This window comes from Amycolatopsis benzoatilytica AK 16/65 (assembly GCF_000383915.1).
GTDB classification, from domain to species: domain Bacteria; phylum Actinomycetota; class Actinomycetes; order Mycobacteriales; family Pseudonocardiaceae; genus Amycolatopsis; species Amycolatopsis benzoatilytica.
Window position 1 is genome coordinate 4,219,898 of the sequence record NZ_KB912942.1, and the last position, 55,537, is coordinate 4,275,434.

Consider the following 55,537-nt stretch of genomic DNA (forward strand, 5'->3'; position numbering starts at 1 on the left):
ACGCCGCGCAGGGTTCGACTCCCTCGGTTGCCACGCACCCGGGCCGCGTCTTTCGGACGCGGCCCGAGTTGTTTTCACGGGCTCGCGAGGGGCGGAGGCACCCGGGTTCCCGCAGCGGCCGAGCAGATCTTTCCGCGACCCAGATCCAGTGATCCGATGGGGAACGTTCACCCGCGCCGCCGTCTCAGCCGCCCGCCCGCCAACACTTAGCCCTTGCGCTAACCATCCGCCAGCGCAATACTTAGCCTCATGGCTCAGTATTCAACCGTGCTCGACGGTGTCTTCACCGCGCTCGCCGATCCCACCCGGCGGGCCGTAGTGCGGCGACTGGGGCAGGGACCGGCGAGCGTCGGAGACTTGGCGCGCGAGGCGCCGATGACATTGCCCTCGTTCATGAAGCACGTTCGGATGCTCGAGTCCCACGGTCTGATCCGGACAGTCAAATCCGGCCGGGTGCGTACGTGCGAGCTCAATCGCGAGCGGTTCGCGCTCGTCGAGGACTGGCTCGCCGAACAGCGGCGCGTCTGGGCCGGCCGCGCTGACCGGCTGGAGCAGTTCGTCACCAGCCAGGAGGAAACGCTGTGAATCCCGATCTCGACCTGTCGCTCGACCGCGTGATCCGCGCGCCGCGCAAACGCGTCTGGGACGCCTGGACCGATCCGACCAGCCTCGCGCGGTGGTGGATCCCCGCACCGTTGCGCTGCCGGGTGGAGCGGCTGGACGTCCGCGCCGGCGGCGCGTTCGTCACGCGGATGAGCGAGGACGGTGCGGCGTTCGGGCCGCACCTCGACGCGTGTTTCCTGGTGGTGGACGAATACGAGCGGCTGGTTTTCACCAACGCGCTCGACAGCGGCTGGCGTCCGGCGAATCCGGCACCGGTCGCGATGACCGCGGAGATCGTCTTCCTCGACCACCCGGACGGCACCGATTACCGGGTGCTCGTCCGGCACGCCGACCCGGCCGCCCGGGACCGGCACGCTGACCTCGGGTTCGCCGACGGCTGGGGAACGGTCACCAGCCAGCTGGCACGGCTCGCGGAAGCCGGCTGACGCCCGGCAGGGATCGCGGAGGAACCTCTCCCTTATGCGTCCGGCACACTCGACGAGGTCAGCCGCGGGCCCGGTTCGTCCACAGAGGACACCGGGGACGGTTTCGCCCGCGACTGGCCCGCGATCAATCCAGCCGCGCCGCCGCCACCATCGCGCGGTACACGCCGGTGTTGTCGATCGTCCCGTCCAGCCGGTCCGAGCCCGGGCCGGTCGCGGTGACCGGCGTAGGCACGCCGCTGTGGTCGCCGGTCGTCCAGTCGACGACCAGCGAGAGGTTGGTCCCGGGCACCGGGAACGGACCGTCCTCGTCCCCCTTCGGCGGGCCGTCGGCGTTCTCGATGGCCAGGCCGCCGGTCTCGTGGTCACCGCCGATGACGACCAGCGTGTCCGGGTGCGAGCGGGTGAAGCGGAGCACTTCGGCGACCGTCGCGTCGAGTGCCCGGCCCGCGTCGAGTACGCCGTGCGCGTTGTTCTCGTGCGACATTCCGTCGATGCCTTCCTCTTCCAGGAAAAGGAAGAACCCGCGAGGGTTCGCCGAAAGCGTGTCGAGCGCCTTCTTCGCCATCACCGGCAGCGGGACTTTCGGCTGGTACGCGCCCTTGCCGTCCGGACCGTAGTCGACCATGTCCTCGTTGGCGAACAGGCCGAGCAGGCGCGGCGCGTGCGTCGCGGCGAGTTCGCTGGCGTTGCGCACGTAGGTGTATCCGGACCGCTGCGCCTGCTCGATGAGATTCCCGTGCGTGCCGCGGCTTTCCTCGCCCGGCTTGTCCGGCCACGCGCCCGGCTCGCCCTTCGGCAGCCACCAGTCCTCGCCGCCGCCGAGGAGGACTTCCGGACGGCTCTCGGTGAGGTACTGCTTGGCGATGTCGCTCTGCAGGTCGCGCGAGGGCACGTGCGAGGCGAACGCGGCCGGCGACGCGCCGGTGATCTGCGCCGTGGTGACCAGACCAGTCGACTTGCCGGCGCGCTTCGCCTGTTCCAGCACGGTCAGCAGACGGCGGCCCTGCGGGTCCTGGCCGACCGCACCGTTGACCGTCTTGTGCCCGGTGGCCAGCGCGGTGGCCGCGGCCGCCGAATCGGTGACGAGTTCGTTCCGGTCGGCCGGGTCGGTGTGCACCAGGCCGGTCACCGGAAGCCGGTTCATCGCCAGGTCGCCCGCGCGGCCCACGGTCGCCAGCCGGATGAACTCCCGCTGCGCCGCGCCCATGCCGTCGCCCTGGAGGTAGACGATGTTGCGGGCCTTCGGCTGCCATCCGGCTGGCTCCGCGCCGTCGCTGGTCATCGCCACCGCCGGCACTGCCCCCGCGACCGCGAGCGCCGCCGCGGTGAGCACCATCGCCTTGCGCATGTCGACCTCCATTAGTTAGGAATCTTTCCTAACATGTACGGCCAGAACTACGCGAGAGGGCACAAAGCGGATCGCCCGAACGGACGCAAGACAGCCCCGCGCCGGGTTCGCGATCAGGACAGGAACGGCGCCGGGTCGGCCAGTACCCGGTGGACGGTGCGACCAGCGGCGCCCAGCGTGGCCGCCGAATCGCCGAGCGCTGACGGGCTCAGCACCGGCACCGAGCCGCGCAGCGAGCCCAGCCGCGCGGTCAGCACCGCCTCCGCCGCCGGTGCCAGCCAGCGGAACAACCGCCCGAAGACGCCGCCCAGCACCACCCGGTCGACGTCCATCAGATTGACCGCCGACGCGAGAGCCAGTCCCAGCGCTTCTCCGGCGGCGGCAGCGGCGGACAGCGCTGCTGCGTCCTCCCCGGCCAACGCGGCGGCGAACTCGTCGACAGTCCCGACTCCGGCCGCGGCCAGCATCGCCTCCTGGCCGGCGTAGGTCTCCAGGCAGCCGACCGCACCGCAGCGGCAGGCAGGACCGGCCGGCGACACCAGGACGTGCCCCAGCTCCCCCGCCAGGCCGCCGGTGCCGCGAAACAGCCTGGAGCCGACAACCAAACCCGCGCCGATGCCGATTTCCCCGGACACGTAAAGGAAATCCGCCGACCCGGCGCCAAACCACAGCTCGCCGAGGGCACCCAGATTGGCCTCGTTGTCGACCGACACCGGCAGCGGCAGGTCCAGTACGACCGGAACGTTCTGCCATCCCAAGTTCGGCGCGCTCAGCACCACGCCGTCTCGCACCGGACCGGACACCGCGAGCACGGCTCCCGCCACCGTCAGACCGAGTTCGCGTGCTTCGGCCAGCGTCGAAGCCGCCAGCTCGGCCACCGCACGAAGCACCTCGGACGCGGGTTCTCGCCGGTTGTCTCGCTCAAGGCGCACCGCCCGCCGCACCGTGCTCGTCAGGTCGAGCACGCACGCGGCCAGGTAGTCCACATTGATCTCGAGCCCCAGCGAGGCCAGCCGCGCGCCGCTCAGCGAAACCTCGACGCCGGGGCGGCCGCGTTCCCCCGCCCGCACGGCCGCCTGCTCGGCCAGGAAGCCGGCCTCCAGCAGCGCGCCGACCAAAGTGGAGACCGTCGACTTGGTCAGCCCGGTCCGTTCGGCGAGCGCGGCGCGGGTGACCGGACCGCCGCGACTGATCTCGCCGAGCACCAGTTCGAGGTTCCGCGCTCGCATCGCGTCGTGCCGGACCGGCTGGGTCATCCGTCCTCCCTTGACGGCCGGGGCGGCCGCAGCGCACTATTTAGTCTACATCGTGAACTAAATGAAGGGACGGCGCATGCCCGACTACACCCCAACCCCGGAGGACAAGTTCTCGTTCGGGCTGTGGACCGTCGGCTGGCCCGCGGCCGACCCGTTCGGCGTGGCCACCCGCCCGCCGCTGGACCCGGTCGAGAGCGTGCACCGACTCGCCGAACTCGGCGCGTACGGCGTCACGTTCCACGACGACGACCTGCTCGCCACCGAGCCGGACCGCGACACCGCGATCGCCCGGTTCCGGAAGGCGCTGGCCGAAACCGGGCTGCGCGTGCCGATGGCCACGACGAACCTGTTCAGCCACCCGGTGTTCAAGGACGGAGCGCTGACCAGCAACGACCGCGACATCCGCCGGTACGCGCTGACGAAGATCCGCCGCAATCTCGACCTGGCCGCCGAACTCGGCGCGCAGACCTACGTCCTGTGGGGCGGCCGCGAGGGCGCCGAATCCGATGCGGCGAAGGACGTTCGCGCCGCGCTCGACCGGTACAAAGAGGGCCTCGACGTGATCGCCGACTACGCGGTCGGACAGGGCTACGACATCCGGTTCGCGCTGGAGCCGAAGCCGAACGAGCCGCGCGGCGACATCCTGCTGCCGACCATCGGCCACGCGCTCGGCTTCATCTCGCGACTGGAACGGTCCGAACTGTTCGGGCTCAACCCCGAAGTCGGGCACGAGCAGATGGCCGGACTGAACTTCGTGCACGGCATTGCGCAAGCGCTCTGGCAGGACAAGCTGTTCCACATCGACCTCAACGGCCAGCACGGACCGAAGTACGACCAGGACCTCATCTTCGGCCACGGCGACCTGGCCAGCGCGTTCTTCCTGGTCGACCTGCTGGAGCAGGGCGGCTACGACGGCCCGCGGCACTTCGACTACAAGCCGCTGCGCACCGAGGATTCCGAGGACGTCTGGGTTTCCGCGGCGGCGAACATGCGGACCTACCTGATCCTGCGCGAGAAGGCCCGCGCGTTCCGGGCCGATCCGGAAGCCGCCGAGGCGCTCGCCGCCGCGCGCGTGCCGGAACTCGCCACGCCGACGCTCGCGCCCGGCGAGACGCTGGACGATCTGGCAGCCGACGAATTCGACGTCGAAGCGGCGGGCAAACGCGGGTACCACTTCACCCGGCTCAACCAGCTGGCGCTGGAGCACCTGCTCGGCGTCCGGTAAATGAGGCGACGCGGGCGGCAGCGGTGATTTACCGTTGTCCGCAACGCGAAGACGGAGACGAGTAGCGCGGGGCACGGCGAGGGACAGAGAGCTGCCGGCGGTGAGAAGGCGGCGTCGCCGCCCCGCGTGAAGACACTCCTGAGCGCGGGGAGGAAATGCCCCGCCGGCCGGCCGCCGTCATCCGGCCCGAACGAGGCCGCCGGTCCGCCCGGCGGCGAAGGTGCGGTGGCACCGCGAGTGTCCCTTCTCGCCCGCACCCCCAAGGGGTCGCCGAGTGCGCTCAGGAGAAGGAATGAGTACCCGCACCCCGGTGGCCTGCCTGCGTGACCACGTGGGCTCCACCGTATCGATCGCCGGCTGGGTGCACCGCCGGCGCGTGCTGAAATCCGTGTCGTTCCTGGTGATCCGGGACCGGACCGGGACGGCGCAGGCAGTGTTTCGCGAACCGCCGGAGGTCGCCGAGGAGACCGTCGTCCGGCTTTCCGGCGTCGTGGCGGCCAATCCGCAGGCCCCGTCGGGAGCGGAGCTTCGCGACCCGGCGCTGGAAGTGCTGTCCACAGTGGAGAAACGGCCGCCGTTCCCGTTGTACCGGCCCGATGTTCCCGCTTCGCTGCCGGTAGTGCTGGACAACGCGGCAGTCGCGTTGCGGCATCCGGCGCTGCGGCACCGGTTCGAGGTGGCCGCGGCGAGTGTCGCCGCGTTTCGCCGGGTGCTGGACCGGGCCGGCTTCACCGAGATCCACACGCCCAAGATCGTCGCCACCGCCACCGAATCCGGCTCGAACGTGTTCCGGCTCGACTACTTCGGCCGGCCCGCGTACCTCGCGCAGTCGCCGCAGTTCTTCAAACAGGCGATGGTGGGCGTGTTCGAGCGGGTCTACGAGGTCGGGCCGGTGTTCCGGGCGGAGCCGCACGACACCGCCCGGCATCTGGCGCAGCACACGAGCCTGGACGCCGAGCTGGGGTTCATCGCCGACCACCGCGACGTGATGGCGGTGCTGCGGGAGGTCGTCGCGGAGATGGCCGGCGCGGCCGGGCCGGGCGCGCCAGAGGTGCCCTCGGACATCCCCGCAGTGGACTTCGTTGCCGCGCAAGAGCTTCTGGCCCGGCACACCGGCGAAGACCCGCGCGGGGAACCGGACCTCGCGCCCGCGCACGAGCGGTGGCTGGGCGAATGGGCGGCGCGGGAGTTCGGATCGGAATTCCTGTTCGTCACCGGGTATCCGATGGCCAAGCGGCCGTTCTACACGCATCCGGACCCGGCCCGGCCCGGCCAGTCCAACAGTTTCGACCTGTTGTTCCGCGGGATGGAACTCGTCACCGGCGGGCAGCGACTGCACCGGCACGCCGACTACTCGGCGGTGCTCGGCGAAGCCGCCGGGGACTATTCGGACTATCTGGACGCGTTCGCGCACGGGATGCCGCCGCACGGCGGGTTCGCCATCGGACTGGAGCGCTGGGTCGCCCAGGTGCTGCGGGTGGGCAACATCCGGGGGACCGCGTTGTTCCCCCGGGACCTGCACCGCCTGCGCCCGTAAGCCGGGCTATTTCGCGGCGAAGGTCAGCGTCGCCAGCGCCGAGACGAGCGGGGCCAGTTCCGGCACCTGCTCGGCCTCGGCCAGCGCGGCGGCGAGGGTCTCGTCGTGCGTGGGGCGGGCGGCGGAGAGCAGCTTCTGCCCGGACGGCGTGACTTCGGTGTAGATGCCGCGGCGGTCGTCTTGGCAGAGGTAGCGCGACAGCAGGCCGCGCTCCTCCAGCCGCGCGACCAACCGGGTGGTCGCGGACTGGCTCAGCACCACCGCGTTCGCGAGCTGGTTCATCCGCAGGTGGAAGCCGTCTTGACGGGCGAGCACGTCCAGCACGGTGTACTCGCTCACCGACAGCTCGTGCGCCCGTTCCAGCTCGCGGTTGAGCCGGTCCTCGATCCGCGCGTGCAGCGCGGCCAGCGTGCGCCAGCCCTGCGCCCGGGCTTCGACAGCGTCGTCGGCGACCGACACGGTGCACCCCTTCCTCCGATGCGGACGCAGTAAATGCACCTGCAAGTATTGCGAACGCCTGCAACTCCACTGTACCGCGAACCTCAGCGAACGTCGCCCGCGGACAGATCAGGTGGTCGGCGGTACTTTTGCCCGGTACTGGCACCGGGTATGTTGATCGGCGCCCGGCGAGAGGACACGACGCATGACCGGCACTGGCGACGCGGACGCGGGCACTACAGCGCGCCGGTTCGCGCTGGGCCGGTTCGAGCCCGCCCCGCCGCTGCTGGCCGGACGGTACGAGCTCGGCGAACGGATCGGCGACGGCGCGACCGCTTCGGTCCTTCGCGCGAAGGACCAGGAGACCGGGGCCACGGTCGCGGTCAAGCTGTTCCACGCGGGAACGGCCGAGCTGAGCCGGAGCCGCCGGGAGCAGGAAACGGCGGCACTGCGCGCGGTCCGCCATCCGGGGCTCGTCGCGTACCTCGACGCCGGCGTCGACGAGGGCCACGCCTACCTGGTCATGGACTACGTGCCCGGACCGAACCTCGCCGAGCGGCTGCGGTCCGGTCCGTTCCCCGCCGGTCCGGCTCTCGAGCTGGGCATCCGGCTCGCCGACGCGCTCGCGCACGTCCACGCGCACGAGGTGACGCACCGGGACCTCAAGCCGGCCAACATCCTGCTGGCCGGGGACGAACCGCGGATCGCCGACTTCGGCGTCGCGTTCCTGGTCGACGCGACCCGGGTGACCCAGACCGGCGCGGTGGTCGGGACCGCGGCTTACCTGTCCCCGGAGCAGGTGCTGGGCGAGCGGCCAGGTCCGGCCTCGGACGTCTACGCGCTCGGGCTGGTCCTGCTGGAATGCCTGACCGGCGTCCGCGAGTACCCGGGCACAGCCGCGGAAACCTCGGTGGTGCGGCTGCATCGGTCGCCGCGGATTCCGCCGGGCACCCCGGAGCCGCTGGCGAGAACGCTGCGTGCGATGACGTTGCGCGATCCGGACGAACGGCCTTCCGCGTCCGCGGTCGCCCGCGCGTTGCGCGGCGAGAAAGCTGTCCGGCTGCCGTTGCCGGTGCGGCTGGCCAGGCTCGGCCGCCGATCGGACGCCGCGCCGTCGCGCCGTCGGACGACGCTGGTGGCCGGATTGCCGGTCATGCTGGTCGCGGTCGGCGCGTTGGTGCTGGCCACCCCGGTTCGACCGGCGACGGGTTCCGTCCCGGAGACCCCGGCGGATTCTTCCCCGCCGCCCGCGTCGCCGAGCATGCCGGACCCCGCTACCGTTGCGCCGCCTGTTCCGGCGGCGAGGACGGAGCAGCCGCCGCAGGCTCCGGCGGTCCCGGGAAGCGAGACGACGCAGACCGCGTCCATCCCGGGCTCGACGGCCAGCGGCCCGCCGCCGTCGGCTTCGTCCCCTCCGTCCGCCCCGAGAACCACGCCGAGCCAAGCGAAACCGTCCGGCGGCCCGCACGGCCCGCCGCCCAGCGGCCCGCCCAGCCGGAAGCCTCCACATTAGACAGACCCGGCCACCCGGTCGGCTGACCCGGGGCAATTCGGTGGCGCGGTCGCCGCCGGCGCGGGATCCTGGGAACGAGCCGGGGAGGTGAGACCGATGACCGCACACGCACGACGGTGGGGGCGGCAGTGCCGGGAGCATTTCGAGCGCCCGGCTCCGGTCGCCGAGCCGAAACCGGACGCCGGGAAAGAACCGGCGGCGAAGGAAATCGAGACGGCCGCGAAGGAGAAAGCCCGCCGCCCCGGCTGAGCCAACCCGCCGGACGGCGCGCTTCCGCGGTCGCCGCACCGGGTGCCCGACGGCTTACTCGGCCTTCCGCGCGGCCTCGATCGCCAGCACCGCGATGTCGTCGTGCCCGGAATCGCCCAGCCACTGCCGCACTTCCTCGCGCAGCCGCCGCACGATCTCCTGCGCCGGCAGTCCCACGCAGTCCTCCAGCACGGTGTACAACCGCGCGTCGCCGAACAGCTCAGCGGATTCGGTGCGATTGCGCGCTTCGGTGACGCCGTCGGTGTAAAGCAGGCACACGTCGCCCTCGTCCAGATGCGTCGTCGCCTCCGCGAACCGCGCCTGCGGCGACACTCCGACCAGCGTCCCGGGCACGCTGACCTCCTCGACCCCGCCCCCGCGCCGCAGCACGAGCGGCGCCGGATGCCCGCCGGAGGCGAGGGTGACGTCCAGGCCGGATTCCGCCGGTGCGACCGAACCCAGCACGAGCGTCGCGAACCGGTTGCTGCCGCCGGAAATCAGCAATTCGTTCAGCAGCCGCAGCATGGTCCGGCCGTCGCGTTCGACCAGGTGCAGCGCGGCCAGCGAATGCCGCACCCGCCCGGTCAGCGCGGCCGCTTCCGCGCCCTTGCCGCAGATGTCGCCGACCACCACGAACGCGCTGCCGTCCTCCCGCGGGAGGACGTCGTAGAAATCGCCGCCGACTCCGAGCACTCCCCCGGCCGGTTCGTACCAGAGTTCGAAGTTCGCCCCTTCGACGTGCGCGGGCGCCACCGGCAGCAACGTCGACTCCAGGCCGCGCGTCGCTTCTTCCTGCTGGGCGTACCGCTGCGCGTTCGCCAGGGCCGCGCCGGCCGCGTCCGCGAACGCCTCGACCGCCTGCCCGTGCGCGGGCCCGAACGGCGCCTCTCCGCGCCGGCCGAGCAGCACCGCGCCGGCGATGCCCGAGCCGAACGACACCACCGACACGTCCAGCGCGTCCTCGAACGGTTCCGCCACCGCCGCGGGCAACGTCGAAACCTCGGCCACGGGCACCGTGCGGACCTCCGGCCGTCCCACGTCCGCGACCGCCGCCGACACCACCGGCGCGGCCTGCGCGGGCACCCGCCGGATCCGGCCGTGCCCGGACCCGCTGTGGTCGGTGCAGCTCCACCACTCCCACCGGCCGCGGGTGGTCGGCATGAGCACGAACGCGCACTCGCCCAGGGCGGACGCGGCGAGTTCGGCGATCACCCGGGCCGTCCCGTGCCGGCCGCGCGCGGCGGCCAGTTTCGGACCGGCCTCGGCGAGGAACTCTTCCGGGCGCCGCCGGCCGTCCTCGACGACCGTCCACGCGCGCCAGCCGTCGGGCAGGTCGCGGATTTTGGCCGGGCGACGGCCGACCATGCCGGTGGTCTCCGTCACACCGATCAGCTCGGCCGCGCCGAGCCGTTCGCCTGCCGCGTTCGCCCAGCGCAGAGCGCCGTCCGGGCCCTGGAGAAACACCGGGTCGCGGACGTCGGCGAGCGCCGAGCGCCAGAATCCGGCGTGCCCGGGCAGCTCGGCGCCGGGTGGCAGGGCCGACGCCGGAGCGGGCCGTGACACCATGCACGAACCTCCTGCCTCCGGGTCGACCTGACGGTCCTGGTCCTTCCAGGTTGGCACAGTGTGCGCGGGCGGACCGGGTCGAAGTGTAGGGCGAACCGTGGCACGCTGGGTCGACGACCATGGCTGGCACACGCGTGGTGGGAAGGTCGGCAGAGATGACAGTGACGCCCGAGACTTCCGGGAGCCCCCGGAACGCGGGGGCCCAGGAACCGGATTTCGTCCCCGCGAGCGAGGTAGCGGCGCTGGAGCGGCTGCTCGCGGCGGTGCACGATCTGGGGGACGGCAACTTCCGGCGGCGCTTCGTCGCGCACGGCGACGGAATCACCGCCCGGCTCGCCTCGGCGTTCAACGACATCGCCGAGCGCAATCAGCGGCTGGTGACCGAGCTCATGCGGGTGCGCACCGCGGTCGGCCAGGAGGGCCGGCTGAACGAGCGCGTCCGCACCGAGATCGGCCCGGGCGGCTGGAGCACCGCGGTCGACACGGTGAACGGGCTGATCGAGGACGTCAGCCGCCCGGTGGTGGAACTGGACCGGGTGCTCGGCGCGGTCGCCGGGGGCGACCTGTCGCAGCCGATGGCGCTGCAGCTGGACGGCCGTCCGCTGCGCGGGCAGTACGCGGAGCTGGCGAAGACCGTCAACGGGCTGAACGCGCAGCTGTCCCGGTTCGCCGCCGAAGTGATCCGGCTGTCCCGTGAGATCGCCGGCGAGGGCCGCCTCGGCGGGCAGGCCGAGGTCCCGGGCGTGTCGGGGACCTGGCGCGACCTCACCGACTCGGTCAACTTCCTCGCCGACAACCTGACCGAGCAGGTCCGCAACATCGCGTCGGTGACCACCGCGGTGGCCCGGGGCGATCTGACGCAGAAGATCAACGTCGATGCCCGGGGCGAGATCCTCGAACTCAAGAACACCATCAACACGATGGTCGACCAGCTCTCCTCGTTCGCCGACGAAGTCACCCGGGTCTCCCGCGAGGTCGGCTCCGAAGGCCGGCTCGGCGGCCAGGCGCGGGTGCCGGGCGTCGCGGGCACCTGGCGCGACCTCACCGACTCGGTAAACCTGATGGCGGACAACCTGACCGACCAGGTCCGCAACATCTCCCAGGTCGCCACCGCGGTCGCCGCGGGCGATCTGACGAAGAAGATCGACGTGGACGCCCGCGGCGAGATCCTGCAGCTCAAGACCACGCTGAACACCATGGTCGACCAGCTTTCGTCGTTCGCCGACGAGGTCACCCGGGTCGCCCGCGAAGTCGGCAGCGACGGCCGCCTCGGCGGCCAGGCGGAGGTCCCCGGCGCGGCCGGCACCTGGCGGGGCCTGACGGACTCGGTGAACCAGATGGCGGACAACCTGACCGACCAGGTCCGCAACATCTCGCACGTGACCACCGCGGTCGCGAAGGGCGACCTGACGCAGAAGATCACCGTCGACGCGCGCGGCGAGATCCTCGAGCTCAAGACCACGATGAACACGATGGTCGACCAGCTCTCGTCGTTCGCCGACGAAGTCACCCGGGTCGCCCGCGAAGTCGGCACCGAAGGGCAGCTGGGCGGCCAGGCCACCGTCCCCGGGGTCGCCGGCATCTGGCGCGACCTCACCGGCTCGGTGAACTTCATGGCGAACAACCTGACCGCGCAGGTCCGCAACATCGCGCAGGTCGCGACGGCGGTGGCGCGCGGCGACCTGACGAAGAAGATCGCGGTCGACGCCAAGGGCGAGATCCTCGAACTGAAGACCACGCTGAACACGATGGTCGACCAGCTGTCCGCGTTCGCCGACGAAGTCACCCGCGTGTCCCGCGAAGTCGGCACCGACGGGAAGCTCGGCGGCCAGGCGACCGTGCCGGGCGTCGCGGGCACCTGGAAAGACCTCACCGACAACGTGAACTTCATGGCCAACAACCTGACCGAGCAGGTGCGCAACATTTCGCACGTGACCTCGGCGGTGGCCCGCGGGGACCTGACGCAGAAGATCACCGTCGACGCGCGCGGCGAGATCCTGGAACTCAAGAACATCCTGAACACGATGGTCGACCAGCTGTCCGCGTTCGCCGACGAAGTCACCCGCGTGTCTCGCGAAGTCGGCACCGAAGGCCGCCTCGGCGGTCAGGCCCGCGTGCCGGGCGTCGCGGGCACCTGGAAAGACCTCACCGACAACGTGAACGTCATGGCGGACAACCTCACCGTGCAGGTGCGGAGCATCGCCACGATGGCGAGCGCGGTGGCGAACGGCGACTTGTCGAAGAAGATCTCCATCGACGCGGCCGGCGAGGTCGCGGCGCTGGCCGGGACGCTGAACGACATGGTCGAGACGCTGCGCGCGTTCGCCGACGAAGTCACCCGGGTCGCCCGCGAGGTCGGCACCGAAGGCATCCTGGGCGGTCAGGCGCGGGTGCCCGGCGTGGCGGGCACCTGGAAGGACCTGACCGAGAACGTCAACTTCATGGCGCACAACCTGACCAGCCAGGTCCGGAACATCTCGCAGGTCACCACCGCGGTCGCGCGCGGCGACCTGTCCCGCAAGATCGACGTCGACGCCCGGGGCGAGATCCTCGAGCTCAAGACCACGATGAACACGATGGTCGACCAGCTGTCCGCGTTCGCCGCGGAGGTCACCCGCGTGGCGCGCGAGGTCGGCACCGAAGGGAAGCTGGGCGGCCAGGCCGAGGTGGAAGGCGTGTCCGGCACCTGGAAGCGGCTGACGGAGAGCGTGAACCAGCTGGCCGGCAACCTGACCACGCAGGTCCGCGCGATCGGCCAGGTCGCGACGGCGGTGACCGCGGGCGACCTGACCCGGCACATCACCGTGGACGCGTCCGGCGAGCTGGCGGATCTCAAGGACAACATCAACCAGATGATCGCGAACCTCAAGGAGACCACCTCCGCGAACCGCGAACAGGACTGGCTGAAGACGAACCTGGCGCGGCTGTCCGGCCGGATGCAGGGCCACCGCGACCTCGCCTCGGTCGCGACGCTGATTCTGTCCGAGCTGGCCCCGCTGGTCAGCGCGCAGCAGGGCGCGTTCTTCATCGCGCACGACGACGACGGCAGCGGCGACCAGGACAAGCTGCTCGACTGCATCGCCGCCTACGGCCTCGCCCAGGCCCGCACCGGCCTGCGCTTCCGGCTCGGCGAATCGCTGATCGGGCAGGCCGCGGTGGACCGGCGGACGATACTGGTCAACGGCGCTCCGCCGGAGTACGCGCTGGTGTCGTCCGGGCTCGGCTCGGCCCCGCCGGTGAACGTGATCGTGCTGCCGGTGCTGTTCCAGGGCGAGGTGCTGGGCGTGCTGGAGCTGGCGTCGGTCAACGAGTTCTCCGCGGTGCACCTGGACCTGCTGGAGCAGCTGCGGCACACGATCGGCGTCAACGTCAACACGATCCTGTCGAACTCCCGCACCGAGGCGCTGCTGACCGAATCCCAGCGGCTGGCGCAGGAACTGCGCGCCCGGTCCGAGCAGTTGCAGGCGCAGCAAGGGGAACTGCGCCGGTCGAACACCGAACTGGCGGAGAAGGCGGCGCTGCTGGCCCAGCAGAACCGCGACATCGAGGTCAAGAACATCGAGATCGAGCAGGCCCGCCAGGAGCTGGAGGAACGCGCCGGGCAGCTGACGGTGGCGTCGCAGTACAAGAACGAGTTCATGGCGAACATGTCGCACGAGCTGCGCACCCCGCTCAACAGCGCGCTGATCCTCGCGAAACTGCTGTCGGAGAACCCGGAGGGCAACCTCACCGAGAAGCAGATCCAGTTCGCCAGGACGATCTACGCGGCGGGCAGCGACCTGCAGCAGCTGATCAACGACATCCTGGACCTGGCGAAGGTCGAGGCGGGCAAGCTGGACCTGCAGATGTCCGATGTGACGCTGCCGGAGCTGGTGAACTACGTCGAATCGCTGTGCCGCCCGCTGACCGCGGACAAGGGCCTGGAGTTCGCGGTCCTGATCGACCCTCCGGTGCCGGGCAGCGTGCACACCGACGAACATCGCCTCCAGCAGGTGCTGCGCAACCTCTTGTCGAACGCCGCGAAGTTCACCGACGAAGGCGGCGTACGCCTGCACATCCGGATGGCGGAGCCCGGCGAGGTCTCCCAGGAGTCCCTGCGCGCGGCAGCCGGAATCATCGCGTTCGCGGTCGAGGACACCGGAATCGGCATCCCGGAAGAGAAACTGGAAGTCATCTTCGACGCGTTCCGCCAGGCCGACGGGACGACGAGCCGCAAGTACGGCGGAACCGGCCTCGGCCTGTCCATCAGCCAGCAGCTGACCGAGCTGCTGAGCGGCGAACTGCGGGTGAGCAGCACTCCCGGCCGGGGCAGCACGTTCACGCTGTACCTGCCGGTCGGCGCGGCGAACCTGATCGCGTCCACGACCCCGGTCCGCCCGACACCGAAGCTGCCGGTGCTGCCGAGCACTATCACGGTGGCCGAGCCGAACAGCGCCCCGAAGCGTTTCGACGGCGAGAAGGTCCTGATCGTCGACGACGACCTGCGCAACGTCTTCGCCTTGGCGGCCGTGCTGGAACAGGCCGGCCTGGAAGTCATCTACGCGGACACCGGCGTGGCCGGAATCCGGGCGCTGGAGCGGCACGAGGACACCGCGCTGGTGCTGATGGACGTGATGATGCCGGAACTGGACGGCAACGCGACCATCGCCGCCATCCGAGCCGAAGCGGCCCACGAGGACCTTCCGGTGATCGCCGTCACAGCGAAGGCGACGGAAGAAGACCGCGAACGCACCCTGGCGTCCGGAGCGGACGACTACATCACGAAGCCAGTGGACACCGACCTGCTGCTGGACGTGATCGCCGCCCGCCTGGAGGCGGACGCGGCGTCGACGCAGCGGTCTTCGGAGAGGAACGATATGGAGCGGGTGACGGGAATCGAACCCGCGTAGCTAGTTTGGAAGACTAGGGCTCTACCATTGAGCTACACCCGCAGTGCCCCTGGTGACCCGGGAGCGAAGCAAGCTTAGCGTGCCCGCTAAGGTAGGTGGCACACCCCCCGGGTTGAGCGATCGACCAGCCGGTTCACGGGGGTGCCGGGATGTGGCGCAGCTTGGTAGCGCATCCGCTTTGGGAGCGGAGGGTCGCAGGTTCAAATCCTGTCATCCCGACTTCGGTCGACTTTGTGACCAGCGAAAACCCCGGGAGCCCGCTTGCGTGAAGCTCCCGGGGTCTCAGTTTGGGTCTCAGTACAAGGCGTTATACACCCCGGTTTCGTGTTCACGTCACCGCTCGGAGGGCCGGCGGCTCCTCGGCGCTCTCGCCGCCGGCGGAGCGCTTCGAAGGGTCGAGCAATCGCTGCACCTGAGCGAGAATCGCCTCAGCGTCCGGCTGCGGTTCCGGCGGCGTGGGCTTGTCAGGGACATCGCTCCACAGGAAGTCCCCTACCTGGTTCGTAATCCCCGAGACAACCTCGGTTGGCACATGCACGTAACGCTTGGCCACTGCGGCGTCGCCCCAGCCCATGATCTCCATGATCGCGGGCAGCGGGACCTTCAAGACGAGCAGCATCGTCGCCGCTGTGTGGCGAGCATCGTGCAGCCTGGCGTCGCGCACCTGCGCCTCGGCTAGCAGCGACTTCCACTCGTCGTGGTCGACGCGCGGATCAATCGGGCGGCCGGTCGGTTGCGCGAATACCCAGCCACCCTCCTGCCACAGTGTTCCGGCAAACTCCCGTTCCGCGTCCTGAGCCGCCTTGTGCTCCATCAGGAGTTCCAGCAGAGGCCCCGGGATCCCGACAAGTTCGGCGTCCAGCGTTGGAGGTGTTCTCTCGAACAGACGGGGCCGCGATGGTCTCAACCCAATGCTTCAACCAAGTCTCGACCGTCCACGCCTGTGAACCGACCTTGGTCGCCGTGCCGGAATCCCGATGCCGCCCCAGCTCGCGAACAGCGGAAATTACGTCGCATGATTCGGGCCAGCTCATCTCGACAGCTTTGCTTCAGCCGGCTCCGGTCCAACCGTGAGCGTTCCGCTGCGTCAGCCGCAGCGCATCGACAGTCCGCCGTCGACGGGCAGGCACACGCCGTTGATGTATGCGGCGCGGTCGGAGGCGAGGAAGACCGCGGCGTTGGCCACATCGCGTGGCGTTCCCATGTGCCCGGTCGGGCTCATCGCGTGGCGGGCGAGAAGTTCGGCCGGATCGTCAGTGAGCTGATGGGAGACCATCGGGGTCTCGATCAGGCCCGGCACAACCGCGTTGACCCGGATGCCGTCACGGGCGTAGGTCAGCGCAAGTGACACGGTGAGCTGGTTGAGGCCGGATTTGGCGGCGCTGTACGCAGGATAGGTGTAGCCGGTGTCGCGGATCGCAGACAACGACGAGACATTGACGATCGACCCGCGGCCAGCCTGCTTCATGACGGGGATGGCGTAGCGGCAGGTGAGATAGGCGCTGGTGAGATTGAGGGCCAGGCCGCGGTTCCACGTGGCGAGGTCGAGGTCGGTGATTTCGCCGGTGACCGACGCGCCAACGTTGTTGTGCAATACGTGCGGGATGCCCAGGGTCGAGACGACTTCGTTGACGGCGCCGGCGACATCGGCCTCGATCGTGACGTCGGCGGTGATGCTGATGGCGCTCGCCGAGATGGGCCAGTCCTGCTCTCCGAAATGGGCCAGCTGAGGAGTGCAGCGTAGCCGGTGTCAGCGGCGGAGCGGGATCACTCCGTCGGGTGCCGCGACGGGCATCTGCGGGCGTGCGGCTTCGGGTGTGGTGAGCAGCGCGACGATGGTGACCGGGCCGCCGCAGTGCGGGCAGTCCCGCTGGGCCGCGATGTGCGGCAGGGGCACTGCAGGCGCCAGCGGGGGCGCCGCCGGAGGCGGTGTCCCGAAGGACCTGGCGGTGACTGAGACGGGTGTGGTGCGTTCGACCTCCCGTCGGGCGGCTGCGGTGCGTTTGCACTGGCGCGAGCAGTAGAGCCGGGTCTTGGCTTGCCGGCCGGTGGCGACGAACGCTTCCCAGCAGATCGGGCAGGTCTTGCGGGTCGCGTTGTAGTTCGGGTCGTGTGGGTCAGGAGACATGTGCGTTCACCGCCTTGCGCAGCTTGTCCGATGTGGACTGATGTGAGCGGAGTCGATAGGAGGGGCCGTCGATACCGACGACGGTCGCGCGGTGCAGCAGCCGGTCCAGCATCGCTGCGGCGACGGTCGCGTCTCCGAAAGCCGTTGCCCAGTCAGCGATCCCGACGTTTGTCGTCAGGATCGTGCTCGACTTGAGGTAACGCTGGTTGATCACCTGGAACAACGCTGAGGCCCCGTCGCCGGGCAGTGGGAGATAGCCGAGCTCGTCGATCACGAGCAGTTTCGGTCCGGCGAAGAACCGCATGCAGGTGGCCCAGCGTCCTTCGACCGCGGCCTTGTGGCAGCGGGCGGCGAGGTCGGCTGCGGTGGTGAAGTAGACCCGGTTGCCGGCTTCGGCCGTGCCGCGCGCGAGTGCTGTGGCGAGCATGGTCTTTCCGACTCCGGGCGGCCCGACGAACAACACGTTGGAGGCGTCGTCGAGGAACCGCAGCGTCGCCAGGTCGCGGATGAGTTTCTCGTCGACGCCGGGTTGGGCGGCGAAGTCGAAGTCCGCCAGAGTCCAGGGATCCGGGAGGCAGGCGAACCGCAACCGGCCGGCGAGGCGGCGTTCTTCGGTGGCGTTGACCTCGATTTCCAGCAGCCTCTCCAGCGCCGCGGTCATCGACAGGTTCTCCGCGCGGGCCTGGTCGAGGATGCGGGGCAGGGCTTCGGCGGCGTTGTCGAGCTTGAGGTAGGAGAAGTGCGAGCGGAGTTGCTGATAGCGGCGGGCCTCGCTCATCTGTGGCCCTGAACGGTTTCCGGACAAGTGATCAGTCCTCCTTGGACTCATAGGTGGGTGCGCTGCCCAGCTTCGCCGCGGTGGCGGCGTAGGTGGCCAGGTCGATCACGACGTGGGCCGCGGGCCCCGTCGCGGGCAGGCCGCGCAGTCGTGCTGCTTCGGCCAACGCCGCCGCCGACGGCGGCCGGCGCGTCTTGTGGGTGCAGGGCCGATCGGTGCTGAACGCGCCCATCGCGGCGTGTTCGAGCGCGATCACGTGCCCGTCGTCGCGGACGACCCGGCCGGCCCCGTCCGGGGCGCGGTGGTGGACCGCGACCGTCGCGCCGCCCTCGGTGACGATCCGCAGCACGTCCGCGCCGAGCCGGTGACGGACCTGAACCTGCGCGCCGCCCAGCCCGGGCGGGACGGAATAGGAGTTGCCGCGAAAGGAAACCAGCGCCTGCGGCGTGACGATCCGGCCGAGGTCGAACTCGGCCGGGAACGCGACCAGCGGCAGGGCGTGCAGCCGCTCGGCCGCGGCCAGGCCGGCGACCGTGGTGCGCTCACCGTCGAGGACCCGGCGGCGGCTATCGAGCTTGGCCGCGAGACGATCCAGCCCGGCCTGCGCCTCGGCGATCGTGACGTCATCGCCGAGGGTGCGCCACCAGCGTTGCGCGGCCGAGTGGTTGGCCTTCTCGACCACACCCTTGCGGTTCCCGCGCCGCGGCGGACACGTCACCGACCGGACCCCGTAATGCTTCGCGACCTGGGAAAATGCGGGCGTGATCCGGCCTGAGGCGGGGTGGCAGACCGTGGCCATCCGGTCGAAGCGCCAGACCTGGGTCACCCCGCCCAGGCGCCGGACCACCGCGTCGAGGGCCTCGACCAGGTGCGGGAAGTCCTCGGCATCGGCCAGGACGCCGCGCCACTTGCTCGAGTGCGCCAGCGCGCCGACCAGCAGATGTGCCTGCTTCCCGGCGCCCCAGCTCGCCGGTGGGTCCGGCAGCTCGAGCCAGTCCCACTGGGTTTCCTCGCCCGGCGGGTGGGTGATGATCGCGACGTCCCGGCCGCGGGACACCTGGCAAGGCTCGCAGTGCGGGCGCAGCTGATAGCGGCGCAGCGCCCGGGTGAACGTCGAGTAGCCGCCTTGGTAGCCGAGCTCGGTGACCTCGTCCAGCAGCGTCGCCGCCCACAAGTGCGGGTCGTCGGCCAGCCGGGCGCGGCAGTAGCCGAGGAACGGCTCGAACGGGTCCGGCCCCGCTGGCCGTCGCTTGCCCGGCACCACCTCGCCGGCCAGGTAGCGGCGGATCGTCTTGCGGTCGCGTCCGAGATGTCGCGCGATCGCCGAGACCGACCAGCCTTGAGCACGCAGCGCCTGCGCCTCCACGTCTTCCTCCAGAGTGAGCATCCACGCCTCCGGTCACGATCACGGTGATCAACACCGAAACCGTCACCCCGAGGCCGCTGACCAGCGCAAACGACGCGCCGACAGGACACCCCAGCTGGGGAATTTCAGAGAGCAGGACTGGCCCTATTCAGAGAGCACCATCAATGCCCAGGGATTGGCCGCCGGCCGCCGTGATTCCCTTGACGACGCGGTCGGCTTCGCCGCGGTCGCGGTCGACGGCCACGACGATGGCGCCCGCTTCGGCGTAGGCCAGAGCCGCCGCTTCGCCGTTGGACAACCCTTGACCGCTGGAGCCGGCACCGAAGACGACGACGATCCGGCCTTCCAAATCTCGTTTGCTCACCAGCTGACCTCCTTGACGAGGAGCTCTGCCGTGACGACGACGATGTTTTCGCCGGGCATCGGCAGGCCGGTGTGGACAGTGCTGCTGCTCCTGGAGCGCACGCGTTCTCGGTGTGCAAAGTCGGTTATCGTCGCGCGTTGGGGCATGGACGCGCCGACGAGCTCGCCCTCGAAGCCCTGAGCGGAGAACCCGTCGTTGCAGAGCCGAGGGAGATCGCATCGATGTAGCCGGGCGTGAGTCCTGCGTCCTCGATGCCAGAGAATGCGACCTCTGCCGCGGGGGCCTGCACGCCGGGCATCGAGGTTGCCGAACTTGCGGTGCGCCCAGCCGGGCAGCTGCACTGCGCTCATCACGACACCTTTCCTCTCGATTTGTTGTGCGACGGCAGTGCTCCGAAACCGGCACACACCAGCCACCGCGCTCGCGCCGAGTGCTCGTCATCACCCTGCCGTCGAACGGCGGCTGCGCACACCGTCCCAGGACGAGAGATCGAGCCGGGTATTGCTCCGTTTGTAGAATCCCCGCATGCCCCAAAGCGTCGTCTCAACGGTGATCGATCAACTGGCGGAGGAACTGTCCCGCTCGGTGGTCATCAATGACCCGGCAGTGCAGATGCTGTACACCAGCGCGCACTACGGAGACGAGGATCCCGTTCGCGTCAGGGCGCTGCTCAACCACGGAGCAGAGCCGCGGGCTCGCGGGCACGTTCTCGCGCAGGGCGTGTCGAACTGGACGCGAGCCGGACTCATCCCGCCCGACATGGACATCGGGATGCATGCGCGCGTGTGCGTCCCGATCCGATTCGAGGGTGAGCTTTTGGGCCTGCTGATGGTGATGGACGCGGACGGCAGCATCACCACCGCAGAGCTCGGACGCGTCAACGAGGTCGCTCAAGAGTTGGCGTACGCGCTGCATGACAGCCGAGAGGAGGCCAGTCCGGGCAGCCAGGACGAGCAGCTCGTGCTGGACCTGGTTGGCACCGACCCGTCTGCACGACGCAGCGCTATCGCAACCATGAACGGGAGCGGACGCGGCGAGCGCTTCACCGCCGTCACCGCCGTCGACATCAGAGTGGCCGGACCCACCACGACGACCCGCCCACACGTCGAGATCGCCTTGCGCAACGCCCTGTCCGCGAGGCCGCGAGCCGACAAGACGGATTCGATGTTCGCGGTCACCGGCGAGTCGGCAGTGCTGCTAGTCGGGTCGCAGCCACGGAATCCGCAGCCGGTCAGCCGGCGCGTGGGACAAATTCTCGACCGGACACACGAACTAGCCTCCGGCCGCTTCCGCTGCGTCGCCGGCCTTGGGAGCACCGGTGACGGGCTCGATCACGCGTCCCGCTCACTGGCGCAGGCGAACCTGGCATGCAGGGCCGCCGCCCTCGGACTAGGCGACGAGGTCACGCCTTGGGAGTCGCTCGGCGCTTACGGGCCCTTGCTGTTGATTCCGCCTGAGCACCTGTCGGAGGCGCTGCTGCCGCACCCTCTGCAGCAGCTTCGCGCGATAGATGCCGACGGTCATCTAGCCGCGACGCTGCGGGCGTACCTGGATTCGGCCGGCAACGGCCCCGCCGCGGCCGAGCAACTCCACATCCACCGGACGTCGCTGTACTACCGGCTCGGACGGATCCACGAGCTGGCCGGGCTCGACGTAGCCGACGGGCACACCCGACAGGCAGTGCACGCCGGGTTCGCGATGCTCGACATCATCCAGGCGCGCTCGCAGAGCTGATCAGCCGTGTTTCGACAGTCGGAGCAAAGCGTGGCGCGTTTTCTCGTCGCACGACGGTAGTGACCGGCCAACACACAGCCGACACTGCTCGGCACCGGACGATGCCGGAACCCCGGCCGGACGCAGGCGCCGAACTCGACGAGGAGCAGCCCGATGCCCACCTTCACCACCAACGACGGTGTCACGCTCGCCTACGAGGACACCGGAGGCGAGGGCACGCCCCTGGTGATGGTGCACGGTTGGGGCCAGACCCAGGCTATGTTCCGCAACCAGCTCGCCGGCCTGGGCAAGCACCGCCGAGTCATCACCTATGACCAGCGCGGCCACGGCGTGTCCGAAAAGCCCCGCCACGGCTACCGCATCGCGCGGCTCGCCCAAGACTTCGAGCAGCTACTGGATCATCTCGGTCTGCACGAGGCCGACGCCCTCGGCTGGTCCATGGGCGCATCCGTCCTGTGGAGCTACATCGACAGCCACGGGACCGGACGCATACGCCGACTCGTGATCGTCGATCAGCCAGCCGCTGTCGCAGCAGTGCCCTGGATGACGAAGGACGAGCAGACCGAATCCGGCGCGATCTTCGACGTGAACGGCCTGCTGGAGTTGGCCGCCAATCTGAACGGGCCGGACGGGCCAGCGGCCCTCGAGGCATTCGAGCACTCGATGTTCTCCGGTGACACCGACCCGCAGGTGTGGAACTTCGTCGTCGAAGAGATCAAATCGACTCCGGCGTACGCGGGTGTGCCGCTGTTGTTCGACCACTGCGCACAGGACTGGCGTGACGTCCTACCCCGCATCAACGTCCCCACGCTAGTCATCGGCTGCGACGGCAGCCATGTTCACCCGGACTCGCAGCGCTACATCGCCGAACGAGTCCCGAACGCCGAGCTGCACATCTTCCCCACCACCGAGGCGAGCTCGCACTTCGTGTTCCTGGAGAACCCTTCGGCGTTCGACGCGATCGTCGAAAAGTTCCTCGGCTAAGGATCTCCCCGCAGCGCCGCCCTCTCCGGAGCTCGCCGTGCCCCGGGCGAAGCCAGATTCACCTGCCCACCATGCAGGTGAATCTGGCCATGGCGGGCTGCTTGCCCGAGTCCTCGGGCACGCGCTGGAGGCCGCGCCGTCAACCTGGACACTCCGGAACACCGATGCGTCCCCTGCCTCGGCAGCGGTAGACGGGCTGGCACGCGGGAACTAAGGCGGCAGTTCAGCAAGGTGCCACCGCGCCCATGACACCAGCCGGGCACCAGCCGGGATGCTTTGCCAACCAGGCATCCCGCTGCCGGATGACATCCTGCTGCGTCAAGCCCCGTGCCGCATTCAGGCAACTGCCGGTCTGACAGGACTTGGCCTTGGGCCGGCTGGTGGCAGCCGGACGCGTAGGTGGCGGCGAAGGTGCCGGCTTCGTCGTACTCGGCGCTACTGCCTTTGGCGTTGTCGTCGTGGGCGCGGTCGCAGGCGCGACTGTAGCGCTCGTTTCCCTCAGACTCGACCGCAGGGACTCCGCCGGAGGTTGGCTCGGCATCGCTGGACTACACGCCGTGAAAACGGCGAGCAGCGGGACGGCCAATACACCGGCTATTCTGGCCTTTCCCATCGCAGTTCCCTCACCTCTCGCAATCGCGCAGGTTGGTGCGACCGAACTTGGTTCATCGGTTGTGGTCGTCCGTCGCCGGAACCGGCCGGGCCGATGGCTTGTACGACGTCGGTTTTGTCATCGCCGGCACCAGAAAACCGACGAGGAGCGAGCCGGCGGACAACGCGACCAACGCGGTGATCTGGAAGGCGCCGGGCGACAGGTGTACTTGCCACGGAGAGCCCGGCATGGCCGTGAACCAGGCGGCTGCGGCAAGCGTCGGAGCGATGATTTCAGCACGACCGGCCGCTTTCCGGCCCGCGACGTCGGCGGCCGCCACCGTCTGGGCGGCCTTGGCCTTGCGCCAGAACAGCAGCCAGGCAATGACCGGCGTCGCGGCCAGCCAGCCGAAGTACCACGCGATGCGGAACGGCCAGTACGCCTCCGGGGCGGACGATGTCAGGCTGGCGACCAACCCCAAGCCGGCGGTATATGCGGCCAGTACTTCGGTGGGGATGACGCTGACCAGCGCCTTGCCCCAAGTGACTTCCTGGTCGTCCAGCGTGACGGCCTTGTCGCCGGGGTCGGTCGCATCTCGGGCAACAGCCAGTGTGGTACTCGTCGACAGGCTCATGGCTGATCTTCTCGCTTCGCCTACAACAGGACTCCCTGCAGATGTGACTCGCACATGTTGGCCTGCGCGTTACGTTCCGTCACTACCGTGGCCCGACTGTTACCAATACGCGCACAGCCCCGAAGGCACGGCCGTTGCCTGTAACGGACTTCATGAACCACCAGATGTCAGCTCCGTTGAGTTCGACGGTAGCTGGCTTGCGATTCGGGAAAGCGTGGTCAAATGTGGCTTACTCGAGAGCTGATACAGAAACGAAAAGCCAGTTGCGCGCTTGGTACCCATGTCACGGGGCCCGTCGAACGAACGGCGTAACTCGGGGTTGCAGGGAAGCTGCCTGTGTCCCGGCCGTCGCGCGATCCACAAGCCACGCGACGAGCTGGTCGTCCAGGCCGTCGAGATCGGTCTCGGACTTCGACGGCCTCAGCATTCTCCGCGCCGGACATCACGTCGGCCATCAGGTGCACTTCCATGATCGGGAGTAACACCGCTCTTTTTACCGCCCCGCAGGGCTGGCCAAGGGACAGCTGAGTCTCTGCATTCTTCTCGGTATTGCTTGCCGTGCAACGCATTTGGAAGCCACGAGATCAGCCTCGGAGTCTCCGGCGATCGGCACCGCTGAACGGGTCAAGCAGTTTCGTGCACCGAGATTGCGGCCCCGGGGCAAACGATGGCGGCTTCACGGACGGTCGCGTGCAGTTCGTCGCCGGGGTATTCGTCGAGCAGGAGCACGATGCCGTCGTCCTCGCGCTGGTCGAACACCTCCGGCGCGAGCAGCCTCGCCGGCAGGAGGCCGATCACCTCGGCGAGCAGCAACACTGCTCGCCTTCGGACACGCTCCGCCCTCAGGCGGACTCACGGCGCCCGGACCTCGACCAGGGCGGCCAGGGCGGCCCGGACGGTGCTGCCGAGATCGGCCACCGGGACGGGCCGGCCTTCCTCGAGCCAGGACAGTGTGATCTCGACAATGATCTTGGGAATCAAGGTCGCCACCCAGCGGCGCCGCGCCCGCTGGGGGACCCGGTCGCGCAAATAGGTCTCGGCGATGTGCGCCGCGTCGCTGAACAAGTCCGCCGCGTAGGCCGAGAACGCTGCCTCCCGGGCGGCGTGCTGGAACAGCAGCCGAAAGCCGTCGGGGTCCTCGTCCGCAGCGGTCACGAAGGCGTGCACGGTGTCGCCGGTGTAGCTGTCGGCCGAGCCGACGACCGCGCGCACCCGATCGCGGACGTCGGTCAGCGCGGCCAGGTACAGCTCGTTCTTCGACGCGAAATGCCGGTAGATCAGCACTTTGGTGACGCCGGCTTGCTCGGCGATGTCGTCGAGACTGGTGGCCGCGAAACCATTGCGGGCGAAGGCCTCCGTCGCGGCGCGGATCAGCTGGCTTCGTCGCTCGGGCCGGCGCAGCAGAGTGCGCCCCGGGGTGCGGTCGTCGGGTGCCATGAACTCTCCAAGTGTTGTTCCCCGAGTATACACTTGATAGTGTTAACTCATGAATAAACAGCGTGCCGTCGCGCGGCTCGTCTTCAGCCCCACCCTCCTGCTGAACGTCGTCACGCCGGTGATCGCCTACCAGCTGCTGGTCCATCACGGCGTCGGCAGCACCACCGCATTGATGTACGCCTGCGGCTTTCCGCTGCTGGGCATCGCGATAACCGCCATGCGCAGCCGTCGCCTGGATCCGGTGGCGGTGTTGTCGCTGGTGGCGATCATCGTCGGTCTCGCCGCGGGCCTCGTCCTGGGCAACGGGCGGATCCTGCTGGTCAAGGACTCCATCGTCACCGGCGTCATCGGGGTCCTGTTCCTCCTGTCACTGCTGACCAAGCGTCCGCTGATCGCCGTCCTGCGACGAAAGCTGCTGTCCCGTGAGACGGACCGGCCGCGACGGATGACCGCCGTCTGGGGCGTGGTGCTCGTCGCGGAAGCATCGGTTCGCGTCGCCCTGTCCTTCGCGGTGTCCCCCGGCACCCTGCTGGTGCTCTCGCCCCTGCTGGCGGCGGTCGCGTTCGGGCCGCTGGCGCTGTGGACGCTGTCGAGCCGCCCCGCCGCAACCACGGAAGGAGTTTCGCATGGATCAGCTCCCGTTCGAGCGCGGTGACGACCCGCTCGTCGCCGCCGAGCACTACCGGACAGTGCAGGACCGCTCCGCCGTCGCACCAGTCCGCACCATGGCTGGCGACGCCGCCTGGCTGGTCACCCGCTACGCCGACGTCAAGGCGCTGCTCTCCGACGAGCGGCTGGGCCGCTCGCACCCGCGTCCCGAGCAGGCCGCGCGCATTTCGCCTTCGGCTCTGCTGGGCGGTGCCGCAGGGGATCACGAGAACGAGGAGCGCCAGCACCAGAGATTGCGGCGGCTGCTGGCGCCAGCGTTCTCCGCGCGGCGGATGGGGCAGCTGCAGACCCGGATCGGGGAACTGGTCGACGGCCTGCTCGACGAGATGCGCACTCCCCCGGCCGACCTGCACCTGGCGGTTTCGGTGCCCTTGCCGGTGATGGTGATCTGCGAACTCCTGGGCGTGCCCTACGGTGAGGACGACCGGCTCAGGACGTGGTCGACCGACCTCGCTTCCCTCGACGCGGACCGCTCACAAGCCGCCCTGCGGGACTTCACCGGCTACCTGCACACCCTGATCGAGCACAAACGCGGCAACCCCGGCGACGACGTCATCTCCGACCTCGTCCGCGCCGAAGCAGCGATGACGGACACGGACGTCGCCCGGGTGGCCGCCACCTTGCTGTTCGCCGGGCACGAGACCACCACGGTCCGGATCGACCTCGGAACGCTCCTGCTGATCAGCCATCCCGACCAGTACCGAGCCCTGCGTGCCGACCCGCGGCTCATCGACAGCGCCGTCGACGAAGTTCTGCGGATGTCCACCTTCAGCTCGATCGGCGGGCTGCCCCGCTATGCCAACACGGACCTCAGCATCGACGACGTCACCGTCGCGGCGGGCGACGCAGTCCTGCTCTCGATCGCCGCGGCGAACCGAGACCTCCGGGCGTTCGCCGAGCCCGACACGTTCGACATCACCCGAACACCGAACAAACACCTGGCCTTCGGCCACGGACCCCGCTACTGCATCGGCGCGAGCCTCGCCCGGGTCGAGCTGTGCGAAGTCCTGCGCCGCATCGTCGATCGGTTCCCCCGGCTCGATCTCGCCGTGCCCCGGGAAGAACTGCGAACCCACCGGAAAAGCCTCACCGGAGGCCTGGTTTCCCTGCCGGTGACCTGGTGAACCGGCCAGCTTCGCCGGGAACCGCCCGCGCATCGTGCCGGTTGGGGACGCCCGATCCGCGCGGAAACCGACGACGCGGATATCGGTGAGCTCTAAGCGGCGTCCCCGTTCATTCGGGGCCGTCGCCCGCTCGTCCCTGCCCCGCCGCCGCCCGTTCGATCGAGCAGGCTCCGGCCGCCCGGCGGCTGGTAAGAAACACCGGTACGTCCGCATTCCGGGCGGGCATACCAGGCGCGCGAAGGGGTGCACATGGCTTTCCCAGGTTTGCAGCATGTCGCGATCACCGTGTCCGATCTTCAGCGCAGCACCGAGTGGTACACCAGGCTGTTCGGCGCGGGGCCCGTCCTGGACGAGGACGAAGAAGGCGGCGAGTTCCACCACACGGTTTTCGCCCTCGACGGCGGCATGCTTTTCGGGCTGCACACACACCTCGGCAGGGAAACCCGGGACCGGGCGGACGAACGTCGCACCGGCCTGGACCACGTCGGATTCGCGGTCGCGTCGCACGCCGAATTGGCGGAGTGGGCCAAGAGGCTGGACGAGCTCGGCATCCCGCACGGCGGGGTGAAGAAAGCGCACTACGGCAGCGGCGTTTCCTTCCGCGATCCGGACAACATCCCGCTCGAGTTCTTCGCCGGTCCGGAATAACCACGGCAGCAGGAAAACTATGTGCGATCAGCGGGTAGCCGACGTAATGGCACGCCAGGTCGTCTCAGCGAGGCACGACACCTCGTTCCGGGACCTCCTCGCGGCCCTGCTCGAACACGGCGCGCCGGCGGTACCGGTCGTCGATCCGGCCGGCCGGCCGATCGGGCTCGTCACCGCAGCCGACGTGACAGCGAAGAGCGAGTTCCACGGCGGCGCGGACCGAGTTCCCACGCTCGGCAGGCCGCGCCGACGCAGCCGGTGGCGAAAAGCGGGTGCGCGCACTGCCGCCGAGCTGATGACGGCACCCGCGCCGACGATCGCCGCCGACGCGCCGCTGCACGCGGCGCTCCGGCGGCTCGCGGACGCCAGGTCGGACCAGTTGTGCGTGGTGGACCGGGAAGCCCGGCTGGTCGGGCTGATGTCCCACCGTGACGTCCTGTCCGCGTTTCTGCGGTCGGACGCCGACATCCAGGCCGAGGCCGAAGCCGGCGCGCCGGCGGGCATCGGGGTGCGGGTCGCCGAGGGCGTCGTGACGCTCACCGGCACCGTCGGGCTGAGAAGCGTTGTCGAGCAAGCGGTTCGGGCGGCACAGCGGGTGCGCGGAGTGGTCGCCGTCTGCGACGAGCTCGACTTCCGCTTCGACGACGTCACCGCGCACGGAATGTGAACTCGGCCGATCCGAGGCTCAGCAAAACCCCATCGGCACCTTTTCTCTGCTCGCCCCTGCCCCGAATTCCGCCGGCTGGCAAGTGGTTTCCAGCACCGACATCCACAGGTCGCCATCGGGGTCGACCTGGTTGCGGCGGCTGGTCATCAGCGACAGCGGAACGTGCACGAAGCGCCGCCGCCAGCGCGCGACAGCGGCGGCGGTGCGGCCCGCCATCGCGGCGTGCACTGCGGCATGCGCCAGCCGCAGGCAATAGACGCTGTCGTAGGGGTTGGCCGCGATGCTCCGGATCGCGTAGCTCGGGTCGATGTAGCGCATCGTGGGAGGAAGGCCGGCCGCGGTCAGGTGCGCGGCAATGCGGTCTTTGAGCAGCTCCCCCACGTTGCCGAGCTTGACGTTGCCCGACGCGTCCGTGCCGCGCCCGTTCCGGTGCGCCGCACCGGGTTGGTCGAGCAGGTCCTGCCCTGCCCCTTCGGCCAGGACGATCACGACGTAGCCCTTCGCCCGCACGCGCTGCTCGACGTGGGCGAGCAGGCCGTCCGGCCCCTCGAACGCGAAGGGGATCTCCGGGATCAGCACGATGTCCGCACCGTTGGCGGCCAGCGCGGCATAGCTGGCGATGAAGCCGGAGTGCCGGCCCATCAGCTTCACGATCCCGACCCCGTTCGGGCTGGACGCGGCCTCGACGGAGACCGACGAGATGAAGTCCGTCGCCCGGGCGAACGCGCTTTGGAAACCGAACGACTGGTCAGTGAAGGGCAGGTCGTTGTCGATCGTCTTCGGCACCCCGATGACCGCGATGTCGAGCCCGCGCGCCCGGATCGCGTCGCTGAGGTACGTCGCGGCGCGCATCCCGCCGTCACCGCCGATGACGAACATGATGTCGACGCCCCGCAGAACAAGGCTGTCGACCATCTCGTCGGCGTCCTGGCCGCCTCGCGAGCTGCCCAGGATCGTGCCGCCGTCCTTGTGGATGTCGCGAACGTGCGCGGGCGTCAGGTCGACGGTGTCGTGCCGGTGTTCGGCGGTGAGCCCCTGCAGGCCGTTCCGGAAACCCAGGATTCGCTTCACCTGATAATGCACCGCGAGTTCCTGGACGAGACCGCGGATGACGTTGTTCAGCCCCGGGCACAGCCCTCCGCAGGTGACGATGCCGGCGGTGACCCGCGCCGGGTCGAAGTAGATCTTCCGGCGCGGGCCGGCCCCTTCGAAGCTCGGAACGCGCGCCGGCGGGAGGCGATGCTCGGCGAGCATCGACACGGTGTCCTCGAGCAGGACCCGGTCGCCGTCCGCGACATAGTGCGGAGAAGTCTGTTTCGTCGACAACATCTCGGCGAGAGGCGAATCGTAACGACACTCGCCGAGATGACGAACGCGGAGGTCGTCCAGATGCAGCGTCACCGAATCTCCCTGGTCGTGCGGACAGCGTGGATCACTCGAAGGTGGTGTGGGTGAGGTAGCGGATCTCGCCCCGGGAAATCAGCAGCGATTCGCAAGTGGTCTTGCCGTCGCAGTTCCGGGGGCGATCGAGGAGCGATCCCCCGGTGACCCCGGTCGCGACGAAGAAGGCATCGCCAGCCGCGAGTTCGTCGCATTCGTAGACGCGGTCCAGCGACATGCCCGCCGCTCGGATCGCGTCCGCCTCTTCGTCCCGTTGCGGGGCGAGGCGGCCCAGCATCCCGCCGCCCAGCGCGCGGACCGCGGCCGCGGTCATCACGCCTTCGGGCGTGCCGCCGACGCCGAGCAGCAAGTCGACGTCGAGCGTCGGCAAGAGCACCGCAAGGCTTCCGCCGACATCGCCGCCCGCCGGAGTCTGCACCGCCGCACCGGCCCGCAGCACGCGCGCGATCAGGTTCTTGTGCCGCGGCTTGTCCATGATCATCACCCGGAGCTCGCAAACCTTCTTGCCGAGCGCGGCGGCGACGTTCTCCAGGGTGCGCTCCGGCGGGTCATCGAGATCGACGACGTCCTTCGCCGGCGGCGGCACGACGATCTTGTCCATGTAGAACCCCGGTCCGGGCGACCAGAGGGTGCCCGGCTCGCCGAACGCGATCGTCGCCAGGGAGCCCGGAAGATCCTTGGCGCAGAAGGACGTTCCTTCCAGCGGGTCGACGGCGATATCGAAGTCCGGGCCGTTGCCGGTGCCGACGATCTCGCCGTTGAACAACATCGGGGCGTCGTCCTTTTCGCCCTCCCCGATGACCACGGTTCCCCGGCCGGGAGCCTCCGCCAGCGCCTCGCGCATCGCCTTGGTGGCGGCCGCGTCGGCGGCCTTCTGGTCGTACCGGCCCACCCAGGCGTAGCTGGCGACGGCGGCGCTGCGGGTCGTGGCCAGCGCCACCGCCTCCAGTGCGTGGATGTCGACGCACGTGCGCGGTGCGACCTCAGTCTGACACTGCATTTCGGGCTCCCATTTCGATCGGTCGCATCAGGACGGCGAGGCGGCTATTCGAGATTCGCGTGCAGCCGCCACAGTTCGCGGGCTTGGCTGCCGCTGGTCTGCCACAGCGCGTGGAACAGCGAATCCGTGATCAGCAGAACGGATTGCTCGAACAGGCTGCCGGCGTACTGGACGGAGGCGTTCCCGTCGAAGTCCTGCTTGTCCGCGGCCGGGATGATCAGCACCTCGGTCGCGGTTTTGGCCAGTGCCGATTCGGCTGACGTGGTCAGCGCGATCACGTCGGCGCCCTGGGCGCGCGCGGTCTCCGCGGCGCGCACCACCCGAGCGGTCGACCCGGAGCCCGATGCCGCGACCAGGACGTCCCGTTGACCGATCGCCGGGGCCGTGACCTCGCCGACGACGTGCGTCGGAAGGCCGAGGTGCATGAACCGCATCGCGGCCATCTGCAGGGCGAGCCCGCTCCGGCCGGTGCCGATGGTGAACACCGCCGGCGCCTTGAGCAGCAGTGCGCCGGCTCGGAGCCACGCCGCGGACTGCACCGCCGCGCTCACCCGGTCCACCTCGCCGACGACCGCACGGGTCGCTCCGGTGAAGAGGGCAACGTCCAGTTTCTTCGGAATCGTATTCGTCAACGAGATCTTCCTCCACTCGCGGGCGGGCGACCTTGGCACGTCGCCTGCGCTGCCATCGCGCGGGCCAATCTGCTTAGACCACAAGGATTCTCTACTGCCTGCCCGACCAGCAAGGCTTGCGGCATCAGGAAAACCTATCCCCTGATTGGGATGACGAATACTGACGGCGAAAAGAAAGCGGCCCCGGCGGAGACACCGCCGGGGCCGCTTCGTGCAGGCGTACCGTTCAGGAGGATCCCATCAGCCCTTGTGGACGCGTTTCGGGCAGATGTTCCCAGATCCCTCCTGCCGCCTGCGGCAACAGCATCACCGCCGAACGGAGCGCACGCTTCGGCGTGCGGCTTCCACCACGGCGTCGACGGTGATGCCGAACTGGCTGTACAAGGTCTTGAAATCCGCCGAAGCGCCGAAGTGCTCCAGCGACACGATCTCGCCGGCATCGCCGACAAACCGGTGCCACGGCTGCGCGATCGCCGCTTCGACGGCCACCCGGGCCCGCACCGAAGGAGGCAGCACCTCTTCCCGGTAAGCCTGGTCCTGCCGGTCGAACCACTCCACGCACGGCATCGACACGACCCTCGTGGGAATCCCCTCGGCCTCCAGTGTCTTCCTGGCCGCTACCGCCAGCTGCACCTCGGAACCGGTGCCGATCAGCACCAGCTCGGGGGTGCCGGTCGACGCCTCGGCGAGCACATAGCCGCCGCGCCCGACGCCCTCGGCCGAGGTGCCCTCCAGCGTCGGCACGTTCTGCCGGGTGAGCGCGAGCCCGGTCGGGCCGCCGGTGTTTTCCAGTGCGGCTTTCCAGGCGTAGGCGGTCTCGTTCGCATCCGCCGGGCGGGCCACCGACATTCCCGGGATCGCACGCAAGGAGGCCAGCTGTTCGACCGGCTGATGCGTCGGCCCGTCCTCGCCGAGACCGATCGAGTCGTGCGTCCACACGTAAATGACCGGCAGTTCCATCAGCGCGGCCAGCCGCACCGCCGGGCGCATGTAGTCGCTGAAGATCAGGAACGTTCCGCCGTACGGCCGAGTTCCGCCGTGCAACGCGATGCCGTTGAGGATCGACCCCATCGCGTGTTCCCGGATGCCGAAGTGCAACGTGCGCCCGTAGGGCTGCGCGGTCCAGGCATCCGTGGAGATCTCGGCTGGACCAAAGGAATCCGCGCCCTTGATCGTGGTGTTGTTGCTCTCGGCCAGATCCGCCGACCCGCCCCACAGCTCGGGCAGCACCTCGCCGAGCTTGGCCAGCACCGCGGCCGACGCTTTGCGGGTGGCGACCCCCTTTTCATCAGGCTCCCAGACGGGCAGCTCGTCCGCCCAGCCAGCGGGGAACTCGCGTGTGCTCAGGCGGTCCAGCAGGACCTTGCCTTGCGGGTTGCTCCGCGCCCAGGCGTCGAACTCGAGCTGCCACTTCTCGTGGTCCGCCCGGCCCCGTGCGGCCGCCTCGCGAGCGTGGCGCAATACCTCGTCCTCGACCTGGAAACTCCGCTCCGGATCGAAGCCGAGAGCACGCTTGACCGCGCCGAGTTCCTCCGCGCCCAGTGCGGCGCCGTGCACCCCGCCGGTGTTCATCTTCGTCGGTGCGGGATAGCCGATGACGGTGCGCAGCACGATCAGCGTCGGACGGACGGTCTCCGCCTTGGCTTGCTCGATCGCGCGGAGGAACCCGGCTACGTCCTCGCCGCCGTCCACGGTGAGGACGTGCCAGCCATATGCCTCGTAGCGCTTCGCGGTGTCCTCGGACAGCGCGATGCGCGTGTCGTCCTCGATGGAGATCTCGTTGCTGTCGTAGATCACCGTGAGGTTGCCGAGCTGCTGGGTTCCGGCCAGCGACGACGCCTCGGACGTGACGCCCTCTTCGATGTCGCCATCGGAGGCGATCACGTAGACCTGGTGGTCGAACACGCTCGTGCCCGGTTCCGCTTCCGGGTCGAACAGGCCGCGCTCGCGGCGGGCCGCCATCGCCATGCCGACCGCGCTGGCCAGACCTTGGCCCAGCGGGCCGGTGGTGATCTCGACGCCCTTCGTGTGCCCGTATTCGGGGTGGCCCGGGGTCAGCGAGCCCCACGTGCGCAACGCCTTCAGATCGGCCAGCTCCAGCCCGTAGCCCGAGAGGAACAGCTGGATGTACAGGGTCAGGCTGGAATGCCCGGCGGACAGCACGAACCGGTCGCGCCCGATCCACTCCGGGTCGCTGGGATCATGCCGCAGAACCCGTTGGAACAGCGCATAAGCGACCGGCGCGAGGCTCATGGCGGTGCCCGGGTGCCCGCTCCCGCACCGCTCGACCGCGTCCGCCGCCAGCAGGCGGACGGTGTCCACCGCACGCTCGTCCAGACTGGTCCAGTCTTCCGGGAGCCGCTTGGCCGTCAACCGGGCAATCTCGTCAGGGGATTGGTTTGCTGCCATGGAAGCGTACTCCCGAAAGTGTCGATTCTTCATGGATTCCGGAAAAAGCAGATCCGGCCCGCCGCGCGCCGAGCGCACGCCCGGCGCGCGGCGGGCGGGTGGGTCAGGCGGCGAGCTGGCGCAGCTCACGCGCGGCGGCTGCCGGATCGGCGGCGTTGTAGATCCCGCCCCCGACCACCGCCACCGCCGCACCAGCGTCCTTGACCAGCCCGATCGTCGCCGCCTTCACCCCGCCCGCGATCGAGAACGCCACCCCGGCCTCGCGCCCGTCCGCCAGCAGCGTGTCGATCGAATAACCCGGACGCGCCTGCTCGTCCAGACCCGCATGGATCTCCACGAACGACACCCCCAGCTTCGCCACCTCCCGAATCCGCGCCACCCGGCCCTCGGTCACCGCGATCATGTCCGCGACCACCTCCTTGCCGTACTTGCGCCCCGCCGCCACCGCCCCCCGCACCGTGTCGTCGTCCGCCGCCCCCATCACCGTCACCAGATCCGCCCCCGCCTCGAACGCCAACGTCGCCTCCAGCTCCCCCGCGTCCGCCGTCTTCAAATCCACGAACACCAGCTTGTCCGGATGCGCCGCCTTCACCGCCGTCACCGCCGAAATCCCCGCCGACTTCACCAACGGCGTCCCCAGCTCCAAAATATCCACCTCCCCCGCCACCTGACGCGCCAACGCCAACGCCGAACCCAAATCCAGCACATCCAACGCAACCTGCAACCGCACGACAAACTCCTTCGCACTCGCCGATAAACTCCGCTCCACCATCACCTCGCCGGCCCGCGCACAGCAACACTTCGCCACATGCGCAAACACAATCCCCCGATACGTACAACCAATGCCTCTCGGCCGCGCCGCGGAAATTACGATTGAGCTCGTGTCGAATAAATCATTGATTGCGCCGTCCATCCTCTCCGCCGATTTCGCCCGGCTCGCCGACGAAGTGGCTGCCGTGCAAGGACGTGCCGATTGGCTGCACGTGGACGTCATGGACGCGCATTTCGTCCCGAATCTGACCCTGGGCCTGCCGGTCGTGCAGTCGCTGCTGGCGACGACCGACCTCCCCCTGGACTGCCACCTGATGATCGAGAACCCGGACCGGTGGGCGATCGGCTACGCGGAAGCGGGCTCCTACAACGTGACGGTGCACGTCGAGGCCGCGAACGATCCGGTCATGCTCGCGAAGAACGTGCACGCGGCGGGGTCGAAAGCGGGACTCGCGATCAAGCCGAAGACCCCGCTGGAGCCGTATCTGGACGTGCTCAAGCACTACGACACCCTGCTGGTGATGTCGGTGGAGCCCGGTTTCGGCGGGCAGAAGTTCATCGCCGAGGTACTGGACAAGGTGCGCGCCGCGCGGCGGCTGGTCGACGCCGGGCACCTGAACCTGGTGGTGGAGATCGACGGCGGCATCAACCGCGACACGATCGAGCAAGCAGCCGAGGCCGGCGTCGACTGCTTTGTGGCCGGCTCGGCGGTTTACGCGGCCGATGACCCGGCGCGCGCCGTGGATGCGCTGCGCCTGCAGGCCGAAAACAGCAAACGCTGAGCAGCGCCCTCTGGCGAGCAGGGGCGGCGACCGCGAAACCAGTCCGGCTGCCCCGGGGAGTTCTCCGCAGCCAGGTTCCCGGCCGCCGCGGAACTCAGATGCCGAGCATCCTCCGCAATTCGGGAGCCTGCCGCCGCGAAACGGGAACCGAATCATGCGACCTCGGGTCCATGATCAGGAACAGCTCGCCTTTGATGCCCCGTTCCAGCTCGGCCACCCGGCGCAGGTTCACCAGGAATCGCCGGTGCACCCGGCTGAACCCGCACGACATCAGCGACCGCTCGATGTTGTCCAGCCCCCGGGTCGCGGCCTGCATCCTTCCGCGTTCCGTGTTCAGCCACACGATATTCCGGTCGGCCTCGGCGTAGCGGATTTCGGACGGGGCGAGCAGCACCAGCCGCTCGTTGCGGATCCCGACGATCCGCCGGGGCAGCGGGCCCACCGCGGCTTCCACGCGTTCCTCGTACGGTTCGCCGTCTCGCACCCCGAACAGGCACAGCATCCCTACCACGTGGTCCGAGTCGAGGACCGGCCTCAGGGTCACCGGGGTGGCGTCCTCTCCCGGGCTCACCGGCAGGCAGGCGTAGCCGCTCCATCGAGCCGGCCCCTGCGCGCGCTCCTTGGCCCACCGCACCACTTCGGGCAGCCCGGGAATGTCCGGGGTCCAGCGTTTCGCCGGTTCGGTCGCGCCCGCTGAAATACCGCTTCCGGGAGTCAGCCCGAGAAGCGTCACCGCCTCGTCGTTGGCCGCGATCACGTTCCCGCCCCGGTCCATCGCCAGGAACGGCTCGGCGACCTGATCGCATTTCCGGTTGAACTCGGAGATCACTTTGTCGGCCTCGTAGATGGCACGCCGGTAGATCTCCTGCTCGACGCAGGCGGCCGCCTTCGTCAGCCACGCCGGCACCAGCTCGGACAGCGCCGCGTTCCACCGCGAAATGTTGATCGACGCGACCGGCGAACCGGTCACCACGTCGCGGATCGAGATGCCCGCGCAGGACCACCGGTGGAACGCTTCGCACCAATGTTCCGGCCCGGTCACGGTCACCGGACCGGACACCTCCAGCGAAGTGCCCATCCCGTTCGTGCCGGTGCACTGCTCCGACCAGGAGGACCACGGGGCGAGGTTGTGCAGCTCGGCCCGCCGCTGCGCGCTGGGGTCACCCCAGGCACCGAGAACGCGCCCGTCCCCGTCCGCGACGGTGACAACGGCGCCATCGTGGTCCACTTCACGACCGGCCAGCGCCCCAAGGCCGCCGAGCGTCGTGAAGATGACACCGTTGTCGAGCCGCTGGACGTCGTCGCCCCTCGCTCCCGGCGCGACATCGAGAGTCCGGTCCACCTCGTACCGGTCCCGGCAGCGGTACCAGGACGCCAGGATCTCCGGGCGAACGCCGGTTTCGATGTCCTCGCCCGCGGCGAAGCTCTCCCAGGCCCGAGCTACTTCTCTCGCTGACGACGAGGCTTCCAGAGCACCGCCCGCCGGAATGCCGCGTCTGCCGGACTCACTCGGTGCAATCGCCAACGGCGGCACGCTCACGGTCATCGCGACCTCCTCGTCGCCTCGAGCACCAGGGCCTCAGGGACCGCCGGGCTGTGACAGCGGTTACAAACGTAGCTCGGAGCAGCACATCATTACAAGACATGACCACGTCGTCCGGTTACCAAGTTGTAGACAAACAAGATCAGTCTCGCGCCGCCCACAGGCGTTCCAGATTTCCCATCAGGCGGGACAACTTGCCCGGCTCGTGGCCGAGCAGCGAAAAATCGTTCCGCACAACGCCGCCCAGGTCAAGCCGCACGCCGCACCCTTCGAAGAGTAGGGCAGGCCAGCGCTCTCCGGGCCGGTGCGCCGCTAGTGCGCGGACGACCGCCGGTCATCCTCGTTCCGCAGCCGTTCATCCGGCATTCGCCCGCAGTCATCCCGCTTGGCTTGCCGCCGCGCCGACCCGAAGCCTAGCTTCCCAGGGCAGCCAACCGACCCGGGCTGCACTCGTTCGGATCGGCACCGGACCAAAGGCGGTCTCACATGGCGGACGTACGCCGACTCGATTCGGCATCACGCAACCGTGGCGAACCAACGGTGCACCAAGCCTGGGAACGTTTCGTCCGGGGCGAGGACGACCTCCGCGGCGTGCGGCCCGAGGTCGCGATTTCCTGGCACCGGTGCCGGGACCAGTTCCGGGTCGATCCCCTGCTCACCGAAGCGCCGGTCGCCGTCGCCGAAGTCGACCAGGCGCTGGAGCGCGACGTCGTCATCGCGGAACTCGGCTTCCGCGCCGCCGCGCTCGCGCACGAGGTCAACGCCGGCGGCGGCATCGTGACCATCACCGACGCGAGCGGCCGCGTCCTGGCCCAATGGGGCGACCCGGCCACTCGCACCGTCGCCTCCGCGGCCAACCTGGCACCGTGGTTCTGCTGGTCCGAGGGGGCCGCCGGAACGAACGGCATGGGCACCGCGCTGATGTCCTATGCGCCGGTGGTGATCCGCGGCGCGGAACACTGGTGCCAGGCGTTCCACGAGTGGAACTGCGCCGGCGTCGCGATCCGGGACGTGGTGACCAGGGAATCGGTCGCAGTACTCAACATTTCGTGCTGGCGCACCGATCTTCCCGGCGCGGCCGGGGCTTGGCTCAGCAACGCCGCCACGATGACGCAGCGCATCCTGCGCCGGCGTGCCCAAGACGACGGCACCCAGCTGATGGCGTCCTTCAACGACGCCAGGGCGCGCTCAAGCGCGGCGCTCGCGGCAGTCGACCCCTCGGGGCGGGTGGTGCTCGCCGACGACACAGCGAGCGTGCTTCTCGGCATCCCCGGCTCGACGCCCGCCCCCGATCCCGCAGTGCGATGGAAACCGGAATTGCCCGAGTTCATCCAGGCTTCCGTCTATGCCGCGAAAGAGGCGACGCGCAATCACGACTGGCTCGGCTCGACGCAGATTTTCACCCGGCTCGCCGCCGAACCCATCCCGATCAGCTTCCGGCCGGTGTTCCTGTCCGGGCACCTGCTGGGCAACCTGGTGACCTTCGGCGCGTCCGAAGGGGTTCCGCTGCCCCGGTCCGGCGAGGACCGCCCGCTGGGGGCGCAGCCGCACCGAATGGTCGCGACCCGAGAGAACCGGATGGTGCTGCTGCGGCATCCGGAAGTCTCGTTCGCCCAGTCGGACGGCAACGACGTGTGGCTGTCGACCGACCAAGGACGGCTGCGCTCCGCCTCGCCCGGCCTCGACAAACTCGAAACCGAACTGGGCGACGCCGGCTTCCTGCGAGTGCACCGCCAGTACGTGGTGAACCTGAGCCGCATCCGCGAGGTCGAGCGGGGGTTCAAGGGCGAACTGTTCCTGGTCATGGACGACCAGGAACAGACCATGGTGCCGGTTTCCCGGCGGAACACCCCGGCGGTGCGGCGGGCGCTGGCGATCTGAGGCGCTTCAGCCGCGGTACCGGTGCACCTCGCACACGCAGTACATGAGACGGCAACTGCAGCACGCCGGCTTGCCGGCGCACACGATGCACGGCCCGCACTGCACCGGCTCGGTATGACGCGCACGTTCCTGCGGCCGGTACTCCTCCCCGCAACTCCAGCAGGACAGCAGTTCGACTCCAGGTTCCGGCTTCGCCGTTGACGACTGGCTCATTCCAGCTCACCTTTCCGGTCGTTGCCTATCGTGAAAAACGCCCGCCCGGTGCTCGAATCGTCGGGGCGAGTCGAGCACCGGGCGGGCAATAAGAGCATGTCTCGTGTGGTGCAGTTGGCGGGCGGACTCCTCCGTGAAGGGCCCCTTGAGGGAATCTAAGTCCGGTAAGGGGCCCTTCACGGACGTCCGGGAGCGATCTCGGCATCCCCGCCAACGGAGACACGCCCAACGGAAACCACCGGCAATTTACCGGGAGTTTCCCGTGCACACCGCTTCTCCGGTCACAGCGAGAAGGTGATCACCGCGGCACCGTGCCCCTGGCCGGACATGCCGGGGACAATGCCTTCGAGCCAGCCACCCCAGCCGACCGGCACCGTGATGTACTGCTTGCCGTCGATGGAATAGGTGCTCGGGCTGCTGTGGTGCCCGCTGCCGCACTGGAAGCTCCAGAGCTTCTCGCCGGTCTCGGCGTGCAGCGCCATGAACTCGCCGGCGGGCGTGCCGGCGAAAACCACGTTGCCTTCGGTGCTGAGGGTCGACGCGGCCATCGGCAGGTCCATCCGGTAACGCCACTTCTCCTCGCCGTGCGAGTCGAACGCGCTGACCGAGCCGGCCATGTTGTCGATGTCGACCTCGACGGCGGCGCCCCAGTAGGGCATGCCTTCCTTGAACTCGCGACGCCGCCGGGTGGCAGTGGCGCCCACGTCGGCGACCGGCACGTAGAACAGGTCGTGGTTCGGGTTGTACGACGCGTGCGTCCATTCCTTCGCACCGGCCGGGCCGGGGAAGAAGTGGCAGGGCTCGCCTTCCTTGTCCGGGTACTTCCGCGGCGTCACCTTGCCGTCGCGGGTGATCACGCCCCAGTCGATGCGGTCGACGAACGGCGTGACGTGCTGCAGCTCGCCGTTGGTGCGATCGAGGACGAACATGTACCCGTTCTTGTCGAAGTGGGCCAGCAGCTTCTTGCCGTCCCGCTCGAACAGGGTCATCTCCATCGTGGAGTCGTAGTCCCACAGGTCGTGCGGGGTGAACTGGTAGTGCCACTTGATCTCGCCGGTGTCGATGTCCAGCGCGACCACACTGTCGGTGTAGAGGTTGTCGCCCTCGCGGACCTCGCCGTCGAAGTCGGGAGCCGGGTTGCCGGTGCCCGCGTAGTAGAGGTTCAGCTCCGGGTCGAACGTGCCGGTGACCCAGTGGTTCGCACCGCCGCGCTGCCACGCCTCGCCGTCAGCCGGCCAGGTCTCCGCGCCGGGCTCGCCCGGCTTCGGGACGGTGTAGGTGCGCCAGCGCTGTTCGCCGGTCTCGAGGTCCCAGCAGTCGATGTGGCCGCGCACGCCGTACTCGCCGCCGGCCGAACCGGTGATCAGGGTGTCCTTGACGACCAGCGGAGCGATCGAAGCGCTCTCGCCCGCGCGCACGTCGCCGATGGTCTTCTGCCAGACCTTCTGGCCGTTGGTCGCGTCCAGAGCCACCAGCTGGGCGTTCTGGGTCACCATGTAGACCTTGCCGTTGGCGACCGCACAGCCGCGGTTGACATTCGCGCAGCACAGCGTCACGTCGACCGGAATCGCGTGCTTGTAGCGCCACAGCTGCTCGCCGGTACGCGCGTCGAGTGCCCAAAGCCAGCCGTCCCAGCCGGTCACGAACATGACGCCGTCGACGACGATCGGGCACGCCTCGAACGCGTAGGTCGAGGTGGAGGCGATCACGCCGGTCGCGCTCGCCTGGTGGATCCAGGCGACCTTCAGGTCCTTGACGTTGTCGGCGTTGATCTGGTTCAGCAGACTGTGCCGCTGGCCGTCATAAGCGCCGTAATAGGTGATCCAGTTCTGCGATTCGTTGCGCGCCTGAAGGATGCGCTCGTAGTTGATGCCGCTCGTCACGTCCGGAGCGCTGTGCGGCATATTGGAAAGCTTGCTGTGATTGAACGCTCGACCGGCATCGACATATTCGAGGGTCATGGCTGTCCTCCCTGTTTACGGCCGCGGCTGGGCGGGTCGGTCGAGTTTGGCTTCCGGCGGCACCTCGCCGGTGACGACGATGGCGCCGGTCAGTCCCCGGCCCTCGTCGTTGCCGGCCGGCGAGCCGTACCAGTAGCAGCCGGGGCCGTCCAGCTCGATCCGCGCGCTGCCCTTCGAATGGTTCAGCAGCCCGATGAACTGCCGGTCGCCGTTGCTCGGGAGCAGGCAGGCGTGCGTGTTCTTGTCGTCGTTGATGATGGTCAGCTCGAGGATGCCGCCGTGCGGCATGATCAGGATCCCCGGCTCCCACTGCATCGCGTCCTCCGGAATCCGGATGGTCGCTTCCATCGTGCCGTCGGCGCGCTCGATCGCTTTGCCGACCGAACCCGTGCCGAGCACGGCTCCGATGGTTGCCTTGTTCTGTCCGCTGAGTTCCGCCAAGAGATCTTCTCGCTCCTGGGCAATGGTCATCGGACGTCACCTCCTCGTCAGCACACATGAACCTTCTGACAGTTTTCCGAAGCACCCGCATCAATTACCGGGATCGACCGGGAAGATTCCCGAGCCGGTAACGAATTCCGACCCTACGCCGGAGCAAGGAATCCCGATATCCGTTGCCACCGAAGGGCGGATCGCCGCCGTTCCCCGGCGGACTGGTACCGCTCGTTGGCGCCGGACCGCCTCAGAACAGTCCATAATAGACACGCCGGGGGCAGCGTCAGCGCAGGTCGAACCGGCCGAGTTCCATGACTTTTCCCCAGGCAGCGGCGAAGTCCCGGACGAACTTGCGGCCGGAGTCGTCGCTGGCGTAAACCTCGGCGATCGCCCTCAGCTCGGGGTGCGCGCCGAAGACCAGGTCGACCCGGCTCGCCGTCCACTTCGCCTCGCCGGTCGCCCGGTCGCGGCCTTCGTAGCCGTCCGCGCTCGGCGCCCACTCGGTTCCCATGTCCAGCAGGTTGGCGAAGAAGTCGTTCGTCAGCGAACCCGGCGCGGCAGTCAAAACCCCGGCTGGGGAATCGCCGTGGTTGGCTCCGAGCACTCGCAACCCGCCGACCAGCACGGTCATCTCCGGCGCGGTCAGGGTCAGCAGGCTCGCCCGGTCGATCAGCAGGCGTTCCGGCGGCGTGCGGCACCCGCTGCCCAGATAATTGCGGAACCCATCGGCCGCGGGCTCCAACGCGCCGAAAGACACGACGTCGGTCCATTCCTGGGTCGCGTCGGTCCGTCCGGGCCGGAACGGGACATCGACCGGAAATCCCGCCGCCGCGGCGGCTTGTTCCACCGCGGCGCATCCGCCGAGCACGATCAGGTCGGCCAGCGAGATCCGTTTGCCTGCTCGCGCGGACGCGTTGAATCGCCGCTGGATCGCTTCCAGCGCCGGCAGAACGACGGCCAGCTGCTCGGGTTCGTTCGCCGCCCAGCCGCGCTGCGGTTCCAGCCGGATCCGCGCACCGTTCGACCCGCCGCGTTTGTCACTGTCCCGATAAGTCGACGCGGACGCCCACGCCGTCGAGACGAGCTGCGCGACGGTCAGGCCAGAGCCGAGGATTTCCTCTTTGAGCGCGCCGATGTCGCCGGAATCCACGAGTTCGTGGTCCACCTCCGGCACCGGGTCCTGCCAGATCATCCGTTCCGCCGGCACGAGCGGGCCCAGGTAACGCTCGATCGGGCCCAGGTCGAGGTGCGTCAGCTTGAACCAGGCCCGCGCGAACGCGTCCTCGAACTCCTCGGGGTGCTCGAGGAACCTCCGCGCGATCGGCGCGTAGATCCGGTCCTCCTGCAGCGCGAGGTCGGTGGTGAGCATGACCGGATGGTGTTTCGTGTCCGGGTCGAACGGATCCGGAATGGTGCCCTCGCCCTGCCCGTCGCTCGGAATCCACTGCCACAGGCCCGCCGGGCTGAGCTCGACGTCCCATTTGTACTGGAAGAGGGTCTCGAAAAAGGTGTGGTCCCAGGTGACCGGGGTGCGGGTCCACATCCCCTCCAGCCCGCTGGTCACCGCGTCCGCGCCGGTGCCGCTGCCGTGCCCGCCCAGCCAGCCCAGGCCCTGCGCGGTCAGCGGCGCGCCCTCGGGCTCGGGACCGCCGGTCACGTTCGGGTCCGCCGGGCCGTGCGTCTTGCCGAAGGTGTGCCCCCCGCCGATGAGCGCCACGGTTTCCTCGTCGTTCAACCCCATCCGCTGGAAGGTCTCGCGGATGTCGCGACCGGCCAGCACCGGGTCGGGATTGGTGGCCGGGCCTTGCGGATCGACGTAGATCAGCCCCATTTCCTCGGCTGCCAACGGCTCGTCGAGCTCGTGCAGGCCGTGGTGGCGTTCGTCGGACAGCCACTTGCGTTCCGGGCCCCAGTACGTCTCGTCCGGCTCCCACCCGTCGGCGCGACCGCCGCCGAACCCGAAAGTCTGGAAACCCATGGACTCCAGCGCCCGGTTGCCCGCGAAGATCATCAGGTCCGCCCAGGAGATCTTGCGGCCGTGCTTGCGCTTCACCGGCCACAGCAGCCGGCGTGCCTTGTCCAGGTTCCGGTTGTCCGGCCAGCTGTTCAACGGTGCGAAGCGCTGCATTCCGGCACCGGCGCCGCCTCGGCCGTCGCTGACGCGGTAGGTTCCCGCGGCGTGCCAGGCCATGCGCAGCACCAGCGGCCCGTAGTGGCCGAAGTCGGCCGGCCACCACGGCTGCGAGGTCGTCAGCACCTGGTCGATGTCGCGCGCCAGTTCGTCGAGATCGAGCTTCGCGAAGTGTTCGGCGTAGTCGAAATCCGCGCCCATCGGGTCGGCCGCGAGATCGTTTCGGTGCAGCGCCTTCAGGTCGAGCCGGCGCGGCCACCAGTCGTCGGATTTCCCGCCCGCCACCGGCGGATTCCGCCGGCCGGACCGGCCGGAGCCGGCCAGGACCTGGTCGTAGGTGCGATAGACGTGGGTGTCGGGATTCTCGGGCATCGCTGTCCTCCCCCCGTCGTTCAGTCGAAGGCGAGCGGCAACAGGATCGCCGCGCCGACGAGCGAGATGCCGCTGAACAAGTCCGCCCGGATCCGGATGACCTTGGCGGCCATCCGGCCGACGAACAGCCCGGCGAGCGACAGCACTACCGTCATCGCGCCGAACGTGAACATCGGTACCACCAAAGAGAATCCGGCGATGCCCAGTCCGGCCCCGGCGAGGAAGTTGTCGACGGTCAGCGAAAGCGGCAGCCCGAAGAGCGTGACCCACGGATGGTCCAGGTCTTCCGTTCCCGCCTCCGGGTTCCGGATCGCCGAGACGATGAAATACACGCCGTACAGCCCCAGCGCGGCCACGCCGAGGTACTCGGCCCAGCCGCCCAAGAATTCGCCGAGGTAACGGCCGGCGAACCCGCCCAGCAGCGGGCCCAGTGCGTCCCACAAGCCGAAGACCAGGGCTACTTGCACCGCGCGGCGCCAGCCGAACGGAATGGTTCCGATCGCGATCGACGAGCGGAAATTGTCCAGGCTGAGGCCGAACGCGAGGGCCATCAGCGGAAGGAATTCGAGATTCACGGGGACCGCCTCTCCAGGGATCGAGCGCGCTCAGAGATGGGCGCGAGGCCCCGCGTCCGGGACCTCGCGCCCATGCCTTCTTGAGGAACGCGGCCAGTGCGGCCGGGCTGGTCAGCGCCGGTAGAAGTAGCCGGTCGCCTCAGCACACACCTCGATGACCGTGTACTCCGGGGTTTCCCACATGATGTCGCCCTCCTTCTGCTGGCTGCTCCCGAAAACCGATCGATCTCGACGACACCGTCACGAAATCTCCTGGTCACGGACCAGCTTCTTCGCCTTAACACGGCGCCAGCAACCGCCAGGGCACCAGCGGTCGGCAACCGGTGCCGAACGGCGTCCCGCCGTCGACGAGCGGAATCGGCCGGGCCACCGTCGGCGGAGAGCGGACCGCGCACGCCGTCCGGCCGCGGCGGCCGGCGGCGACTGCTGCTGCGACGGCAACGGCGGCGGCAACCAGGACCGGCCTATAACGCATTCCAATGCCCGGCAGCCGAATTTTTCCGTCCACTCCGCCTAACGCGACATTAGACTCGCCGCCGTGCGAATCTACCTTGGCGCTGATCACGCCGGACTCGAATTGAAGAACCATTTCGCCGAGCGGCTTTCCGGCCTCGGCTACGACGTGACCGACGTCGGTCCCGCCGCCTACGACGCCGGCGACGACTACCCGCCGTTCTGCGTCGAGGCAGCGCGCCGCGTCGTCGCCGACGAAGGCAGCCTCGGCATCGTCGTCGGCGGTTCCGGAAACGGAGAACAGATCGCCGCCAACAAGGTGCCCGGCGCTCGCGCCGCGCTGGCCTGGAACGAGGACACCGCGCGGCTGGCACGCCAGCACAACAACGCCCTGCTGGCCGGCATAGGCGCGCGGATGCACACCGTTGAGGAGGCCGATCGCATCGTGGACGCTTTCCTCACCACCGAGTTCGAGGGCGGGCGGCACCAGCGCAGGATCGATCTGCTGTCGGAGTACGAACGCACCGGCGAACCGCCCGCCCTGCCCGGCGAATGACCGTCGCGCTGCCGCTATCCGTCGTAGGACAGCGGCAGCGTGACACCGAAGACCATCAGGACCGCCATCGCGGTGAAGCAGACGCCGACCAGGAGGTCGGTGTTGATCTTCGGAATGAAGTCGACGAACCGGGCGACGGTCCGGCCGATCTGGTGCCCGGCCACCGACATCACGAAGGTCGCGAAGGCGAAGAGGATCGGCGCGAGCCACGGGTTGTAGCCAGCGACGCCGAGTGCCGCGCCGGCCGCGACGTTGTCCGCGCTCAACGGGATCGGCAAACCCCACCGTGCCCACTTGAGATCCGGGTCCGCGCGGTCCGGCGAGACCACCGCCCGGACGACGAGGAAGACCCCGTAGGCGCCGAGCCCGATGATGATGATCGTGTCCGCGCTGCGGTCGATCTTTTCGCTCAGCACGTGCCCGAGCAAAAGACCGGCCAGCGGCGCGACGCCGTCCCATGCCGAGAAGATGGCCGAGGTCTTGACCGATTGAGCAAAGCTCGGCTTCAGCCCGCCAAGCACCAGCGAGCTGCGGAAGTTGTCCAGGCTCAGCACGAATCCGATCGCCAGCAGTCCGAACATGGCACATTCCCTTCTCTCGACGACCGCGCCCGGCTCACCGGGCGGGTCGCTCCGGACCGGCGACGCCAAGCTGCTGTTCGATCCGTTCCCACAGCTGTGCGTCGCCGGAAATCGCCCGGCCGTCGTCGCGAGCCGTCCACGCGGAAGCGATGACGACCTGGAGCGAGCGGCCGTTGTCGCCGACACTCGGCAGGCAGGGGACGTCGTCCGGCCCGAGATCGACAAGGTGCTCGGCCGAGGTGCTGTCCAGCCGCAGCGCGGGGGCGAGCAGCCCGCCCACGTCAGCGGCGACATACGTCGGCCGGGAACGCCGCTCGGCGAGAGCCAGATCGCGGAGCCGGGAGGATCCGCTCAGCACGAAGAGCGAGTCGAGGCCCGCGGCGTTCGCGCCTTCGATGTCGGTGCCCAGCAAGTCCCCGCACACCAAGGTCTCTTGCGGAGCAGTGCCCAGCCGAGCGCGCGCCAAGTCGAACAGGGCGGCCTTCGGCTTGCCTACCACGTGCGGGGACGCGCTGGTCGCGGTCTGCACCAAAGCGACCAGCGCGCCGTTGCCTGGCGCTCGTCCGTAGGGCGTGGGCAGCGTGAGGTCGACGTTCGTGGCCACCCAGGCAGCTCCCGCTTCCACCAGGTAGCCGACAGCCGCGAGCTCGCGCCAGGTGATGTCGTAGCCGAGTCCCTGCACGACCGCCTCGACCGCCTCGACCGACGCGCCCGCCGAGTCCGCGACCCGGACCGGTGTCAATCCGGCTTCGGCCAGCGCGTGGGCGACGCCCGGGCCGCCGACCGCGCACACCCGCGCGAGGGGAGCCAGCCGCTCGGCCAGGTAGGCCGCGGCCGCCTGGGAGCTGGTGACCACCGACCAGCCGGACCCGGCGACGCCCAGCTCGCGCAGGTGATCAGCGACGTCCGAGGGAGGACGAGACGCGTTATTCGTCGCGAAGACGACCGACAGGCCGCGCGCGGTCGCCTCATTCAGGCTCTCGACCGCGTGCGGAACGGCGGACGGCCCGCGGTACACCACACCGTCGAGATCGCAGATCAGCCCGCGGTAGCGAGCGAGCAGAGGTTCGGTACCACCCATGGCCGCGCTACCTGACGTACCGGTGTTCGGACTGGATCGTCCGCACCGTGTCCGGATTCGAGCACAGCACGAGGGACCGGGTGGTCGTGCAGCCCGCGCCGTCGTTCCGGATGCCGCGCAGCAGCTCGCTGCTGGTCACGCCGGAGGCACAGAAAACCACGCTCCCTTTGCCCACCAGGTCGTCGGTGTGCAGAACCCTGGTTGCCTGCCGTGCCGGGTCCTCGGGCGCCAACCGGGCCTGCATCGACCCGCCCAGGCAGGACAACGCGGCGGCGGCGATGACGCCCTCCACGGCGTTCCCGGTGCACAGAAACAGGTCGGCCGGATGCTCGGGCCGCGCCGCGGCGACGGCGCCCGCGACTTCGCCACCCTCCAGCAAGTGGACCCGCGCGCCGGCATCCTGGATTTCGCGTGCCAGCTCCACGTGCCGGGGCCGGTTGAGCGTCGCGACGACGACGTCCGACACCCGGACCCCCTTGGCCCCGGCGATCATCCACAAGTTCTCCGCGACCGGGCGGGTGATGTCGACGACGTCGGCGAATTCGGGACCGACTGCCAGCTTCTCCATGGTCTGCTGCGGCGACGGGGCGAACATCGCACCTCGCTCGCTGACCGCGATCGCGGTCAGCGAGCGGGGCACGTCCCTTGCCTCCGAGAGCGCGCCATCGCCGATGCTGAGCGCGATATCGCACACCGGCCCTTCGCCAGTGCCCGCCTCCGCACCGTGGAAGAGGGCGGGCGATTCGCCTCGCGATCCCACCCCGAGCACGACTACGCCGTCCATCGCCACCGAGCGCAGCGAACTGTGCATCGCATCTATGGCGGCCAGTTCGGCGCTGTTGTCGCGGTGCCCGGCCCATCGTCCGGCCGCGAGCGCGGCCGCCTCGGTGATGCGCACGAGCTCGAGGGCAAGGGCGTCGTCGGGGCCCCTGGTGCCTTCCGCGGTGGCCGGGCCCCATTCCTGACTCTTCATCGGCATCCATCCCTGTGCGCGAACGGGCAGATTTCTTTGGCCCAGCCCGGCCGATGCGAGCCGCGGCGCGCATCGGCCGAGCTTGCTCATCGAGCCGCGGCGTTCGCCACAGCCCGGTCCGAAAGCGCCTTCTGCGCCGCTTCCCGCTTGCGGTCGTCGCCTCGCCAGGTCTCCAGCGCCGGCCCGACCAGCGCCCGGCCGAACGAGTACGTCAGCTCCCACGGAAGCGGGTCGAGCTTCTGCATCGCCGCGAGGTGCTCGGTCGCCTTTTCCGGGCTTTGCCCGCCGGACAGGAAGGCGATGCCCGGCACGAACGTCGGCACCGTCTCCCGCAGAGCGTCCACAGTGGCCTTCGCGACCTCCTCGACCGAAGGCTGCTCCGGGCAGTCCTTGCCTGCCACCACCATGTTCGGTTTGAGGACGATGCCGTCGAGCTGCACCTGCATCAGGCTCAGCTCGTCGAACAGCGAGCGCAGCACGGAGGTCGTCACCTGCTTGCACTTCGCGAGCGAGTGGGAACCGTCCATCAGCACTTCGGGCTCGACGATCGGCACGATGCCGCCTTCCTGGCACAGGCCGGCATACCGCGCCAGTGCGTGCACGTTGGCCCGCACCGCGCGGTCCGAGGGCAGACCGTCGCCGATCGTGATCGTCGCGCGCCACTTGGCGAACGTCGCACCGAGCGCCGCATAGTTCTTCACGCGATCGCGCAGCCCGTCGAGCCCTTCGGTCACGTTCTCGCCCGGTGCGCCCGCCAGCGGCTTCGCGCCGGTGTCGACTTTGATGCCGGCGAGGATGCCGAGATCGGCGAGAAACTGGGGGAACGTCTGTCCGTTGGACAGCTTCTGGTGGAAAGTCTCGTCGGCGAGGATGATGCCGCTGACCGATTCCGAAAGCTTCGGGGTAGTGACGATCAGCTCCCGGTACACCCGCCGGTTTTCCTCGGTCGCTTCGACGCCCACGCCTTCGAGCCGGGAAGACATCGTCCCGATGCTCTCGTCGGCGGCGAGGATTCCGCGCCGGTCGGACACCATGATGCGAGCGATTTTGTTAAGAGTGGACATCGATTGTTGCTCCTCCTGTGCTGGTGACTTTCGGGCCAGGCTCCGCGCCTGGCATCGGACTGCCCTTCGACGCCGCGATCTCGACCAGTTCCCGCGCGTGCGCTGGCAACCCACGGCGTTCGCTCCACGCCGCGTAAATAGGCTTCGCCGGCATCTCCTGCTCGACCGGGACGAGCCGGAGCCTGCCGTCGGCGATTTCGGACCGGACGGTGGAGATGTTCAGCACGGTCACCCGCCGGCCGGTGGCGACCACCTGCTTGACAGCCGCACTGGACGGAAGCTCGACGTAGCTTCGCGAAGCGCGCGCGGAACCCAGCAGTTCGTCGGTGAACTCCCGGAGCCCGGATCCCCGCTCGCGCAACACCAGCTGGGCCGAGGCCAGCTCCTGCACCGTCACCGGTCCGGGCCGCTTCGCCCACGGATGCAGCGCCCCCACGACCACGGACAGCTTGTCGTCGCAGATGTACTGGGTGACCAGGCCTTCCCGAAACTGTTTCGGCAGCTGGCTGCCGGCCTGACACCAGCCGTCGATGAACGCGACGTCGGCGTAGTCCGCCCGGATCAGCTGGCGCAGCTCGTCGACACGGCCGGTCCGCACCTCCACCCTCACCTCGCCGAACGAGAACCCGGAGCGGTTCAGCCATTCCGGGATCAGGTGTTCGGACACTCCCGGGCTGCCCGCGACCCGCAACCGGCTCGCGGTGGAAGAACCGGATCCGAACTCCAGCAGCTCCCGCGCCGCGTGCATCACGTTGCGGGCGTACTTCGCGAGCATTTCCCCTTCCTCGGTCAGCTTCGACCCGGTCGGGGACCGTTCCAGAAGCCGCAGGCCGAGCCGGCGTTCCATGGCACTGATCCGGATGCTGGCCGCCGGCTGGGAAAGGCTGTGCGCTTGCGCCGCCTTCCCCACGCTTCCGTAGCGTTCGACGGACAGCAGCAGATCGAGGTCGGCGAGCTGAGGCATTTTTGAGGGAAGAACCACGATTTCCCCTCTCGCTCCGGAATACGTCGTACCGTGCCCGTGGGCAGAACACTGACGGTGCGCGGACTGCGCGACCCGCGGTCAGGGGACCTGCGGTGTGCACTGAGCCTGCACTGACCGGTCGGCCTGGTCAATTCGCGGGACACGAACGTAGCCGCTGCGGAGACGAACGGTGTGCAGCACGTCACCTGCGGGTTTTCCGGCCGGCGCCAGCGGCCGCCGATCGAGAAAAAACCTTGCCAGAAAAGGGTTTTTACCCGTTCGACCCGGAATAACCGCCGCCCGTCACCATTTCCCGGCCGCCGGTCTCAGATCGGTGGCCGCCCTTCCGTCGCGTCGGAGATGCTTCGCGGCGAAGCACTCGCCCGAAATCCTTCTACAGGAGGAAATAACGTGAAGTGGGAAACGCCGTTCTACACGGTCGTCGAGGTTTGCGCTGAAGCCACTGGTTACTTCTACCGAGGCTGACCGCAACTCCAGCCGGCGCAAGGCTTCAGTCTGCCCACGCGACTGAAGCCTTGCGCCTTCCAATCACCTCGTTCGATGCGCGGCGTCGCACACTCGGGCCGCGCGCATGATCAGAAGCTCGGTGCGTTCCTCGCGGAGGACTTTGGCGACGTTCTCAGGCAGCAAAGTGCTGTCCAGCAAGCTGTCGGTGCCTGCCAGCACGCTCTGCTCAGCGGTGGTGAAGTGCGGATAGAGAGCGCGCGCGAATGCCACCGCGAACTCCAGTTCAACCGCGCCCGACATGCTTTCCAGCGCCCTCAAGTAGCGGTCCGCGTACGGCGTGAGCAGCGCCTCCTGCTCGGGTTGCGGCAGGCCCGCCATGATCGCTTTCCGCTCGGCGAGCGAAAAGTCTCCGTGAAACAGCCGCTCCCAGCTCGCTGCTTTGGCTGCCGCCGCGGGCCGGACGGCCTCGGCGGTCAAGGCATTCCGGCGGCCACGGTCGCCGGGGTCCGCCTGCACCACGGCATCCAGACACCCGTCCAGGTCTCGCCCCGTCGACGCGAGGCGGAACAGCGCACGCCATCGCAGATCCAGATCCACTTCCAGGTCCGCCCACGGCGAGCGGCCGTGCACGATTTCGCTCAGCAGAAGGTGGTCCTCGGCTGGGACGACGCCGACCAGGGCACGGGCGAAGACCAACTGGCGATCGCTGCCCGGCGCTTCGGCAACCAGCAGCGTCCGCACCTGGCGTGCCAGTGTCGCGAGCATCTCCGCGCGGTGAGCCGGATCCCCGTAGACCCGGACGGCCCGCACCGCGCGATCCAGCAGCGCTTCCAGTACCCCGACATCGCCCTCCCCCGGCCCGTGCGCGAGAACGGCCCGGGCATAGCTCCGCGCTGGCAAGCGCGCGTCGAGCACTTCGTCCCACAACGCTCCCCAAACGACTGCCCGGGCGCGCTGATCATCCAGTGCGGACAAGCTCGCCAACGCTTTCTGCCGGGACCGGGCATCCAGCCGGACCTTGACGTAGCTCACCGCATCGTCATTGGGCACCACTAGATCCGCACTGCCGAAGCCGGTCAGCTCGCGCTCGGCCGGACCGAGCGAAACGTGCGCGCGGCGCCGCAGCACCATGGTGCCTTCGTGGTCGTCGAACGCGGCGACCCGCAGATTCAGGTCGCGCGGCGGAATATCGGCATGCTGGACGAGGCGGTCCCGGACCATCTCGACGGTGTTGATGCCGCTGCTCAGCAGCCATTCGTCCACCCACCGGTCGACATCTTCGCCGGACGCCCGCCGCAGCGCGGCCACGAAGTCGCCAAGGCCGGCGTTGCCCCACGCGTGCGTCCGCAGGTAGCTCCGCACCCCCGCGACGAACGAGTCCCAGCCCAGCCGCTCCGCCAAGTCGTGCAGGACCGCTGCGCCTTTCCGGTACACGATCGGGCCGAAGTTCGATCGTGCCGCGTCGGTGTCGGCGGTGTCCACCCGGATCGCGTGGCTCGTCGGCAGCTGGTCAGCGTGCCGGGCGATGGGCAGGTTGTGATGCGCGAAGCCGGTCCAGCCTTCGCCGTACCCCGTCGCTTCGGGCTGTGCGACGACCGACATCATGGTCGCGAATGCCTCGTTCAGCCACAGGTCGTCCCACCAGCGCATGGTCACGTAGTCGCCGAACCACATGTGTGCCATCTCGTGCGTCAGGAGTTCGGCTCGCCTTCGCCGCGTATCGTCGGTGACCCGGTGCCGGAACAGGAACCGCTCGTTGAGCGTGACGCAGCCCGGGTGCTCCATGCCGCCGAACGCGTACTCGGGGGCGAAAACGTGGTCGTATTTGGCGAACGGGTAGGGCAGGTCGAACAGCTGCCGGTAGAAGTCGAGCCCACGGCTGATCACGTCGAAAAGCTCGGGCGCCTGGCGGGACAGTTCGCGGTAGAGCGAGTTCCGCGCGTACAGGCCCAGCGGCAGTCCGTCGTGCAGGGCTTGGACGCGGCGGAACGGGCCGGCGGCGAACGCCAGCAGATAGGTCGGCAGCAGCGGGGTCCGCCCGAAGCGCCAGCCAGTGCGGTCGTCCTCCAGCGACACCAGCTTTTCCGGGTCGGTGTTGGCGACCACCGTCCAGTAATCCTCCGCGGTCACCGTCAAGTCGACCGTTGCCTTCAGATCAGGCTGGTCGAAGCAGGCGAAAACGGTGTGCGCCGCGAAAGGCTCGAACTTCGTGTGCAGATAGACCTGCCCGTCGAGCGGGTCGCGGAAACGGTGCAGGCCCTCGCCGGTACGCGAATACCGTGCGGTCCCCGCCACCCGGACGGTGTTCTCGCCCTCCCTCGCGGCCAGGCAGATGCGTGTCCCGGCCTGCGCGGCCGGCCCCAGCTCACGGCCGTTGCACTCCACCGACGCGGCCGTTCCCGCGAAGTCGAGGAACACCTCGCCAGGTTGAGCCCGGAATCGGACGACGGTGGTCGTCGCGAACTCCCGCTCGCCCGTCGTCAAGTCGAGTTCCACCTCGTACTGGACCTCTGAAACCCTCGCCGACCGCGCCGCCGCCTCGTCCTTCGTGAGTTTGCTGCCCGCCAGCGACATCCGTCAGTGCCCCCGCACGGCCGGACGCCGGTAAATCAGGTCCGCCGCCTCGCCGTTGCTCTGATTGGCACGGACCAGGGCGTCCTGGACCAGGTGGTGGTCCGGCGAGTGCTGGCACACCGGGTCGGTGCGGGCCGCGTCCCCGGTCAACGCGAATGCCTGGCAGCGGCAGCCGCCGAAGTCGATTTCCTTGCGCGGACAGCTCCGGCACGGGTCCGGCATCCACGCCGTTCCGCGGAACGCCTCGAATGCCTCGGATTTCGTCCAGATCCACTCCAGGTCGTGCTCGCGAACCGAGGCGAAGGTCATCGTGGTGATCTCGGCGGCCACCGGACACGGATACACCGTGCCATCCGGTGCGACGGTCAGCGCGTTCTGCGCCCAGCCGCCCATGCACGGCTTCGGATACGGCTCGTAGTAGTCCGGCAGAATCCAGAGGAGTTCCATCCGCTCCCCCAGCTCGGCCTTCCGGCGTTCGTACACGGCGACCGCGTCGTCCAGCTGGGCCTTGCTCGGCATCAGCAGCTCGCGGTTGCGGAGCGCCCAGCCGTAGTACTGGCTGTTGGCGAGTTCCAGCCGCTCGGCGCCCCACTCCACGCAGACGTCGATGATCGCGTCGAGCCGGTCCAGGTTCAGCCGATGCAGCACCACGTTCATGTTCAACGGCAGGCCAGCGTCGCGGATAATGCGCGCGGCGGCCACTTTCTTGTCGAACCGCTTGCTGGCAGCGACCAGGTCCGTCGACTCGGCGGCGTCGCCTTGAATGCTCAGCTGGGCGCTGTTGAGCCCAGCCGCGACCAGAGCTTCCGCCCGGCTCTCGGTCAGCCCGAGCCCGCTGGTGATCAGGTTCGTGTACAGGCCGAGGCGGCGGCACTCGGCGACCAGCGTCTCCAGGTCGCCGCGCACCAGCGGTTCGCCGCCGGAAAAGTGCACCTGCAGGACACCGAGCCCGGATGCCTCGCCGATCACCCGCAACCAGTCCTCGGTGGCCAGTTCCTCCTGTCGATCAAGAAGATTCAGCGGATTCGAGCAGTAGACGCAATGCAGCGGACATTGATGCGTGACTTCGGCAAGCAGGCCGTAGGGCTGCGGCATCCCGTTCATGCGACGACCACCCAGCCCCGTCCCCGCGCATCAAGCAGGAATTTCATCACGTCGTTCGCGAGATCGGCGGCCTCGAAATCGCGCTCGAGCTGCTCGACCACCTGCCGCACGGTGCGGCTGCCGTCGCACAGTCCCAGTATCGCTGCCCCGGATTTGTTCAGCAGCACCACGCGTTCGGGCAGCAGGAGCAATTCGACGTCCCGGACGTTGTCGTGCTTGAGCATCGCCTTCGTCGCCAGCTTCGGCACGGCGGTCAATTCGGACTCGTTCATCACGAGCTCTTGCGGTAGGCGAGTTCCACGGCGTCCAGCAGGCTCCAGAGTACGTCGCACTTGAACTCCAGCGCCCGGGCGCACGCTTCCTGCTGTTCCTCGGTCTTCGCGTTTTCGATCACCAATTCGAGCAGGTGCGCGATGTCCTTGGGCTGCTGGGTGAGCCGGGCCCGGAAGTACTCCAGGCCCTCCGCCGCAATCCACGGGTAATGGCGCTGGACATCGGTGATCCGCCTGCTGAGCAGGCCCGGCGCGAACAGTTCGGTCAGCGCGGACGCGACCGCCTCCAGCCACGGCTTCTGGCGGCAGAAGTCCACGTACGCGTCCACCGCGAACCGCACGCCGGGCAGAACGGTGTCCACGTCGTACAGTTCTTCCCGGCTCAAGCCGACCTCTTTCCCGAGGCGGACCCACTTTTCGAGGCCGCCTTCGTCGCCGGTGCGGCCGTCGTGGTCGGTGATTCGCGTGATCCACCTGCGCCGATCGTCCCGGCCGGGGAGCTTGGTGAGGATGAACGCGTCCTTCTTCGGGAGGTTCATCTGGTAGTAGAAGCGATTCCGCACCCATCCGCGGAACTCCGCCTCGGACAGCTCACCCGCGTGCATCCGTTCGTTGAACGGGTGCAGATGGTGGTACCGCTTCTCTCCGATGGACCGCAGGTACGCTTCGAACTCCTCCGCAGACCTGACGCTCATACTTCCACCTCCAAGCCGGCTCGGCCGATTTCGATGCCCAAGTCCGTCACCCAGCGCCGTTCCGCGGACTCTTCGTCGAGAATCGGGTTCGTGTTGTTGATGTGCGTGTAGATCTTTCGCTTGGCGGGCAGCGCGGCGAGCGCGCGAGCCGAACCGTCGTCCCCGCTGACCGGCAGGTGCCCCATCGAGCGGCCGGTCCGGCTTCCCGCGCCCGTGCTGGACATTTCGTCGTCCGTCCAGAACGTGCCGTCCACGAACACGCAGTCGGCCGAAGCCACCTGCTGCTCGAACTTCTCGTCCCACCGCGGCAACGTCGGCGCGTAGACCGCGATCCCGCCGGTCTCCTTGTCCTCCAGGCGGTAGCCCACCTCCCATTCCGCCGACCGGTCGCGAAGCTGCGAATTCCCCACGTAGCGGGGAGCTTTGGAACCAGTCAGGAAGGCGGTCACCC

Annotated in this window: 51 protein-coding genes and 2 tRNA genes (1 of these 53 only partly in view); 18 read left to right on the plus strand and 35 right to left on the minus strand. The window is 68.9% G+C overall.

What is annotated here, in order from left to right; all coding sequences use genetic code 11:
* The first annotated feature begins 249 nt into the window (after window positions 1–249).
* Together AMYBE_RS0119345 and AMYBE_RS0119350 are read left to right on the plus strand one after the other, a co-directional pair.
* Window positions 250–585: an ArsR/SmtB family transcription factor gene (locus AMYBE_RS0119345; protein WP_020661050.1), complete on the plus strand. Its 336-nt coding sequence runs from the start codon at window positions 250–252 to the stop codon at window positions 583–585.
* The gene (locus tag AMYBE_RS0119350) at window positions 582–1,049 is read left to right on the plus strand and encodes an SRPBCC domain-containing protein (protein WP_020661051.1); all 468 of its coding nucleotides are present in this window, start codon (window positions 582–584) and stop codon (window positions 1,047–1,049) included. The genes AMYBE_RS0119345 and AMYBE_RS0119350 overlap by 4 nt, the downstream gene beginning before the upstream one ends.
* A 124-nt stretch (window positions 1,050–1,173) precedes the next feature.
* Here the strand turns inward: AMYBE_RS0119350 and AMYBE_RS0119355 are convergent, their stop codons facing one another.
* A complete protein-coding gene (locus AMYBE_RS0119355; protein WP_027927805.1) occupies window positions 1,174–2,397 on the minus strand; it encodes an alkaline phosphatase in 1,224 nt (407 codons plus the stop codon).
* A gap of 113 nt (window positions 2,398–2,510) precedes the next feature.
* Window positions 2,511–3,653, minus strand: a complete 1,143-nt coding sequence (locus AMYBE_RS0119360) for an ROK family transcriptional regulator (RefSeq protein ID WP_020661053.1) — start codon at window positions 3,651–3,653, stop codon at window positions 2,511–2,513.
* A gap of 76 nt (window positions 3,654–3,729) precedes the next feature.
* On the opposite strand from AMYBE_RS0119360, the gene xylA reads away from it, so the two are divergent.
* Both xylA and aspS read left to right on the plus strand, forming a co-directional pair.
* Entirely contained in the window at window positions 3,730–4,878 is a 1,149-nt protein-coding gene (xylA, locus tag AMYBE_RS0119365) for a xylose isomerase (RefSeq protein WP_020661054.1), read from the plus strand.
* 292 nt (window positions 4,879–5,170) lie between these two features.
* Entirely contained in the window at window positions 5,171–6,415 is a 1,245-nt protein-coding gene (gene aspS, locus AMYBE_RS0119370) for an aspartate--tRNA(Asn) ligase (protein ID WP_020661055.1), read from the plus strand.
* 6 nt (window positions 6,416–6,421) lie between these two features.
* Here aspS and AMYBE_RS0119375 read toward each other — a convergent pair whose 3' ends face one another.
* Window positions 6,422–6,874 (minus strand): MarR family winged helix-turn-helix transcriptional regulator, encoded by a 453-nt coding sequence (locus AMYBE_RS0119375; protein ID WP_020661056.1) that lies wholly within the window; start codon window positions 6,872–6,874, stop codon window positions 6,422–6,424.
* 184 nt (window positions 6,875–7,058) lie between these two features.
* On the opposite strand from AMYBE_RS0119375, the gene AMYBE_RS41975 reads away from it, so the two are divergent.
* Together AMYBE_RS41975 and AMYBE_RS44960 are read left to right on the plus strand one after the other, a co-directional pair.
* The gene (locus AMYBE_RS41975) at window positions 7,059–8,366 is read left to right on the plus strand and encodes a serine/threonine-protein kinase (protein WP_020661057.1); all 1,308 of its coding nucleotides are present in this window, start codon (window positions 7,059–7,061) and stop codon (window positions 8,364–8,366) included.
* Window positions 8,367–8,462: 96 nt separating this feature from the next.
* A complete protein-coding gene (locus tag AMYBE_RS44960) occupies window positions 8,463–8,615 on the plus strand; it encodes a hypothetical protein (protein ID WP_020661058.1) in 153 nt (50 codons plus the stop codon).
* A 54-nt stretch (window positions 8,616–8,669) separates the two neighbouring features.
* Here AMYBE_RS44960 and AMYBE_RS0119390 read toward each other — a convergent pair whose 3' ends face one another.
* Window positions 8,670–10,181, minus strand: a complete 1,512-nt coding sequence (locus AMYBE_RS0119390) for a PP2C family protein-serine/threonine phosphatase (protein ID WP_020661059.1) — start codon at window positions 10,179–10,181, stop codon at window positions 8,670–8,672.
* 155 nt (window positions 10,182–10,336) lie between these two features.
* Here AMYBE_RS0119390 and AMYBE_RS43420 point away from each other — a divergent pair, with 155 nt between their 5' ends.
* The gene (locus tag AMYBE_RS43420) at window positions 10,337–15,070 is read left to right on the plus strand and encodes a HAMP domain-containing protein (protein WP_211226833.1); all 4,734 of its coding nucleotides are present in this window, start codon (window positions 10,337–10,339) and stop codon (window positions 15,068–15,070) included.
* Here the strand turns inward: AMYBE_RS43420 and AMYBE_RS0119425 are convergent.
* Window positions 15,039–15,112, minus strand: a tRNA-Gly gene (locus AMYBE_RS0119425). The two genes, AMYBE_RS43420 and AMYBE_RS0119425, sit on opposite strands and share 32 nt — an antisense overlap.
* Window positions 15,113–15,215: 103 nt before the next feature.
* On the opposite strand from AMYBE_RS0119425, the gene AMYBE_RS0119430 reads away from it, so the two are divergent.
* Window positions 15,216–15,289 (plus strand) — tRNA-Pro (locus tag AMYBE_RS0119430).
* Window positions 15,290–15,398: 109 nt separating this feature from the next.
* Here the strand turns inward: AMYBE_RS0119430 and AMYBE_RS41980 are convergent.
* Together AMYBE_RS41980 and AMYBE_RS0119440 are read right to left on the minus strand one after the other, a co-directional pair.
* Window positions 15,399–15,884: a tyrosine-type recombinase/integrase gene (locus AMYBE_RS41980; RefSeq protein ID WP_020661060.1), complete on the minus strand. Its 486-nt coding sequence runs from the start codon at window positions 15,882–15,884 to the stop codon at window positions 15,399–15,401.
* A gap of 273 nt (window positions 15,885–16,157) precedes the next feature.
* Window positions 16,158–16,727 (minus strand): SDR family NAD(P)-dependent oxidoreductase, encoded by a 570-nt coding sequence (locus AMYBE_RS0119440; RefSeq protein WP_245573401.1) that lies wholly within the window; start codon window positions 16,725–16,727, stop codon window positions 16,158–16,160.
* Between AMYBE_RS0119440 and AMYBE_RS46665 the strand changes: the two genes are divergently transcribed.
* Complete coding sequence (locus AMYBE_RS46665; RefSeq protein ID WP_020661062.1) at window positions 16,675–16,800, plus strand: hypothetical protein; 126 nt, start codon at window positions 16,675–16,677, stop codon at window positions 16,798–16,800. The genes AMYBE_RS0119440 and AMYBE_RS46665 overlap by 53 nt on opposite strands.
* Before the next feature lie 20 nt (window positions 16,801–16,820).
* Here AMYBE_RS46665 and AMYBE_RS0119450 read toward each other — a convergent pair whose 3' ends face one another.
* The 5 genes from AMYBE_RS0119450 to AMYBE_RS44970 form a co-directional block, all read right to left on the minus strand.
* The gene (locus tag AMYBE_RS0119450) at window positions 16,821–17,198 is read right to left on the minus strand and encodes a hypothetical protein (protein ID WP_020661063.1); all 378 of its coding nucleotides are present in this window, start codon (window positions 17,196–17,198) and stop codon (window positions 16,821–16,823) included.
* Complete coding sequence (istB, locus tag AMYBE_RS0119455; protein ID WP_020661064.1) at window positions 17,188–17,976, minus strand: IS21-like element helper ATPase IstB; 789 nt, start codon at window positions 17,974–17,976, stop codon at window positions 17,188–17,190. The genes AMYBE_RS0119450 and istB overlap by 11 nt, the downstream gene beginning before the upstream one ends.
* 31 nt (window positions 17,977–18,007) lie before the next feature.
* The gene (istA, locus tag AMYBE_RS0119460) at window positions 18,008–19,363 is read right to left on the minus strand and encodes an IS21 family transposase (RefSeq protein ID WP_020661065.1); all 1,356 of its coding nucleotides are present in this window, start codon (window positions 19,361–19,363) and stop codon (window positions 18,008–18,010) included.
* A 127-nt stretch (window positions 19,364–19,490) separates the two neighbouring features.
* Window positions 19,491–19,706 (minus strand): hypothetical protein, encoded by a 216-nt coding sequence (locus AMYBE_RS46215; RefSeq protein ID WP_020661066.1) that lies wholly within the window; start codon window positions 19,704–19,706, stop codon window positions 19,491–19,493.
* Window positions 19,703–20,056, minus strand: a complete 354-nt coding sequence (locus AMYBE_RS44970) for a hypothetical protein (protein ID WP_154676247.1) — start codon at window positions 20,054–20,056, stop codon at window positions 19,703–19,705. The genes AMYBE_RS46215 and AMYBE_RS44970 overlap by 4 nt, the downstream gene beginning before the upstream one ends.
* A 175-nt stretch (window positions 20,057–20,231) precedes the next feature.
* Between AMYBE_RS44970 and AMYBE_RS0119475 the strand changes: the two genes are divergently transcribed.
* Both AMYBE_RS0119475 and AMYBE_RS0119480 read left to right on the plus strand, forming a co-directional pair.
* Window positions 20,232–21,440, plus strand: coding sequence for a helix-turn-helix domain-containing protein (locus AMYBE_RS0119475; protein ID WP_027927812.1), 1,209 nt, complete (start codon window positions 20,232–20,234; stop codon window positions 21,438–21,440).
* 153 nt (window positions 21,441–21,593) lie between these two features.
* Complete coding sequence (locus AMYBE_RS0119480; protein ID WP_020661069.1) at window positions 21,594–22,424, plus strand: alpha/beta fold hydrolase; 831 nt, start codon at window positions 21,594–21,596, stop codon at window positions 22,422–22,424.
* 665 nt (window positions 22,425–23,089) lie between these two features.
* Here the strand turns inward: AMYBE_RS0119480 and AMYBE_RS0119485 are convergent.
* The 3 genes from AMYBE_RS0119485 to AMYBE_RS46670 form a co-directional block, all read right to left on the minus strand.
* Window positions 23,090–23,650, minus strand: a complete 561-nt coding sequence (locus tag AMYBE_RS0119485; RefSeq protein WP_020661070.1) for a hypothetical protein — start codon at window positions 23,648–23,650, stop codon at window positions 23,090–23,092.
* Window positions 23,651–24,274: 624 nt separating this feature from the next.
* Entirely contained in the window at window positions 24,275–24,466 is a 192-nt protein-coding gene (locus AMYBE_RS41985) for a ferredoxin (protein WP_020661071.1), read from the minus strand.
* 36 nt (window positions 24,467–24,502) lie between these two features.
* Window positions 24,503–25,087, minus strand: a complete 585-nt coding sequence (locus AMYBE_RS46670) for a TetR/AcrR family transcriptional regulator (protein ID WP_020661072.1) — start codon at window positions 25,085–25,087, stop codon at window positions 24,503–24,505.
* 49 nt (window positions 25,088–25,136) lie between these two features.
* Between AMYBE_RS46670 and AMYBE_RS0119500 the strand changes: the two genes are divergently transcribed.
* From AMYBE_RS0119500 to AMYBE_RS0119515, 4 genes are all read left to right on the plus strand, one after another.
* Window positions 25,137–25,742, plus strand: coding sequence for a VC0807 family protein (locus AMYBE_RS0119500; protein ID WP_020661073.1), 606 nt, complete (start codon window positions 25,137–25,139; stop codon window positions 25,740–25,742).
* On the plus strand, window positions 25,714–26,880 hold the full coding sequence (locus AMYBE_RS0119505) for a cytochrome P450 (RefSeq protein ID WP_020661074.1): 1,167 nt from the start codon (window positions 25,714–25,716) through the stop codon (window positions 26,878–26,880). Before AMYBE_RS0119500 ends, AMYBE_RS0119505 begins: the two co-directional genes overlap by 29 nt.
* A 249-nt stretch (window positions 26,881–27,129) precedes the next feature.
* Window positions 27,130–27,528 carry a VOC family protein gene (locus AMYBE_RS0119510; protein WP_020661075.1) on the plus strand — a complete coding sequence of 133 codons (399 nt, stop codon included), beginning with the start codon at window positions 27,130–27,132 and terminating at the stop codon, window positions 27,526–27,528.
* Between the two features lie 19 nt (window positions 27,529–27,547).
* Window positions 27,548–28,195: a CBS domain-containing protein gene (locus AMYBE_RS0119515; protein ID WP_027927813.1), complete on the plus strand. Its 648-nt coding sequence runs from the start codon at window positions 27,548–27,550 to the stop codon at window positions 28,193–28,195.
* A gap of 18 nt (window positions 28,196–28,213) precedes the next feature.
* On the opposite strand, the gene AMYBE_RS0119520 is transcribed toward AMYBE_RS0119515, so the two are convergent.
* From AMYBE_RS0119520 to hxlA, 5 genes are all read right to left on the minus strand, one after another.
* Complete coding sequence (locus AMYBE_RS0119520; RefSeq protein ID WP_020661077.1) at window positions 28,214–29,596, minus strand: ATP-dependent 6-phosphofructokinase; 1,383 nt, start codon at window positions 29,594–29,596, stop codon at window positions 28,214–28,216.
* 31 nt (window positions 29,597–29,627) lie between these two features.
* Window positions 29,628–30,596, minus strand: coding sequence for a class II fructose-bisphosphatase (gene glpX, locus AMYBE_RS0119525; RefSeq protein ID WP_020661078.1), 969 nt, complete (start codon window positions 30,594–30,596; stop codon window positions 29,628–29,630).
* A gap of 44 nt (window positions 30,597–30,640) precedes the next feature.
* On the minus strand, window positions 30,641–31,228 hold the full coding sequence (gene hxlB / locus AMYBE_RS0119530; protein WP_020661079.1) for a 6-phospho-3-hexuloisomerase: 588 nt from the start codon (window positions 31,226–31,228) through the stop codon (window positions 30,641–30,643).
* Between the two features lie 306 nt (window positions 31,229–31,534).
* A complete protein-coding gene (gene tkt, locus AMYBE_RS0119535) occupies window positions 31,535–33,637 on the minus strand; it encodes a transketolase (protein WP_211226834.1) in 2,103 nt (700 codons plus the stop codon).
* Window positions 33,638–33,740: 103 nt separating this feature from the next.
* On the minus strand, window positions 33,741–34,367 hold the full coding sequence (hxlA, locus tag AMYBE_RS0119540) for a 3-hexulose-6-phosphate synthase (RefSeq protein WP_020661081.1): 627 nt from the start codon (window positions 34,365–34,367) through the stop codon (window positions 33,741–33,743).
* 166 nt (window positions 34,368–34,533) lie between these two features.
* On the opposite strand from hxlA, the gene rpe reads away from it, so the two are divergent.
* Complete coding sequence (gene rpe / locus AMYBE_RS0119545) at window positions 34,534–35,190, plus strand: ribulose-phosphate 3-epimerase (protein WP_020661082.1); 657 nt, start codon at window positions 34,534–34,536, stop codon at window positions 35,188–35,190.
* 94 nt (window positions 35,191–35,284) lie between these two features.
* Here rpe and AMYBE_RS0119550 read toward each other — a convergent pair whose 3' ends face one another.
* Window positions 35,285–36,736, minus strand: a complete 1,452-nt coding sequence (locus AMYBE_RS0119550; RefSeq protein ID WP_020661083.1) for a DNA-binding protein — start codon at window positions 36,734–36,736, stop codon at window positions 35,285–35,287.
* 483 nt (window positions 36,737–37,219) lie between these two features.
* Between AMYBE_RS0119550 and AMYBE_RS0119555 the strand changes: the two genes are divergently transcribed.
* The gene (locus tag AMYBE_RS0119555; protein WP_027927815.1) at window positions 37,220–38,614 is read left to right on the plus strand and encodes a DNA-binding protein; all 1,395 of its coding nucleotides are present in this window, start codon (window positions 37,220–37,222) and stop codon (window positions 38,612–38,614) included.
* 494 nt (window positions 38,615–39,108) lie between these two features.
* Here AMYBE_RS0119555 and AMYBE_RS0119560 read toward each other — a convergent pair whose 3' ends face one another.
* The 4 genes from AMYBE_RS0119560 to AMYBE_RS0119575 form a co-directional block, all read right to left on the minus strand.
* Window positions 39,109–40,788, minus strand: a complete 1,680-nt coding sequence (locus AMYBE_RS0119560) for a PQQ-dependent dehydrogenase, methanol/ethanol family (protein WP_020661085.1) — start codon at window positions 40,786–40,788, stop codon at window positions 39,109–39,111.
* Window positions 40,789–40,803: 15 nt separating this feature from the next.
* On the minus strand, window positions 40,804–41,259 hold the full coding sequence (locus tag AMYBE_RS0119565) for an MSMEG_3727 family PQQ-associated protein (protein ID WP_020661086.1): 456 nt from the start codon (window positions 41,257–41,259) through the stop codon (window positions 40,804–40,806).
* A 247-nt stretch (window positions 41,260–41,506) separates the two neighbouring features.
* A complete protein-coding gene (gene katG, locus AMYBE_RS0119570; protein WP_020661087.1) occupies window positions 41,507–43,726 on the minus strand; it encodes a catalase/peroxidase HPI in 2,220 nt (739 codons plus the stop codon).
* A 20-nt stretch (window positions 43,727–43,746) separates the two neighbouring features.
* A complete protein-coding gene (locus AMYBE_RS0119575) occupies window positions 43,747–44,301 on the minus strand; it encodes a manganese efflux pump MntP (protein WP_245573219.1) in 555 nt (184 codons plus the stop codon).
* A 538-nt stretch (window positions 44,302–44,839) separates the two neighbouring features.
* On the opposite strand from AMYBE_RS0119575, the gene AMYBE_RS0119585 reads away from it, so the two are divergent.
* Window positions 44,840–45,310: a ribose-5-phosphate isomerase gene (locus AMYBE_RS0119585; protein WP_027927817.1), complete on the plus strand. Its 471-nt coding sequence runs from the start codon at window positions 44,840–44,842 to the stop codon at window positions 45,308–45,310.
* Window positions 45,311–45,324: 14 nt separating this feature from the next.
* Here AMYBE_RS0119585 and AMYBE_RS0119590 read toward each other — a convergent pair whose 3' ends face one another.
* From AMYBE_RS0119590 to pqqB, 10 genes are all read right to left on the minus strand, one after another.
* On the minus strand, window positions 45,325–45,891 hold the full coding sequence (locus tag AMYBE_RS0119590) for a manganese efflux pump MntP (protein WP_020661091.1): 567 nt from the start codon (window positions 45,889–45,891) through the stop codon (window positions 45,325–45,327).
* Window positions 45,892–45,925: 34 nt separating this feature from the next.
* Window positions 45,926–46,972 carry an HAD-IIA family hydrolase gene (locus AMYBE_RS0119595; RefSeq protein ID WP_020661092.1) on the minus strand — a complete coding sequence of 349 codons (1,047 nt, stop codon included), beginning with the start codon at window positions 46,970–46,972 and terminating at the stop codon, window positions 45,926–45,928.
* A 7-nt stretch (window positions 46,973–46,979) separates the two neighbouring features.
* Window positions 46,980–47,945, minus strand: a complete 966-nt coding sequence (locus AMYBE_RS0119600) for a fructose-bisphosphatase class II (protein ID WP_154676248.1) — start codon at window positions 47,943–47,945, stop codon at window positions 46,980–46,982.
* Window positions 47,946–48,031: 86 nt separating this feature from the next.
* Window positions 48,032–49,009, minus strand: coding sequence for a class I fructose-bisphosphate aldolase (locus AMYBE_RS0119605; protein WP_027927818.1), 978 nt, complete (start codon window positions 49,007–49,009; stop codon window positions 48,032–48,034).
* Complete coding sequence (locus AMYBE_RS0119610; protein ID WP_020661095.1) at window positions 48,996–49,973, minus strand: LysR family transcriptional regulator; 978 nt, start codon at window positions 49,971–49,973, stop codon at window positions 48,996–48,998. The genes AMYBE_RS0119605 and AMYBE_RS0119610 overlap by 14 nt, the downstream gene beginning before the upstream one ends.
* 549 nt (window positions 49,974–50,522) lie before the next feature.
* The gene (gene pepN, locus AMYBE_RS0119615; RefSeq protein WP_020661096.1) at window positions 50,523–53,015 is read right to left on the minus strand and encodes an aminopeptidase N; all 2,493 of its coding nucleotides are present in this window, start codon (window positions 53,013–53,015) and stop codon (window positions 50,523–50,525) included.
* A gap of 3 nt (window positions 53,016–53,018) precedes the next feature.
* Window positions 53,019–54,110, minus strand: a complete 1,092-nt coding sequence (gene pqqE, locus AMYBE_RS0119620) for a pyrroloquinoline quinone biosynthesis protein PqqE (RefSeq protein ID WP_020661097.1) — start codon at window positions 54,108–54,110, stop codon at window positions 53,019–53,021.
* A 5-nt stretch (window positions 54,111–54,115) separates the two neighbouring features.
* Entirely contained in the window at window positions 54,116–54,391 is a 276-nt protein-coding gene (gene pqqD / locus AMYBE_RS0119625) for a pyrroloquinoline quinone biosynthesis peptide chaperone PqqD (protein WP_020661098.1), read from the minus strand.
* A complete protein-coding gene (gene pqqC / locus AMYBE_RS0119630) occupies window positions 54,391–55,086 on the minus strand; it encodes a pyrroloquinoline-quinone synthase PqqC (RefSeq protein WP_020661099.1) in 696 nt (231 codons plus the stop codon). The genes pqqD and pqqC overlap by 1 nt, the downstream gene beginning before the upstream one ends.
* Window positions 55,083–55,537 carry the 3' portion of a pyrroloquinoline quinone biosynthesis protein PqqB gene (pqqB, locus tag AMYBE_RS0119635; protein ID WP_020661100.1) on the minus strand. 448 nt of this gene lie beyond the right edge of the window, so only the last 455 of its 903 coding nucleotides appear in the window; its start codon lies beyond the right edge, outside the window; its stop codon occupies window positions 55,083–55,085. Before pqqB ends, pqqC begins: the two co-directional genes overlap by 4 nt.

Bases quoted from the DNA above. Each gene is read 5' to 3' on its own strand.
- AMYBE_RS0119390 (WP_020661059.1), bottom strand. From the start codon at position 10,181: ATGGTGTCACGGCCCGCTCCGGCGTCGGCCCTGCCACCCGGCGCCGAG.
- AMYBE_RS44960 (WP_020661058.1), top strand. From the start codon at position 8,463: ATGACCGCACACGCACGACGGTGGGGGCGGCAGTGCCGGGAGCATTTC.
- AMYBE_RS0119605 (WP_027927818.1), bottom strand. From the start codon at position 49,009: ATGTCCACTCTTAACAAAATCGCTCGCATCATGGTGTCCGACCGGCGC.
- AMYBE_RS46665 (WP_020661062.1), top strand. From the start codon at position 16,675: ATGCCCAGGGTCGAGACGACTTCGTTGACGGCGCCGGCGACATCGGCC.
- AMYBE_RS0119560 (WP_020661085.1), bottom strand. From the start codon at position 40,788: ATGACCCTCGAATATGTCGATGCCGGTCGAGCGTTCAATCACAGCAAG.
- AMYBE_RS43420 (WP_211226833.1), top strand. From the start codon at position 10,337: ATGACAGTGACGCCCGAGACTTCCGGGAGCCCCCGGAACGCGGGGGCC.
- glpX (WP_020661078.1), bottom strand. From the start codon at position 30,596: ATGCAGTGTCAGACTGAGGTCGCACCGCGCACGTGCGTCGACATCCAC.
- AMYBE_RS0119500 (WP_020661073.1), top strand. From the start codon at position 25,137: ATGAATAAACAGCGTGCCGTCGCGCGGCTCGTCTTCAGCCCCACCCTC.
- katG (WP_020661087.1), bottom strand. From the start codon at position 43,726: ATGCCCGAGAATCCCGACACCCACGTCTATCGCACCTACGACCAGGTC.
- AMYBE_RS44970 (WP_154676247.1), bottom strand. From the start codon at position 20,056: ATGAGCGCAGTGCAGCTGCCCGGCTGGGCGCACCGCAAGTTCGGCAAC.
- istA (WP_020661065.1), bottom strand. From the start codon at position 19,363: ATGCTCACTCTGGAGGAAGACGTGGAGGCGCAGGCGCTGCGTGCTCAA.
- xylA (WP_020661054.1), top strand. From the start codon at position 3,730: ATGCCCGACTACACCCCAACCCCGGAGGACAAGTTCTCGTTCGGGCTG.
- pqqC (WP_020661099.1), bottom strand. From the start codon at position 55,086: ATGAGCGTCAGGTCTGCGGAGGAGTTCGAAGCGTACCTGCGGTCCATC.
- AMYBE_RS0119555 (WP_027927815.1), top strand. From the start codon at position 37,220: ATGGCGGACGTACGCCGACTCGATTCGGCATCACGCAACCGTGGCGAA.
- AMYBE_RS0119475 (WP_027927812.1), top strand. From the start codon at position 20,232: ATGCCCCAAAGCGTCGTCTCAACGGTGATCGATCAACTGGCGGAGGAA.
- AMYBE_RS0119515 (WP_027927813.1), top strand. From the start codon at position 27,548: ATGTGCGATCAGCGGGTAGCCGACGTAATGGCACGCCAGGTCGTCTCA.
- AMYBE_RS0119355 (WP_027927805.1), bottom strand. From the start codon at position 2,397: ATGCGCAAGGCGATGGTGCTCACCGCGGCGGCGCTCGCGGTCGCGGGG.
- AMYBE_RS0119360 (WP_020661053.1), bottom strand. From the start codon at position 3,653: ATGACCCAGCCGGTCCGGCACGACGCGATGCGAGCGCGGAACCTCGAA.
- pqqD (WP_020661098.1), bottom strand. From the start codon at position 54,391: ATGAACGAGTCCGAATTGACCGCCGTGCCGAAGCTGGCGACGAAGGCG.
- AMYBE_RS0119485 (WP_020661070.1), bottom strand. From the start codon at position 23,650: ATGAGCCTGTCGACGAGTACCACACTGGCTGTTGCCCGAGATGCGACC.
- aspS (WP_020661055.1), top strand. From the start codon at position 5,171: ATGAGTACCCGCACCCCGGTGGCCTGCCTGCGTGACCACGTGGGCTCC.
- istB (WP_020661064.1), bottom strand. From the start codon at position 17,976: ATGAGCGAGGCCCGCCGCTATCAGCAACTCCGCTCGCACTTCTCCTAC.
- AMYBE_RS0119610 (WP_020661095.1), bottom strand. From the start codon at position 49,973: ATGCCTCAGCTCGCCGACCTCGATCTGCTGCTGTCCGTCGAACGCTAC.
- AMYBE_RS0119510 (WP_020661075.1), top strand. From the start codon at position 27,130: ATGGCTTTCCCAGGTTTGCAGCATGTCGCGATCACCGTGTCCGATCTT.
- AMYBE_RS0119590 (WP_020661091.1), bottom strand. From the start codon at position 45,891: ATGTTCGGACTGCTGGCGATCGGATTCGTGCTGAGCCTGGACAACTTC.
- AMYBE_RS0119550 (WP_020661083.1), bottom strand. From the start codon at position 36,736: ATGACCGTGAGCGTGCCGCCGTTGGCGATTGCACCGAGTGAGTCCGGC.
- pepN (WP_020661096.1), bottom strand. From the start codon at position 53,015: ATGTCGCTGGCGGGCAGCAAACTCACGAAGGACGAGGCGGCGGCGCGG.
- tkt (WP_211226834.1), bottom strand. From the start codon at position 33,637: ATGGCAGCAAACCAATCCCCTGACGAGATTGCCCGGTTGACGGCCAAG.
- AMYBE_RS0119505 (WP_020661074.1), top strand. From the start codon at position 25,714: ATGGATCAGCTCCCGTTCGAGCGCGGTGACGACCCGCTCGTCGCCGCC.
- AMYBE_RS41975 (WP_020661057.1), top strand. From the start codon at position 7,059: ATGACCGGCACTGGCGACGCGGACGCGGGCACTACAGCGCGCCGGTTC.
- AMYBE_RS0119450 (WP_020661063.1), bottom strand. From the start codon at position 17,198: ATGTCTCCTGACCCACACGACCCGAACTACAACGCGACCCGCAAGACC.
- AMYBE_RS0119595 (WP_020661092.1), bottom strand. From the start codon at position 46,972: ATGGGTGGTACCGAACCTCTGCTCGCTCGCTACCGCGGGCTGATCTGC.
- AMYBE_RS0119565 (WP_020661086.1), bottom strand. From the start codon at position 41,259: ATGACCATTGCCCAGGAGCGAGAAGATCTCTTGGCGGAACTCAGCGGA.
- AMYBE_RS0119600 (WP_154676248.1), bottom strand. From the start codon at position 47,945: ATGAAGAGTCAGGAATGGGGCCCGGCCACCGCGGAAGGCACCAGGGGC.
- AMYBE_RS0119345 (WP_020661050.1), top strand. From the start codon at position 250: ATGGCTCAGTATTCAACCGTGCTCGACGGTGTCTTCACCGCGCTCGCC.
- AMYBE_RS41980 (WP_020661060.1), bottom strand. From the start codon at position 15,884: ATGGAGCACAAGGCGGCTCAGGACGCGGAACGGGAGTTTGCCGGAACA.
- pqqE (WP_020661097.1), bottom strand. From the start codon at position 54,110: ATGCCGCAGCCCTACGGCCTGCTTGCCGAAGTCACGCATCAATGTCCG.
- AMYBE_RS46670 (WP_020661072.1), bottom strand. From the start codon at position 25,087: ATGGCACCCGACGACCGCACCCCGGGGCGCACTCTGCTGCGCCGGCCC.
- AMYBE_RS0119480 (WP_020661069.1), top strand. From the start codon at position 21,594: ATGCCCACCTTCACCACCAACGACGGTGTCACGCTCGCCTACGAGGAC.